The following is a 56697-nucleotide window of genomic DNA, read 5'->3' as shown; positions in this document are numbered from 1 at the left end:
CGCCTTACTTTTCCGACAGATGCAGCACAAAGGATTCGTAAGGTCGCAGCGACAGTTGTCGGCTACACGGTAGGCAATCGTCGTAGTTGCCGATCACCAGGCGCTGGGTCTGACTCGCCATGAAGACACCTTCGGGCAACTCGACTTCACAGGGCTCGGCATAGAAGTTGTTCACCACCAGCAGCCGCTCGCCCTGCCCTTCACGCACATAAGCCCAGACCCGTGGATGCTCGGGCAGCAACTGACGGTAGACGCCGTCCACCATCAGCGCTTCGCGGCGCCGCAAACCGACCAGGGCGCGGTAGTGATGCAGCACCGAGCCGGTATCGTCGAACTGTTGCTCGACGTTGATCCGGGCCGCGTTCGCCGGCACACCGATCCAGGGCTGTGCGCTGCTGAAGCCGGCATTCGGCCCCGCGTCCCATTGCATCGGTGTGCGCCCGTTGTCCCGGGATTTCTGCATGATCGCCGCCATGCTCAGGGCTTCGGACTCGCCGGCTTCGCGCTTGATCCGGTGGATGTTCAGGGTTTCGACATCGCGATACTGCTCGATGGACTCGAAGCCCGGGTTGGTCATGCCCAGCTCTTCGCCCTGGTAGATGTACGGCGTGCCCTGGAGGAAATGCAACGCGGTGGCGAGCATCTTCGCCGACACGTCCCGGTATTCACCGTCATGACCGAAGCGCGAGACCACCCGCGGCTGGTCGTGGTTACACCAGAACAACGCATTCCAGCCGCCACCGGCCTGCATGCCGGTCTGCCAGTCGGAGAGGATGCGCTTGAGTTCGAGGAAATCGAAATCGGCGCACACCCATTTCTCCATGTTCGGATAATCGACCTTCAGGTGGTGGAAGTTGAACGTCATCGACAGCTCGCGGGACTCCGGCCGCGAATAGCGGATGCAGTGCGCGAGGCTGGTGGAGGACATTTCGCCGACATTGATCAGGTCATGGCCTTCGAAAACTTCGCGGTGCATTTCCTGCAGGTAGTCGTGCACGTTCGGGCCGTCGGTGTAGAAACGGCGGCCGTCGCTGGCGTCCTCGGGAAAATCGGCCGGTTTGGAGATCAGGTTGATCACGTCCAGGCGGAAACCGCCGACGCCCTTGTCGCGCCAGAAGCGCATCATCTTGAACACTTCCTGGCGCACCTGGGGATTGTCCCAGTTCAGGTCGGCCTGGGTGTGGTCGAACAGGTGCAGGTAATACTGGCCGGTCTGGGCCTCGTACTCCCAGGCATTGCCACCGAACTTCGACTGCCAGTTGTTCGGCTGGTCGCGCCAGATGTAGAAGTCCCGGTACGGGTTGTCGAGGCTGCTGCGGGCCTGGCGAAACCATTCGTGCTCGATGGAGGTGTGATTGACCACGATGTCGAGCATCAGCTTGATGCCGCGCTTGCCGGCTTCGGCAATCAGCAACTCGCAGTCGGCCATGGTCCCGTAGCTCGGGTCGATGGCGTAGTAGTCGCTGATGTCGTAACCGTTGTCGCGCTGCGGCGAGCGCAGGAACGGCGTGATCCACAGGCAGTCGACGCCCAGCCACTTGAGGTAGTCGAGCTTGTCGACCACGCCCAGCAGATCGCCGGTGGCCTGGCCTGAATGGCTGTAGAAACTTTTCGGGTAGATCTGGTAGATCACCGAACGCTGCCAGTCTTGCATGGGGATTCCTTGGTGGTGCCAGTGATATCTGTGTGGTGCTTTCGGACGTCGGCGCGAGCACGCTCGCGCCTGTGGGGCCGGGTCAGGCCACGCGGTAGCCGGGCCGGATGATCTTCATGCTCAACCCGCAGGTCAGCAGGAACGGCACGACGATGGCGATGACCATGCCGACGATGAACATCGGGATGTACTGCGGAATGATCGAGATGAAGCCCGGCAAGCCACCGACGCCGATGGCCGAGGCCAGGACCTTGTTCAGCGACAGGAAGATGCTCGCCAGGCCAGAGCCGATCAGCGCCGCATAGAACGGAAACTTGTAGCGCAGGTTGACGCCGAACATCGCCGGTTCCGTGATGCCGAAATAGGCGGAAATCGCCGAGGTCGAGGCCATGCTGCGATCCCGTGCATTGCGGCTCATGTAGAACACCCCAAGTGCCGCGCTGCCCTGCGCCAGGTTGGACATGACGATCATCGGCCAGATGAAGGTGCCGCCATGGGTGGCGATCAGTTGCAGGTCCACCGCCAGGAACATGTGGTGCATGCCGGTGATGACCAGCGGCGCATAGAGCATCCCGAAGATCGCACCGCCCAGGACGGGCGCCACATCGAACAGCCAGACCACGCCTTCGGTGATCAGGATGCCCAGGTGACGGGTCACCGGACCGATGACAGCCAGGGCCAGCACCCCCGTGATCACAATGGTGGTAATGGGCACCACCAGCAACTGGATGGCATTCGGCACCCGCGCCCGCAGCCATTTCTCGATGACGCTCATGACATAGGCGGCCATCAGGATCGGCAGGATCTGCCCCTGGTAGCCGACCTTCTCGATGCGGAACCAGCCGAAGATGTCGAAGTACGGCAGGCTCTGCCCGTCCAGGCCAGCGACCGCCTTGCCGTAGTTCCAGGCATTGAGCAGGTCGGGGTGCACCAGCATCAGGCCGAGCACGATGCCGAGGATTTCGCTGCCGCCAAAACGCTTGGCCGCCGACCAGCCCACCAGGGCCGGGAGGAACACGAAGGAGGTGTTGGCCATCAGGTTGATCAGGCTCCATACGCCGTCCAGCGACGGGTAGGCCTCCAGCAGGGTCTTGCCCTCGATGAACATGCCCTTGGCGCCCATGAGGTTGTTCGCCCCCATCAGCAGGCCGGCAATGATCAGCGCCGGCAAAATCGGCATGAACACATCGGAAAACACCCGCACCAGACGCTGCATGGCGTTGGCCTTGTCGGCGCCCTTCTGCTTGACGTCGGCGATGGTCGAGGCGGCCATCCCGGTGATCTCGCGCAAGGCCGCGTAGACCTTTTCCACCTCCCCCGGACCGATGACGATCTGGAACAGACCGCCGGTGAAGAACGACCCTTTCACCAGGTCGATATGGGACAACGCGGCCTTGTCGACCCGACTCGGGTCCTTGAGGGCCAGGCGCAGGCGGGTGACACAGTGAGCGGCCTGCTCGAGGTTTTCAGCGCCGCCGAGGCCTTGCAGCAGCTCGCGGGCGATATTCGGATAGTCGTGGCTCATGCTTTTCTTCCACTGTTTCTTGTTATTGGAGGGTGTTGGCGGCACACAGGAAAGAAAAATACTCGTCTGTACGAGTTAAAGCAACAACTCGTACAGACGAGTTTAGGATTTATCGGTAAAAGATCCGACAAATGGACAAAGAGGCGAGCTGCCCTTAAGGTTCCAGCCCTAGGACATCGCGGCGGCCAACCTGTTGGCGAGCATTTTCGATCCAGAGCGAACAGCATGAGCAAATACAACCAGATCTACAGTGATCTGCTTGCCAGCATTACCACCGAGCAATTGGAAAAAGGCGCCCGACTGCCGTCGGAAACCGAACTGATGGACAGCTACCAGGCCAGCCGGGGCACCGTGCGCAAGGCCATCGAGCAATTGCAGGAGCGCGGTTTCGCCCAGAAGATCCATGGCAAGGGCACCTTCGTGCTGTCACGCAGCCCGATCGAGTTCCAGTTGGGCGGTATCGTCAGCTTCCAGGAGGCGCACTCCAGCCTTGGCAGCAACATCGGCACCGAAGTGGTGGAGTTCAGCGAGATAGCCCTTGAAGGCCCGCTCCTGGAGCGCCTGAATGCCGAACCGGGCAGCCCGGTAATCCGCATCAAGCGGGTGCGGCGCATCGACGGCAAGCGGATCATCCTCGACATCAACTATTTCGTCGCCGAGCTGATCCCCGGCCTGACCCGGGACATCGCCGAACACTCGATCTACGCCTATATCGAACAGACCCTGCAACTGAGCATCAGCTTCGCCCAGCGCACCATCCAGGCAGCCCGTTGCAGCCGGGACGACCAGCAGCATCTGGACCTGGATGGCGCAAGCCATGTGATCGTGGTGAAGAACCAGACGTTCCTGCAGGATGGCCGGCAGTTCGAATACACCGAGTCGCGGCACACCCTGGACAAGTTCTACTTTTCGGATGTGGCCCGGCGCTGAGCTGGTGACGCTGGCTGAGTCATATCACCAGCGCCAGCCATTCGGGGTTCACCTCGCCGAGCTTGCTGGTGGCTTTTACAAGATTGATATCCTGGGCCACCTGTGCGGTTTCAATCATGTGGGGCTCAAGGTCGTAGCCCCGGCTTTCGAGCCAGACCAGGACCTCCGCCAGATGCCAGACCGAAGCGCTTCCCTCGTGGACCGCCAACGGAAATGACGCACCATGACTGAGCATGAGCTTGCGCATGTTCTGCCGCGAAACGCCGACAATATCGGCGATATCCGAAAGACCGACCAGATCAGGCACGACCTCGATGAGACGCGCATCGGGGATGGCGCGCTTGACGTCTTGCAAAGCGCTAAGCAATGCCTGGGTGGCGCTCTCGGCATCTCGGCAGAACTTCAGCGCCAACCGTCCAGGGATCCCGCAGCCGACTAGCGAGTCGTCGCAACCGTTCTCCAACAGAAGCTCGATCAACGCGTCATGATCGTTGTTTTGCTCCGAGAGCTGGTACCTCAGCGTGAATTGGTACTCCTCCATGCTTCTACTCCTTAAGCGCTGCGCTCAGAGGATTATCACTGGCGCGGTTCAGATCACAGTTGCCAACAACCAGCCGCAATTCACGGGCATGCCTGTATACGTTACGTGGAGTGCTATAAACGCTCGTCATGCAAAACTCGCCACATCGACACAACTCACTGTTGAGCGGGCAGTACATCCTGCCCCAAGCATGCGAGCCGCCTACTTTGACTCGCCAGCCCAATGCCTCTGCATGACGCAGTACGTTCTCGATCTCCTTGATCGGGTGTCTTGTTCTAGCCATCCCTAGCCTCCAGTCTTGCTCCAAGCGCAAAGGTTGTCAAATGACAACCCAATCCATTTATCGACAAAAAATGACTCGACCGACGCGTTAATTCAGTGCCGGTTTCTTGGAGTCTAGGAAGACAAAAAACGTTGATAGATCAATGTGTTTGCGGGGTATTTCAAAGGCGATGGCGACGATTTTTCCTACCGTCTGAAACGACAATGGCGGTCATACCGAGGTATAGACCGCCATTGCTTCAACGCTGGGACTTACAGCACCTGGCGAACTATTAGGAATTTCCTGATAGTTGCGTCAGTCTGCATCCCAATAGGGTGGGCTCCCAAATGCCTCACGGAGCCAGTCCGCAAGTGCCCTGAGCTTCGCCGAGGGGTGCTGACCGTCAGGGTGTGCAATGTAGATGCACTCCTGCTCAGCCTCTATGCCGATATCGAGCCGCGCCAGGGAACCGGCCTTGAGGGCATCGCCGACAATGAACTGCGGCAGTAACGTGATACCCAGACCGGCCACCGCTGCATCGCGCATCATGTCCCCATTATTGAGCACCAAACCGGACTGACCATGGACGATGAGGGTTTTTCCCTGCTGCATGAAACGCCAATCCGCCCCCCCGCGATTCGAGTAGAAAATTCCTCGATGCCCTTCCAGCTCTGCAGGCGTGGTCGGCTTGCCATTGCGCGCCAGGTACTCCGGCGACGCGACCAGTACCCGCTTGCTGGTCGCCAAGGTCCATGCCACAAGATAGCGGTCCTCGATCACACCGTGCCGGACGATGGCGTCAAACCCGTCGGAGGACGGGTCTACCCGACGATCATTCAAATCCAGCGTGATCTGTATCTCCGGGTGCCGCGCCAGAAACGGGTACAAGGCCGGCCCAAGATGCATTCGCCCAAAGGTCACAGGTGCCGAGATCCGCAACGTGCCGGCAAGCATGCCCCGGCGCTCGGACATGACGGCTGACGCCTCCTCGACCTCCTTTACAATTCTGATGGCGCGCCGCAGAAACTCATGCCCGTCTTCCGTCACCGAAATCTTGCGGGTCGTTCTCTGAAGCAGGCTGGTGCCCAGCTCTTTTTCGAGCTCGACAATTCGCTCACTCACCACGGATCGGGATACGCGGAGCCTGAGAGCTGCTTCACTTAGAGACTTGCATTCGGCGACCGTGACAAAGGTCGCAATACCATCGAGCTTCATGATTGTTCGGTTTTTCCGAAATCCTGATCAGGAATTTGAAGGCTACTCCGTCAGATTGCGCAAGACCATACTCGCCTCACTCCCTCGGACCAACAGTGATCGCCAGGTGGCCATCCCCGCAGGGTTAGGAGTCAAACATGCTCAAGTACTTTGCCGCGACCGCGATCACACTGGCTCTGGCCCTGCCGGCAGCCGCCGAAGTCAAGCCATTCCCCAAGGCATTCCACACGCAAGAGATTCAAGCCAACGGTGCGACCCTCCATGTCGTGACCGGCGGACAAGGCCCGGCCGTCGTACTGATCCACGGCTTCGGCGACACGGGCGATATGTGGTCTCCGCTGGCTGCCGAGTTGGCCAAGACCCATACCGTCGTGGTACCCGACCTGCGCGGCATGGGGCTGTCGTCTCATCCAGAGGGGGGTTACGACAAATGGAACCAGGCGGCGGATATCCGCGCCGTGCTGACCAAGCTGGGTATCGAGCATTCCGCGATTGTCGGGCATGACATCGGTACCATGGTCGCGTATGCCTATGCCGCCCGCTACCCGGACAAGACCGACCGCCTGGTCGTGATGGACGCCCCGGTACCGGGCATCCCGCCATGGGACCAGATCGTGCGCATGCCTGCGCTGTGGCATTTCAACTTCGGCGGCAAGGATGCCGAACGTCTGGTCGCCGGCCGTGAGCGCATCTATCTGGACCGCTTCTGGAACGAGTTCGCTGGCGATCCCGCGAAAATTGACGAAGCGACCCGCCAGCACTACACCCAATTCTATGCTCGCCCAGGTGCAATGCATTCGGCATTCGCGCAGTTCCTGAGTATCAATCAGGACGCGGAGCAGAACCAGAAGGTGATGGGCAGCAAGCTGAACATGCCCGTGCTCGCAATCGGTGGTGCGAAGTCCTTCGGCGCCAACGAAGCCGCCGTAATGCGCAATGCCGCCACCGATGTCACCGAAGTCGTGATTCCCGATGCGGGCCACTGGCTGATGGAAGAGGCGCCGGCGCCGACGATTGCGGCAATCAAGAGCTTCATCGAGTAAACCTTTATCTCTCACCCGATCAGAATCAATATTCGAGGAGTTTTCTCATGGGACGTTTGACCAACAAAGTCGCGATCATAACGGGCGCCAGCGCCGGCATCGGTCGCGCCACAGCCAAGCTGTTCGCCGCCGAAGGCGCCAAGGTGGTCCTGGGCGCACGCCGTCAGGACGAACTGGCCAATCTCGTCACGGAGATCAAGGCCGCAGGGGGCCAGGCCGTCAGCCTGGCCGGAGATGTACGTTCGGAAGACTACGCCAAGGCGTTGGTCGCCCTGGCTGTCGAACAATACGGCCGGCTCGACATCGCGTTCAATAACGCCGGTACGTTGGGCGAAGCAGGCCCGTCCACCGGCGTATCGGAAGCAGGCTGGAACGATGCCATCGCGATCAACCTCACAGGCTCCTTCCTTGGCGCCAAGCATCAAATTACGCAGATGCTCAAGCACGGAGGAGGCTCGGTGATCTTCACGTCGACATTCGTCGGATACAGCGCCGCATTTCCAGGCGTCGCCGCCTACGCCGCCAGCAAGTCCGGCCTGATCGGCTTGACGCAGTCGCTGGCTGTCGAGTTCGGTCCGAGCAATATACGGGTCAATGCAATCCTGCCAGGTGCCGTCGATACCGACATGTACCGTGCGATGAATGACACACCGGACAAGGCCCAGTTCGTCACGCAGCTGCATGCCCTGAAGCGGGTGGCAACACCGGAAGAGTTGGCTCGTTCGGTACTTTATTTAGCTTCCGACGATTCAAGCTTCGTGTCCGGAACCGCTTCGTTGATCGACGGCGGGCTGTCGATTAACAGGACTTGAACCCACCACAGGGGGGTCAGCCTCCTACGCGGTAAAGGCCGAGCAGAGATCCGCTCGGCCAATACGCCCAGGTTTGGGAGCGAGGAGCGCGACGTTCTTATTCATGCGAACCCGAATTTCCTTCAAGCTCAGCTCACGATATCCGGGGCTTCCGGGCAGACCCTGTTGCGCCCACCCTCCTTGGCCCGATACAGGGCTTCATCTGCCCGCTTCACCAGATCGTCCGCCGTTTCTCCTTTGCGCAGAACCGCAACGCCGAAGCTGCTGGTCTTGCTGCCAATCTCGGCAAAGGCATGCGCTTGCACACCGGCGCGCAAGTGCTCGGCCAGGTGCAAGGCCTGTTCCAGAGTGGTCTGAGGACAAAGAATCAGGAACTCCTCGCCGCCCCAACGGCCCACGGTGTCGGTCGCCCGCACCACGCGACTCAAGATGCCGGTGAATTCCTGGAGTAGGCTGTCTCCAACCAGATGCCCGTGGCTGTCGTTGACGGACTTGAATTTGTCGATGTCGCTCAGGATCACCGCAAGCGGGTGGCTGTCAGGGTCGGCCAGCGTCATGGCGCTCTTGAAAGCCTCGTCCAGGCCCAGGCGGTTGACCGTGCCGGTCAGCTTGTCGGTCACTGCCAGCTTGGCCAGCGTCTGCTGCGCGTCAAGCAACTCAGCGGTTCGCAGCGCGACCTCCTGGCTCAGAATCTCGTTGTGGCGCACCTGGAACTCGTGGGCCTTTTGGAGTCGGCCGTAAGCATCGTTGAACCCATCGACCAGCACCGTCAGTTCATCGTGCGGCGTCCGTGGACTGCGGCGCAGCACAAAGGGCGTGAAACTCTTCCCCGGCTCGAAGGACTTGGCGAACTCCGCCATCTGCGTCAGATGTCGCGTGATCATCCATGAGATCAGCAAGAGGATGCTGATCGAAGTGACCAGCGACTTGCCCCCTTGTGTTGCCAGCACGATGCTGATGCGATCAATGGTTCGGCCATAAAGCGTGTGCAGATTGGGCGCGATGTAGATCTTGCCGACGACCACCTCATTGCGCCGCAAAACGTACTCGAAGAGCTTCCCCGCGTCAGGATCAACCTGTCCGGTTGTCAGCGCGGCCGACTGGCTGGGACCGTAGTGGATCGTGGCGCCAGCGACCCAGGGCGAATGACCGATACCATCGAGCTGCACCTGCATGCCGCCGACGTTGAAGTTCCATGCCGCATCGGCAAGACCAGGCAATTGATTCTGCTCGATGTAGCGCATGCCCTGCTCTAGTTCGGACACATCGCGTCGGTAGTCGAAAAACAACTGCAACGAGGTCGCGACTAGCGCCGCCGTCGTGCTGATGCAGAGGATCCAGACCAGCATGCGTCGCGCAAGTCCACGCGGCGCAATGAGAATCAAAAGGGAATTATTGCACGATCGGTCGCTATTCCTGGCCCGGAGATTTGCATCCATGTTTACTTGGCCTGCCTACGAAACGGTGAATAGCGGGCGTAGACGTCCTCGTAGAGTTTGGCCGCTTCCGGATCGAGCAGGCGGGCTTCTGCCTCGATCCACGGCGGACGTTTGCCTGCCTGGGCAACGACCTCATTGACCCGCTCGACGATCTTTCGTCCCCACGGTCCCTTGGTGCAAGCCACATATCCGAGCGTGTATTCAGGTTGACCGGCGATGGGAACGTAAACAAACTTGGCCGCCGCAGGCATTTTCAAGTGCCTGGCGAACCAATAGACCTCGTCCGGGTAGGTAATGATGTAGTCCACCCACTCGCTGGCTAACTGGCTGAAAGGCGCTTCGTCGTCGGCACTCGTCTGGAAGACGTTCTTCTGTCCGGCTGCCGCCGTGAAAGCATCCAGAACGACAGGCGGGTAACCCCGCATCTCTTGGCGGACGGTGGTCAACGATAGGTCATGCATCAGTCGGGTGATGTCCATGGCCCCTTCAGCATTACGGTAGGCCGCTAGGCGGGCCACCCGATCGGATCGCACGACGATGTAGTACGGGAGCACGAACTCAACCGGGTTGCTGAACTCCATATACGCCTCGCGCTCGACCGTCTTGAGCAGGCTAGGCTGGCAAACTTGCAGGCCCTGCTTCATCAGGCCGGAGACGCGTGCCAGGCTGGAGCGTTCGATGACGCTGTGGTACTCGGGCGTGCGTTCAATGAAATATTGCAGAAACACGTCTGCGTACCCTTGGCCCTTATAGGGGCCATCGGTAATGCTGACCGGTGGATTGCCCGGCATCTGCCAACTGATAGCGGTATCGTCGGCACGAGCGCTGGCACCCATCATCAGATGGCATAAAATCATCCCGGCTCCGATGAACATGCGGACAGATGAACTTCGCATCTTCCCGAGGGTGGCCTTCAACATTTCGGCGCTCCTTTGAAATCACTCGCGACGACGCTCCTTGTCCCTAGCCGGCCGCATCCTCCATCTGCGACCTCTGGAGAGGCGTTCATCAAGGCACCAGCAAACTCGGGCAGTGCCCCGCCTGCGCCGGCGCGTCGGTAATCGCACCGCCGCGAGCGACGCACTGATCGGGCGGCAGTGGCGCTTTTTGTTCGACAAAGCGGACGAGCAGGTCGAAGGCGTGCTGAGCGTGCGGCTCGATCAGCTCAAGCTGAGGGAAGATGTTCGCGTAGCTCTCGACGTGATTGCCGTTCTGGATCTCATAGAGGCGATAGGCTGGGGCGTGCTTGCCGCCTTGCGCAGCAACCTGCCGCGCATAGGCTCGCGCATGGTGGTCGATGGGCAGCAACGCATCCATCGTGCCAGCGACCGTGATCAGCGGACGCTTGATCTTGCCGCTGGTGGCGATGGCAGCCACATTCTCACCTGTCGTCGAGGCCGACAGTCGTGCCAAGTAGTTGTACCTGCCTGGTCCGGCGCCATAGGTGTTGTAGGTAGGATCCAAGCGCTTTTGCCATTGGCACTGCGTAGGCTCCCAGAATGAGCCAGCGTGGCTACCCCACAGCGAGGCCGGGCCGCTGGCTGTGTCGGCGACGAGATCGGGCGGATAGCCGGCCGCCATGATGTTCAACGCGGCGGTGCTCGTCGGCGAGCGGCCGGAGGCGAGATAGTCGGGGTAGTTGAGGATCGCCGGGGGCAGGTCAGTCAGCAGATTCGGCCCGCGGGGATCGACAAAAGTACCCTCCCAATCAACACCGCCGTCGAAGTATTCCGGTGCTGTTTCGATCGCGCGGCGCACCTGGTAGCCGCCGTTCGACGTGCCGACAGCATAGGTATAGCGTGGCTCGTGGCCGTACTGTGCCTGGACGCCGAGGCGTGCCAGGTCGGCGGCCATCACCATGAAGTCACGCCAGCGGGCGAATTCCTGGCCAGGATCGTCGTCGTAGTAGTGGACATAGCTTGGCTTGTCCGCAGGACCGGTTCGGCACGCCAACGGATCAGCCGCCGTGCTCGCTTGCGCGCTGAGCACGCCCTTGTTCTGCGAAGCATAGGCGTAGCCCTTCTGAAGCACGTAATCGCTCCAGACGAAGTCGCCGTTGAATTCGCTGCGCGCACCGGAGGCGCCTGCAACAACGAGGCTGCCGTTCCAGTCCTTGGGCAGCCGCAGCAGGAAGCGCGCCTGCCCCTGCGGATCCTTGGCGAAGCGAGCCTGAATCTGCAAGCCGGGGACCGCCTTCTTGATCGGCGGCCTGCTGGCAGCATTCGCCACGAGTATTGCGCGGTCAGCCTGCGGCATAAACGCCAAAGGAGGCAGGCCGTGCAACGAGTTATCGGCCGGCGTGGTGCCGGGGTTGCGGGTCGTCAGATCGGGGCTTTCGACGCAGCTGGCGTCGGCGAGTTGTGAGTCCAGTTTCCTGAGCACGCGCTCGCAGGGACTTAGCGTACCGGCGGTGGCCGCGCCTGCGAGGATCAGCGGAGCAAGGGCAGCGGCCGTCGATTTCCACAAGATTCGTTTCCTCGGTTTGATGTTTCAGTAGCCAGCTCAGCTGGAATCACCCGATAACCAACAGGTACGCAACGCCGATACCATGAAACCGCAACAGGCCCTCTTCATGGTATTGGCGAATCAAGCAGCCGCTACTCCAACCGGTAGCATCAAAATGCCATTGGTGATACAGAATAAACGATCGGCAGAGTTGTTATTCTGTTTATAACCAAATATTTACGCTATCAACTCACTCCCACTCAATCGTTGCCGGCGGCTTGCTCGACACGTCGTAGGTGACGCGGGAGATGCCGTCGATTTCGTTGATGATCCGGCCGCTGACGGTTTCCAGCAGCTCGTAAGGCAGGTGTGCCCAACGGGCGGTCATGAAGTCGATGGTTTCCACCGCACGCAGGGCCACGACCCAGGCGTAACGACGACCATCACCTACCACACCCACCGATTTCACCGGCTGGAACACCACGAACGCCTGGCTGACCTTGTGGTACCAGTCGGCCTTGCGCAGTTCTTCGATGAAGATGTGGTCGGCGCGACGCAGCAGGTCGGCGTATTCCTTTTTCACTTCACCGAGGATCCGCACGCCCAGGCCCGGGCCCGGGAACGGGTGACGGTAGACCATGTCGTACGGCAGGCCGAGTTCCAGGCCGAGGCGACGGACCTCATCCTTGAACAGCTCGCGCAGCGGCTCGACCAGCTTGAGGTTCATCTCTTCCGGCAGGCCACCGACGTTGTGGTGGGACTTGATCACGTGGGCCTTGCCGCTTTTCGCGCCGGCCGACTCGATCACGTCCGGGTAGATGGTGCCCTGGGCCAGGTACTTGATGTTGTCCAGCTTGCAGGACTCGGCATCGAATACGTCGATGAAGGTGCGGCCGATGATCTTGCGCTTCTTCTCCGGGTCCGACTCGCCGGCCAGGTTGTTCAGGAACTGCTCTTCGGCATTGGCACGGATCACCTTGACGCCCATGTTCTCGGCGAACATGGCCATCACTTGCTCGCCTTCGTGCAGGCGCAGCAGGCCGTTGTCGACGAAGACACAGGTCAACTGGTCGCCGATGGCCTTGTGCAGCAGCGCCGCGACCACCGAGGAGTCGACACCGCCGGACAGGCCCAGCAGGACGTTGTCGCTGCCGACCTGGGCACGGATCTGGGCAATGGCGTCTTCGGCGATGTGCGAAGGCGTCCACAGGGCTTCACAGCCGCAGATGTCGAGGATGAAGCGCGAGAGGATGCGACCGCCCTGCTTGGTGTGGGTCACTTCCGGGTGGAACTGCACGCCGTAGTAGCCACGTGCATCGTCGACCATGCCGGCGATCGGGCAGCTCGGGGTGCTGGCCAGGATATGGAAGTTGTCCGGGATCCGGGTGACCTTGTCGCCGTGGCTCATCCAGACGTCGAGCCCCAGGACGCCGTCGGCATCCACATGGTCTTCGATACCGTCGAGCAGGCGGCTCTTGCCGACCACGTCGACACGGGCGTAACCGAACTCACGCAGCTCGGAACCCTCGACCTTGCCGCCCAGTTGCTCGGCCATGGTCTGCATGCCGTAGCAGATGCCGAACACCGGCACACCCAGGTCCCAGACGGCTTGCGGGGCACGCGGGCTGTTGGCTTCGTGAACGGATTCCGGGCCGCCGGCGAGGATGATCCCGCGCGGTGCGAATTCGCGAATCGCTTCGTCGTCCATGTCGAACGGATGCAGTTCGCAGTACACGCCGATTTCACGCACGCGGCGGGCGATCAGCTGGGTGTACTGGGAACCGAAGTCGAGGATCAGGATGCGGTGGGCGTGAATGTCGAGGGCCATGAGTCATTCTCGTCAGTGAAATCAGAAACAACACGGGGCTGTCATCAACAGCCCCGGTTCAAATTCGTCAATCGCCTCCCGACCTCGGCCAGGAGGCGATCACTATCAACCTACGCGATAGTTTGGAGCTTCCTTGGTGATCTGCACGTCGTGAACGTGAGATTCGGCCATGCCGGCACCGGTGATACGCACGAATTCAGGCTTGGTGCGCATTTCTTCGATGTTGGCGCTGCCGGTGTAACCCATCGAGGAACGCAGGCCGCCCATCAGTTGATGAACGATGGCGGTCAGGGTGCCCTTGTACGGTACGCGACCTTCGATACCTTCCGGCACCAGCTTCTCGGCACCCGCGGAGGAGTCCTGGAAGTAGCGGTCGGAGGAACCCTGGGACTGCGACATCGCCCCCAGCGAACCCATGCCGCGGTAAGCCTTGTAGGAACGGCCCTGGAACAGTTCGATTTCGCCTGGAGCCTCTTCGGTACCGGCGAACATCGAGCCCATCATCACGCAGGAAGCACCGGCCACGATGGCCTTGGACAGGTCACCGGAGAAACGGATGCCGCCGTCGGCGATCAACGGTACGCCGGTGCCCTCAAGGGCGGCGGCGACGTTGGCGATGGCGCTGATCTGTGGCACGCCGACACCGGCAACGATACGGGTGGTGCAGATCGAGCCCGGGCCGATACCGACCTTGACCGCGTCCGCGCCCGCTTCGGCCAGGGCCTTGGCGGCAGCGCCGGTGGCGATGTTGCCGCCGATCACCTGCACTTCAGGGAAGTTCTGCTTGACCCAGCGAACGCGGTCGATCACGCCTTTGGAGTGACCGTGGGCGGTGTCCACCACCACCACGTCGACACCGGCGTTGACCAGTGCCGCGACGCGATCACCGGTATCTTTACCGGTGCCGACCGCGGCGCCGACACGCAGACGACCCTGGTCGTCCTTGCTGGCCAGCGGGTAGGCCTTGGATTTTTCGATGTCCTTGACGGTCATCATGCCCTTGAGGGCGAACTTGTCGTCGACGATCAGCACTTTTTCCAGGCGGTGCTTGTGCAGCAACTCGCGGACTTCGTGCTTGTTGGCGCCTTCGCGGACCGTGACCAGGCGCTCTTTGGGCGTCATCACTTCGCGAACCGGGACATCCAGGCGGGTTTCGAAACGCACGTCACGGGAAGTGACGATACCGACCAGGTCGCCGTCGTGCAGCACCGGCACGCCGGAGATGTTGTGCATGCGGGTCAGTTCGAGCAGGTCACGCACCGTGGCATCGGCCTCGATGGTGATCGGGTCCTTGACCACGCCGGCTTCGAACTTCTTGACCTTGCGCACTTCGGCAGCTTGCTGCTCGATGGTCATGTTCTTGTGGATAATGCCGATACCGCCTTCCTGGGCCATGGCAATGGCCAGACGGGCTTCGGTCACGGTATCCATGGCGGCGGAAACCAGCGGAATATTCAGCTCGATGCCACGGGTAAGGCGGGTCTTGAGACTGACTTCGTTAGGGAGAACCTCGGAATAACCGGGCACTAGGAGAATGTCGTCGAAGGTCAGGGCTTCTTGGCTGATACGCAGCATCGCGGGGGCTCCCGAGCGGGAAAATGGAAGCGCGCCATTATACTCAGATGGAGCCCTGGGCTCAATGTAAACCTTGGCTTATTTAAAGCTCCACCTTCACCCAGGCGACCGGCTGATCCAGCCAGTCGGCGAACTCGTCGAGAAAGCTCTGCTTGAAGCCGGCCTCGAGCCAGTTGTTGAAGATAAAACCCAGGTTGGAGAAAGCGCATTCCTGCAGAAACAGGAAGCCGTTGATATCGTCCTCATGGCCACACAGCGGGCAGATGAAGTTCTCGGTGCGCCCGGGCATCCAATCTTCAAGACTGTCGAACAGCGCCTCGCCGACTTCCCGGCGACACTCGGCGCAGCCCGCCTCCCCGAGAAAGCCCTTGGCCGGGGTATAGATGCAGCGCTTGGTGACGATTTCCAGACCGTTGATCGGCTCATGGAGCGGCAGCGCCTCCGGGCGCAGGACCACGCTGGTGGCGCCCGGGGCAATGGCATGGGCCATGCGGTTGCCGGTGCGACCGCAGGTGCTCAGCTGTTCCTCGATGATGTTCTTGCGCACCAGCCAGCGCACAATGGCCCGGGCCCGGGGTTCGTGGACCGGCAGGGTGGAAATCTTCGGGACGATGATGCTTTGGGAATTCATGGGCACGGCCTGGAGCAAATAGTAGTGGCGCTCTTTGTCGGCCGGCAGCTTAATCCCTGATGCCCTCAGGTCAAGTGCTCAAGTACCGCGTGATCAAGGCTATGCCGCTGGCCAGCACCAGCCAGGTCACCAGGCGGACGAACGCTTCACGCGACAACTTCGCCGTCAGCCGCCGCCCCACCCACAAACCCGACGCCATCGCCGGCAGTAAACACACCGCCAGCATCAATAAGGGTAGCTCGGCATAGACACCGGCGATCACGAACAGCGAAAGACGCACCACCGTGCTGCAACTGATCAGCGCACTTTGCGTCGCCCGGGCCGCATCCTTGGGCAACCGGCTGTTGAGGTAGATCGCATATAAAAAGCCGCCGCTGCCAAACAGCGCGCCAAACATCCCGCCTACCGTGCCCATGGGCACCGACCACCCCGCCGCCAGCTGCGCCGGTCGTACCTTCACCAACAGGCTGTAGACCGCATAGGCACTGATGAACAGGCCCATCAGCAGCAACAGGATGTCGGCCTTGAGGTTCAACAGGAAGATCACCCCCAGGGTGCAGCCCACCGCCATGCACGGCAGCAACCGTAGCAACTCGGGCCTGACGACGTCCTTGCGCGAAGGCAGCAGATTGCCAAAGGCCGCGACAAAATCCAGCAGCACCAGCAAGGGCACGATCTTCGACAGCGGCATGAACAGGATCAGGATCGGCCCCGCCACCAGCGCCGTGCCGAAACCCGCCACGCCGAACACGATATAGGCCAGGGCGACGCCCAGCTCCACCACCAGCCAATCGGTGGCGCTGAACGGCCACTGGTTCAATAGGGCAACAAGACTCATGAAGCACACTTCCACAATGGGTTCGATTGACTTTAGCCAGTGCCGAGCCTTGCGACTAATATATTCAAAGCCCGTTACTCATCTCGAAAAGGCATGACTCGTGATTTCCACCCGCCAACTGCGCTACTTCGTCGAGATCGCCGAATCCGGCAGCTTCAGCGCCGCCGCCGAACGCCTGTTTATCGCCCAATCGGCCTTGAGCCGGCAAATCAAGGAACTGGAAAGGCATTTGCAGACCCCCTTGTTCGAACGCACAGCGCGCCAGCCGAGACTGACCGCGGCCGGCGAAGCTTTTTATCCCCGGGCCAGGAATCTGCTGAGCGAGCTGAACAAGGCCAGCACGCTGGCGACCCAGGTGGGCAACGGGCAACTGGGGACCTTGCGCCTGAGTCATTCCAGCACGGTGCCGATGAGCGGTCGATTGCTACGGGCGATCAGTCATTATCTGGAGCAGAGTCCCGGGGCGTCGATGGATATCGTCAAGCTGTCCTCCGAAGCCCAGCTCGAAGAACTGGCCGAGGGGCGGCTGGATATCGGCCTGCTGCGCCTGCCGGTGTTGCGTCAACGCGAGGGCGTGCAGATCCTGCCGCTGTTCAGCGAGCGCCTGCTGCTGGCGGTGCCGCCGAATCATCCGCTGGCGGGCTCGACCGAGGGCATCGACCTGGCGGGGCTGAAGGACGAAGCCTTTATTTCCATTCCGCATCCGCAGCGCGGCGGCTTGAGTTATCTCTCGGCCGAGCTGTGCATGCGCCAGGGCTTCTTTCCCCGGGCGGCGCGGGTGGTGTCGCGCAAGACCACCCAGTTGCAGTTGATCCAGGCCGGATTCGGCATCGCGCTGCTGCCCGAATCGATGCAGGACATCGCCCCGACGAACATCCATTTCCTGCCGCTCAAGGACCCGGATTGCCAGAGCACCCTGGCCCTGGCCTGCCGCCAGGCGCCCACGCCGCTGGTGGCGCAGTTCGTCGAGCGGTTTCGCGAAGACCTGCAGCGCCCCTGAAAACACCACAACCTGTGTAGGAGCCGGCTTGCCGGCGATGAGGCCAGCAAGCCTTGCAGCGTCCATTCGGACACCATCGCCGGCAAGCCGGCTCCCACACGGTGAATGTGCACAGTCATGGAGATTGGCAAGCAAATGCCTTTATCATGCCGCCCATGATTAAAGATCCCTTTTCACGCCTGGGCCTCGACCGCGAAGTCCTCACTGTCACCCAGCTCAACGGCCGCGCGCGGGTGTTGCTCGAAGATGTGTTCAGCAATATCTGGGTCGAAGGCGAGATCTCCAACCTCGCCCGCCCGGCGTCCGGCCATATCTATTTCACCCTCAAGGACAGCGGCGCCCAGGTGCGCTGCGCCCTGTTCCGCCAGAACGCCGCCCGCGTGCGCCAGGCGCTGAAGGACGGCCTGGCGGTCAAGGTGCGCGGCAAGGTCTCGCTGTTCGAAGGCCGCGGCGACTATCAACTGATCCTCGATACCGTGGAACCGGCCGGCGATGGCGCCCTGCGCCTGGCCTTCGAGGCCCTGAAGGAAAAACTCGGCGCCGAAGGCCTGTTCAGCGCCGAACGCAAGGTCCCGCTGCCCGCCCACCCGCAACGCATCGGCATTATCAGTTCGCCCACCGGCGCGGTGATCCGCGACATCATCAGCGTCTTCCGCCGCCGTGCACCGCAGGTGGAACTGACGCTGATCCCCACTGCCGTCCAGGGCCGCGAAGCCATTGCACAGATCGTCCGGGCCCTGAAAATCGCCGATGCCAAGGGCTTCGACGCGCTGATCCTGGCCCGTGGCGGCGGTTCGCTGGAAGACCTCTGGTGCTTCAACGAAGAAGCCGTGGCCCGGGCGGTGGATGCCTGCGTCACACCGATCGTCAGTGCCGTCGGCCATGAAACCGATGTGTCCATCAGCGACTTTGTCGCCGACGTCCGCGCGCCGACTCCGTCCGCCGCCGCGGAGCTGCTGGCCCCGGACTCCAGCGACCTGCAACGCCGGGTCGAGAGCCTGCACCGGCGCCTGGTGATGCGCATCCGCGACCGCCTGATGCGCGACCGCCTGCGCCTCGACGGCCTGGCCCGGCGCCTGCGCCACCCCGGCGAACGCCTGCGCCAGCAGGCCCAGCGCCTGGACGACCTGGACATGCGCATGCGCCGGGCCTTCGAGCGCCAGCTCAATAGCCGCCGGGAAAAACTGCTGCGCCTGGAAACCCGTCTCGCCGGGCAGCATCCGGGGCGTCAACTGGCGCTGTTGCGCCAGCGCCTGGAGAGCCTGTCCGAACGCCTGCCCCGAGCCATGCGCGAGGGGCTGAAAGCCCGGCGCCTGCAGCTGCAAAGCCAGGTGCAGACGCTGCATGTGGTCAGTCCCCTGGCCACCCTGGGTCGTGGCTACAGCATTCTGCTGGACGAGCGCGGCCAGGCCATCCGCAACGCCGAACAGACCCACACCGGCCAACGCCTGAAGGCGAAACTCGCCGAGGGCGAATTGCAGGTGCGAGTCGAGGACAATCACCTGACGCCTGTCACCCTTTCGCTACTGGACTGACTTTCAAGGGATCCGAGCATGCCCCGTTTTCTTGCTGCCCTGCTGTTGCTGGGCCTCGCTTTCAACGCTCACGCCGACAGTTATCTCACCCGCCTGCTGAACAAGCCGGTGCCCGGCGGCGTGGCCGTGGTCGATCTCGGCCCGAACGCCCAGGCGCCCAAGGCCAGCTACCAGGGCAAGCCGGTACTGGTGGTCAAGGAACAGAACAACTGGCTGGCGATTGTCGGCATTCCCCTGAGCGTGAAACCGGGCAGCCAGCAGATCAGCTCGGCAGGGCGCAACCTGAGTTTCAGCGTCGGCAGCAAGAAGTACCCGGAACAGCACATCACCTTGAAGAACACCCGGCAGGTCAACCCGAACCCGGCCGATCTCAAGCGCATCGATGACGAACTGGCGGTGCAGATTCGCGCCTATCGCAGCTTCAGCCCCGGTACGCCGAGCAACCTGTTGCTGGACAAGCCGGTCAACGGCCCGCTGTCGAGCCGCTTCGGCGTGCGCCGCTTCTTCAACGGCGAGGAACGCAACCCCCACGCCGGGCTGGACTTCGCGGTGCCGGCGGGAACCCCGATCAAGACCCCGGCGGCGGGCAAGGTGATTCTGATCGGCAATTACTTCTTCAATGGCAACACGGTGTTCGTCGACCACGGCCAGGGCTTTATCAGCATGTTCTGCCATATGTCGAAGATCGACGTTCAGGTGGGTCAATCCCTGGCACGCGGTGCAGTGGTGGGCAAGGTCGGCTCCACCGGCCGCGCCACCGGGCCGCATATGCACTGGAACGTCAGCCTCAATGACGCACGGGTCGATCCGGCGATCTTCATCGGCGCATTCCAACCCTGACTCCCGGGACACCGCAGCCCCCGGCAAAGATTGCGCAGGTCCAAAATAGTGCGCAATTGTTCTAGACTTTCAGCCAGTCCAGCAGAATAAAATCTCGGAAAAGTTTATTTTCCGAGTATTCCTCTCAATTTTTCCCACAGGCTTGCCATCTTTCACCCCAGTGGTTAGGGTTGAAGACATGAAAACCTCTCACACCCTCATTCAGCGACGTCAGCATCGCAGCCTCTGCCTCGTCAGCGCACGACTGTCGGGCTGAATCGCACGACCTCGCCCCCGGTTTTCTCCCTGATAACGCTTCACCGGCTGGCCGCCTTTTTTCGGCCCTGAACCCAAGGAATTTCCCATGAGCATGCTCAAAGACCCGTCTTCGAAATACCGCGCGTTCCCGACCATCGATCTCCCGGATCGTACCTGGCCGTCGAAAGCCATCACCACCGCGCCGATCTGGTGCAGCTCCGACCTGCGCGACGGCAACCAGTCGCTGATCGAGCCGATGGACGCGGTGAAGAAACTGCGTTTCTGGAAAACCCTGGTCAGCGTCGGCGTGAAGGAAATCGAAGCCTCCTTCCCGGCCGCTTCGCAAACCGACTTCGACTTCGTGCGTACCCTGATCGAAGACAACCACATCCCCGAGGACACCACCATCCAGGTGCTGACCCAGGGCCGTGAAGACCTGATCGCACGCACTTTCGAATCGCTGCGTGGGGCGAAGAAAGCCATCGTCCACCTGTACAACGCCACCTCGCCGTCCTTCCGCCGGATTGTCTTCAACCAGGACAAGGACGGGATCAAGGCCATCGCGGTCAACGCTGCCAAGCTGTTCGTCAAATATGCCGCCCAGCAGCCGGAAACCCAGTGGACGTTCGAGTACTCGCCAGAGACCTTCAGCGCCACGGAGCTGGAGTTCGCCAAGGAAGTCTGCGACGCGGTCATCGACGTCTGGAACCCGACGCCCGAGCACAAGGTGATCCTCAACCTGCCGGCGACGGTCGAGTGCGCTACACCGAACGTCTACGCCGACCAGATCGAGTGGTTCGGTCGCCATATCAACCGTCGTGACAGCGTGATCATCAGCCTGCACACCCACAACGACCGTGGTACCGGCGTTGCCGCCACCGAGCTGGGCCTGATGGCCGGTGCCGACCGTGTCGAAGGCTGCCTGTTCGGCAACGGCGAGCGTACCGGCAACGTCGACCTGGTCACCGTGGCCCTGAACATGTACACCCAGGGTCTGGACCCCGAGTTGGACTTCTCCGACATCGACGGCGTGCGCAAGGTGGTCGAGGAGTGCAACCAGATCCAGGTGCACCCACGCCATCCGTATGTCGGCGACCTGGTGCACACCGCGTTCTCCGGCTCCCACCAGGACGCGATCCGCAAGGGTTTCGCCCAGCAGAAAGACGACGCCCTGTGGGAAGTGCCGTACCTGCCGATCGACCCGGCCGATATCGGTCGCAGCTACGAGGCGGTGATCCGCGTCAACAGTCAGTCGGGCAAAGGCGGCATCGCCTACCTGCTGGAGCAGGAATACGGCATCAGCCTGCCGCGTCGCATGCAGATCGAGTTCAGCCAGGTGGTGCAACGTGAAACCGACCGCCTGGGCCTGGAAATGACGGCGCAACAGATCCATGCCCTGCTGCACAGCGAGTACCTGCAGGCCAACACCCCGTATGCGCTGGTCAGCCATCGCCTGCAGGAAGAAAACGGCCACAGCGCCGTGGAAGTGGAAGTGGCGAGCAAGGGCCAGGGCGAGACCAACCTGCACTGGCGCGGCAAGGGCAACGGCGCCCTGGAAGCGCTGGTGGCCGGTCTGCCGCTGCCGGTGGAGATCATGGACTACAACGAACACGCCATCGGTGCCGGGACCAACGCCAAGGCGGCGGCCTATATCGAGCTGCGGGTCAACGGCGAACGTGCGGTGCACGGCGTGGGGATCGATGAGAACATCACCACCGCCAGCTTCAAGGCCCTGTTCAGTGCGCTGAACCGCTCGCTGAGCCAGGTGGATACCACCCAGGCGGCGTAAGCGTCGGTTGAAATGAAGAGGCCCCGGTGGTGTGAACCCCGGGGCCTTTTTTGCGTCTTTGAGTCCGTCATCGCCGGCAAGCCGGCGATGAACGATAACGCGGTGTCACTGATGCAGCTCGAAGCTGTCCGCATCCAGGTGCGCCGGGAACCGCGTCCGATAGGCCGCCAGCTCCGCAGCGCTCAAGGTGACCTGGAACACGCCATCGGCCTCCCCTGCCCCCAACAGCGACTCGCCCTGGAAATCCAGCACCTGGCTGTCGCCGGTATAGGCGAAACCCTTGCCATCGGTACCTACCCGATTCACCGCCGCCACATAGCACAGGTTTTCAATCGCCCGTGCCGGTAACAGCCGATTCCAGTGCAGCCGCCGCGCGCCTGGCCAGTTGGCGGTGTACAGCAGCAGGTCGGTGTCCTGGGCATCGCGGCTCCACACCGGGAAACGCAGGTCGTAGCAGATCAATGGCCGTACCCGCCAGCCCTTGAGCTCGAACCGCATCTGGCGTTCGCCCGCGGTGTAATGCTTATGCTCGCCAGCCATGCGGAACAGATGACGCTTGTCGTAGTGCAGCACCTCGCCATCCGGCCGCGCCCACAACAAACGGTTGCGATAGCTGCCATCGGCGGCACGAATGATCACACTGCCGGTGATCACCGCATCGAGCTTCTTCGCCTGCTCGCGCAGCCAGTGGCTGGTGGGGCCGTTTTCAGCTTCGGCGAGGGTCTGCGACTCCATGGAGAATCCGGTGGTAAACATCTCCGGCAGGATCACCAGGTCAGCCCCCACGGCCTGCTCCAGCAGCCCTTCGAAATGCTCCAGGTTGGACTGGCGGTCATGCCAGGCCAGGGTGGTCTGCACCAACGCGACCTTCAGGTCCGGCAGGGTACTCAAATCACGCATAGTTTTTCCGCCGCGGTACGCAGCGTCTCCTCGCGCTTGGCAAAACACAGGCGCACCAGGCGCTGCCCCTTGGGTGGATTCTGGTAAAACACCGACACCGGAATGCTCGCCACGCCATGTTCACGGGTCATCCACACCGCCATGTCGACGTCGTTCAGGTCCGGACGGATCTGCGAGTAGTCCACCAACTGGAAGTAGGTCCCCGCCGCCCGGGTGAAGCTGAAACGCGACTCGCCAAGCAGGTCGCAGAACAGGTCGCGCTTTTCCTGATAGAACGCCGGCAGTTCCTCGACATGCTCGGGACGCATGGCCATGAAATCGGCCAACGCATACTGCAACGGCGTCACGCCGCAGAAGCTGACGTACTGGTGGACCTTGCGCAGTTCGGCGGTGAGGGCCGGCGGCGCCACCACATAGCCGGTTTTCCAGCCGGTGACGTGGTAGGTCTTGCCGAACGAGCTGATCACGAAGGCACGCTGATACAGCGCCTCGTGGGCCAGTACGCTGGCATGGTGCACGCCGTCGAACACCAGATGCTCGTAGACTTCGTCGCTGACCAGGTAGAGATCACGGTCGGCGATCAGTGTCGCCAACTGGTCCAGCTCGGCATGGGTGATCAGCGCACCGCTGGGGTTGTGCGGGCTGTTGAGGATGATCATGCGGGTGCGCGGACTCAGCGCATCGGTGAGCTTCTGCCAGTCGATGGAAAAGTCATCCAGCCCGAGCTGCACATGCACGCAACGCCCACCGGCCAATTCCACCGCCGGTTCGTAGCTGTCATAGCAGGGGTCGAAGACAATCACCTCGTCGCCAGGGTGGATCACCGCCTGGATCGCACAGAAGATCGCCTGGGTCGCGCCGGGGGTGATGGTGATCTCGGCATCGGCGTTCACATGCACGCCGTAGCTGCGGGAGATTTTCGTCGCCACCTGCTGGCGCAGGGCCGGCAACCCGGTCATGGGAGCATACTGGTTGTGGCCGTTGTTGACGTGCCGGCCAACGGCATCGCGCAGGGCCTGTGGCCCCTCGAAATCCGGGAACCCCTGGGACAGGTTCAGCGCGCCGGTTTCCACCGCGAGCGCAGACATGCGGGTAAAGATGGTGGTGCCGACATTCGGCAATTTGCTGGTGATCATGGGGTCGTTTTCCCTGCTGAACACCCGGCTCTACGGGGCACGGGGGGCTCGAGGATAACGTAAACGGCAGGCATGAAAAAGGGCGCCGCAGCGCCCGTTTCCATGACCTGAATCAGCGTTTCTTGTCGCGACGCTTTTTGTCGGCCTTCTTGTGGTGCGACATCATCCGGCGCTTCTTGTTGACCTGGCGGTCGGTCAGCGCGGTCTTGTTGCCTTCGTACGGGTTCTCGCCGCCCTTGAACTCGATGCGGATCGGCGTACCCACCAGCTTCAGCACGCGGCGGTAGGTGTTTTCCAGGTAGCGGACATACGACTTCGGCACCTTCTCCACCTGGTTGCCGTGGATCACGATCAGCGGCGGGTTGGCCCCACCCAGGTGCGCATAGCGCAGCTTGATCCGACGGCTGTTGACCATCGGCGGCGCGTGCTCGCTCACCGCATCTTCGAGGATCTGGGTCAGGCGGCTGGTCGGCCAGCGGGTCACCGCCGACTTGAAGGAGTTCTGCACCGACTGGTACAGGTTGCCCACGCCCGTGCCGTGCAAGGCCGAGATGAAGTGGATGTCGGCGAAGTCGACGAAGAACAACCGGCGCTCCAGCTCGACCTTGACGAAATCACGCTCGCCCGGGGTCATGCCGTCCCATTTGTTCAGCGCGATCACCAGTGCGCGACCGGACTCCAGGGCAAACCCGAGCAGGTTGAGGTCGTGGTCGACCACCCCTTCGCGGGCGTCCATGACGAAGATCACCACGTTGGCGTCCTTGATCGCCTGCAGGGTTTTCACCACGGAGAACTTTTCGACTTCCTCGTGGATCTTGCCGCGCTTGCGCACACCGGCGGTGTCGATCAGCGTGTACTTTTCCTCGTTGCGCTCGAACGGGATGTAGATACTGTCGCGGGTGGTGCCGGGCTGGTCATAGACGATCACCCGGTCTTCACCGAGCATGCGGTTAACCAGTGTCGACTTGCCGACGTTCGGACGACCGATGATGGCGATCTTGATGCCATCCTTCTCGCTCGGTCCGGGAATGCGCTTGGCTTCTTCACCTTCGGCGACGTCTTCGGCTTCACCGTCTTCCGGTGCTTCCTCGTCGTCCTTCGGGAAGTCGCTCAGGGCGATTTCCAGCATCTGGGTGATACCGCGACCGTGGGCGCCGGCGATCGGGATCGCGTCGCCCAGGCCCATCGGGCTGAATTCGGCGCGGGCCATGTCCGGGTCGATGTTGTCGACCTTGTTGGCAACCACGTAGGAGCGCTTGTTACGTTTGCGCAGGTGCTCGCCGATCATCTGGTCAGCGGCAGTGAAACCGGCCTTGGCATCTACCAGGAACAGCACGACATCGGCTTCTTCAATGGCCAGCAGCGACTGCTCGGCCATCTTTTCGTCCATGCCATGCTCGTCGCCGGAAATACCGCCGGTGTCGATCAGGATATAGGTGCGCCCTTGCCACTTTGCCTCACCGTATTGGCGATCACGGGTCAGACCGGACAAGTCGCCGACAATGGCGTCACGGGTCCTGGTCAGGCGGTTGAACAAGGTGGATTTACCGACGTTCGGTCGGCCCACCAGGGCGATTACGGGAACCATGCGGCTCTCCACTTCGTTATTTCGGAAAATACAAAAGCCGCTGCAAGGCAGCGGCTGGTGCTCGGGGCAGCACCGGGAGGTGCCGCAAACCTTGCCGGGGCAAGGCCGCTTGGGGATACCCCCAAGCATAGTCAAACCTTTACTTGATGGTCAGGGCTTCCAGTTTGCCGCTGTTGCCATACACGTAAATCATGTCACCCACCACCAGCGGACGGGCACGCAGGCCGTCGCTGTCGATGCGCTCGCGACCGACGAAGCGACCGTCCACCTGGCTCAGCAGGTGCAGGTAGCCTTCGAAGTCGCCCACTGCGACGTAGCTGGAGAACACTTCCGGTGCCGTCAACTGGCGGCGAGCCAGGCTGTCGTTGCTCCAGAGCGCCGTGGTCGAACGTTCGTCGACGCCTTCGACGGTGCCGGACGCCAAGGCGACATAGACACTGCCGAAACCCTGGGCAACACCCGAGTAGCTGGAAGCATCACGCTGCCAGAGCACCCGACCGCTTTCCAGCTCCAGTGCCGCCATCCGGCCCTGGTAGCTGGCGACATACAGGTTGCCGCCGGACAACAGCAGGCCGCCGTCGATGTCGACCACCCGCTCCAACTCCGAACGCCCTTGCGGAATAGCCACGCGGGTTTCCCACGCAGGCACGCCATTGTGGGTGTCCAGGGCGACCACTTTACCAGTGGACAGACCCGCCACCGCGAGGCGGTTGGTCACCAACGGCGCACCGGTGCCGCGCAACGTCAGGACCGCCGGGGTGCTGTCATACAACCAGCGCTGGTGACCGGTGTCGGCATCCAGGCCAATCACACGGTCGTCCTGGGTCTGCACGACCACCACGTCACCGTTGGTGGCCGGCGGCGCCAGCACTTCGCTGGTCACCTGGGCACGCCATTTCTGTTCGCCGCTGCTGGCATCCAGGGCAATCACTTCGCCCTTGAGGGTGCCCATCAGCACCAGGCCGTAGCCGACACCGACCGCACCGGAAACCGGCAGCTCAAGATCCTTCTTCCACTTAACGTCGCCGTTCATGCGGTCCATGGCGATCACGATGCCAGTGTCATCGGCCGCGTAGATGGTATCGCCGTCAATCGCCGGCACCAGCATGTTGTAGATCTTGCCCTGGCCGTCGCCGATGGAACGGCTCCACTCCTTCTTCAGAACCACTTCCTCCTTGAAGGAAGTCAGCTCCGCCGGCGGCAGTTCTTTCTTGCTGTTGCTGCTGCAACCCGCGGCCAGAATGGCCAGAGCCAGCAATGCTGCATGTTTCCAACGGATCACGTCACGCATCCCCTTTGGCCAGGTCGTCCAGCTTGATTTGTAAGCCACCGACCGCCGCTTCATCAGACAGCGCCGCCTTGGCCTTTTGGTACGCGGCATGGGCTTCATCGGTCCGACCCAGTTGAACCAGCAGGTCCCCCTTGAGCTCTTCACGACTGGCCAGGAACGCCTTGTCAGCATCGCCGTCGAGCAGTTTCAGTGCCTCGTCGACCTTGTTCTGTGCCGCCAGTACCTGGGCCAGGCGCTGACGCGCGACTTCACCCAGGGTGGCGTTGGCCGGTTTGTCGGTAACGGCTTTCAGCTCACGGGCGGCGTCGTCCAGCTTGCCGGTATCGACGGCGACTTTCGCCACGAACAGGCTGCCGTACTGTGCATAGGCACTCCCGGCAAAGTCGGTATTGAGCTTGCTGGCCAGGTCGGCCACGCGCGCAGGGTCAGGCTTGCCGTCCGGCGTCAGCGAGGCTTCCAGCAGTTGCTGATAGAGCATCGAGGCGCCTTGCGCCTGGTTGCTCTGGTACTTGTGCCAGGCCTGCCAGCCGAACACCACGACCAGGGCCAGCAAGCCGCCGGTGACCAGGGGTTTGCCGTTACGCTGCCACCATTCCTTCAACTCCGCCAAGTGATCTTCTTCGCTACTCGACACCCCAATACTCCTTATTCTCTAAATCGGCTGTTTTACAGCTTCAACCCTGCACGACGCAGGTGGCCAAGTGCTCGGAAAGAGCCTCCCAGGCAATGCTTTGTTGCTCGCCCTGGCCACGCAGGGGTTTGAAACCTACCACTTGCTGGGCCAATTCGTCGTCACCGAGAATCAAGGCGTACAGCGCACCACTCTTGTCAGCTTTCTTGAACTGGCTCTTGAAGCTGCCGGCACCGGCGTTGACCTGCAGGCGCAGGTTCGGCAACTGGTCACGGACCTTCTCGCTCAGGGCCAGGGCCGCGAGCTCCGCGGCCTCGCCGAAGGCGCACAGGTAGACATCGACCTGACGGGAAATTTCTTCCGGCACCTGCTCCAGGGTTTCCAGCAGCAGGATCAGCCGCTCGATGCCCATGGCAAAGCCCACGCCCGGGGTCGGCTTGCCGCCCATCTGCTCCACCAGGCCGTCGTAGCGACCACCGGCACAGACCGTGCCCTGGGCGCCCAACTGGTCGGTGACCCATTCGAAAACGGTCTTGCTGTAGTAATCCAGCCCGCGCACCAGCTTGGGATTGATCACGTACGGGATACCGGCGGCATCGAGACGGGCCTTGAGGCCGTCGAAGTGCACGCGCGACTCTTCGTCGAGGTAGTCGGCGAGTTTCGGCGCATCCACCAGCACGGCCTGGGTCTCAGGGTTCTTGGTGTCGAGCACGCGCAGCGGGTTGGTCTTCAGGCGGCGCTGGCTGTCTTCGTCCAGGTGCTCGAGACGCGCACTGAGGAACTCCACCAGGGCCTCGCGATAACGCCCACGGGACTCGCTGGTGCCCAGGCTGTTGAGTTCGAGCTTGACCGCGTTGCGGATGCCCAGCAGGCCCCACAAGCGCCAGGTCAGCACGATCAGCTCGGCATCGATGTCGGGACCGTCGATATTGAAGACTTCGCAACCGATCTGGTGGAACTGGCGATAACGGCCTTTCTGCGGACGCTCGTGACGGAACATCGGGCCGACATACCAGAGCTTCTGCGGCTGGCCGGCACCGGTGATGCCGTGCTCCAGCACAGCGCGCACGCAGGCCGCAGTGCCTTCCGGACGCAGGGTCAGCGAATCGCCGTTGCGGTCCTCAAAGGTGTACATCTCTTTTTCGACGATGTCGGTCACTTCACCGATGGAGCGCTTGAACAGCTCGGTGAACTCGACGATCGGCATGCGGATCTGCTTGTAACCGTAGTTATCCAGCAGGCGCGCGACGGTGTCCTCGAAATAGCGCCACAGGGGCGTCTGCTCGGGCAGGATGTCGTTCATGCCCCGAATGGCTTGCAAAGACTTGCTCACAAAATATCCTTAAATTCTTTGATCAGCCGCGGGCAATCAACGCCGCGTCGGCTTCGACCTTTTCGGCCGCCTTCTGCCGGATCAGCTTTTCCAGCTCATCCACCAGGTTGTCATTCGTCAGTTTCTGCGACGGCTTGCCGTCGATGTAGATCAGGTTCGGCGTACCACCGGTCAGGCCGACATGGGCTTCCTTGGCCTCACCCGGACCGTTGACCACACAACCGATCACCGCCACATCCAGCGGCACCAGCAGATCTTCCAGGCGCCCTTCCAGCTCGTTCATGGTCTTGACCACATCGAAGTTCTGCCGCGAGCAGCTCGGGCAGGCGATGAAGTTGATGCCACGGGAACGCAGGTGCAGGGACTTGAGGATGTCGTAGCCGACTTTCACTTCCTCGACCGGGTCGGCCGCCAACGAGATGCGAATAGTATCGCCAATCCCTTCGGCCAGCAGCATACCGAGGCCGACGGCGGATTTCACCGTGCCTGAACGCAAACCACCGGCTTCGGTGATCCCCAGGTGCAGCGGCTGGACGATTTCCTTGGCCAGCAGGCGGTAGGCTTCTACCGCCATGAACACGTCGGAGGCCTTTACGCTGACCTTGAAGTCCTTGAAGTTCAGGCGCTCCAGGTGTTCGACATGGCGCAGGGCCGACTCGACCAGGGCCGCCGGCGTGGGCTCGCCGTACTTTTTCTGCAGGTCTTTTTCCAGGGAGCCGGCGTTGACGCCGATGCGGATCGGAATACCGCGATCACGGGCGGCATCGACCACCGCGCGCACACGGTCTTCGCGACCGATGTTGCCCGGGTTGATGCGCAGGCAGTCGACACCCAGTTCGGCTACACGCAGGGCGATCCGGTAGTCGAAATGAATATCGGCGACCAGCGGCACCTTGACCAACTGCTTGATGCGACCGAAGGCCTCGGCGGCGTCCATGTCCGGTACGGAAACCCGAACGATATCGACGCCCGCGGCTTCCAGGCGATTGATCTGCGCCACGGTGGCCGCGACGTCGTTGGTGTCGCTGTTGGTCATGCTCTGCACCGAGATCGGTGCATCGCCGCCTACGGGTACCGAACCGACCCAGATTTTACGGGATTCGCGACGCTTGATAGGGGATTGGCCGTGCATGACTTATTGACCTAGCTTCAGGCGAGCGGTCTCGCCACTGGTGAACGGTGCGATATCGACTGGCTGACCGTTGTATGTGATCTGCGCACCACGGGCATAGCCCAGGCGCACGGCAAAAGGTGGCTTGCCGCTGAGATCAAGGCTCTCGCCCTTGCGCTTGAGGCCGCTGAGCAGCACCTTGCCATTACCGTCGGTCACCTGGGTCCAGCAATCGGCGGTAAAGTTCAGGTGCACCTGGCCGGCACCGGCAACCGGCTCGGCGGCAGCCGGCGCGGCGTTGACCGGGGCGCTCGGCGCGACCGGAGCAATTGGTGCCGGCGCAGGCGCAGGCGTCGGGGCCACCACCTGGGTCTGGGCCGCATGGGGCACCGGTACCACAGCCGGCGTTGCCGGAGCGCTGGCCGCCGGCGCTGGGGCCGCCGGCTGAGCTTCGCTGGCGCCTTCAGTCGCCGCCGGCTCCGGCGCCGGCTGGTTCTCGGTCACGGCCTGGTCTTCCGGCTCGTCGATCGGATGAATCTGCGTGGTGCCGTCGGCGCTTTCGACTTCGACGTGCTCCATGCTGATGGCGGCCTGGTCCTTGGTACGCAGGCTGGCCTGGTCCTGCCACCAGATGAAACCGCCGCCGATCACAGCGATCAGCAGCAACAGGCTGACAATGCGCAGGAGCGTATGGGAAAACCGCACCGGCTCTTCGATACGCCCCAGTGCCTGGACACTGCTGCCCTGGGAGTCGGTACCGGTGCACTGGTCGAACTGCTGGACCAGGACGGCCTGGTCCATGCCCAGCAACTTGGCGTAGGCGCGGATATAACCCCGGGCAAAGGTATGCCCCGGCAGCTTGTCGAAGGCTCCGGCTTCCAGGTTACTCAGGGACGACGCCGTGAGGTTGAGCTTCAGGGCCACCTCGGCCAGCGTCCAACCGTTGCTTTCGCGGGCCTGACGCAGGGTCTCACCGGGGTTGACGCGAGTCGCTGCTACAAATTCGGGTTGCGCCGCTTTCATCTTTGCTCCGACAGGTATTGCTGATATTCCGGCGTACCGGGATAGAGTCGTTTTAATTGCAGGCCGTAGCTGGCGGCCTTGTCACGGTCTTCGTAGATTTTCGCCAGGCGGATACCGAGCAATAGGCTACGCGCATTCTGCTCGCTCAGCAGGCTGAAGCGGTCGTAATAATCGCGTGCGGGCACATAATGCCTGTCTTCGTAAGACAACTCAGCCATTTCCAGCAAAGCACGTGGCTGTTGACGATTCAGGCGCAGGGATTTGTCGAAATGCTGCAGGGCCAGATCCCGCTGGCCAAGGGCCAGGGCAGTCAGGCCGAGGTTTTCGAAGACCCGGGAGCGTTCGGTATAGAGGCTGTCGGCGGCGGCCTGTTCGAAACGCTCGTAGGCGTCCTTGTAGCGCTTGATCTCGAACAGGAAGCTGCCGTAGTTGTTGAGAATCCGTGCATCGCCCGGACGCGTCGCCAGGGCCTTCTGGAAGTGCTCCTCGGCCAGTTTCGGCTCACCCTCGGCCTGGAACACCAGCGCCAGGGCGGCATTGGCATCGGCATCGGAGCCGTTCATTTCCAGGGCTTTCCTGAGCGGGACCTTGGCCTGCTCGGTCTGGCCTTGCTGCAGGTAGCCGATGCCCAGTTGCACATAAGCCGCGCGCGCTTCATCGCGCCCCTTGCTGGTACTCAACGGGTCGACATTACCCGATGAAACGCAGCCGGCCAGCAGGCCGACGAATACAACAAGGAGCGCAGCGCGCAAGGTCATGGAGGTCCTCTCTCAGTTTCGGTTCGCGGCGCTTTGCCCACTGTCGGCATCGGCGCTCAGCTCACGTACGGCGATGTAGCGTTCGCTGCGTCGGGTGCGATCCAGCACCTGCCCCACCAGTTGACCACAGGCCGCGTCGATGTCTTCACCGCGGGTGGTGCGTACCGTGACGTTGTAGCCGGCCTGATGCAACAGATCCTGGAAACGCCGGATCGCATTGTTGCTCGGCCGCTCGTAGCCCGAATGCGGGAACGGGTTGAACGGAATCAGGTTGATCTTGCACGGCGTGTCCTTGAGCAGCTCGATCATCTCGACGGCATGCTCGACCTGGTCGTTGACATCCTTGAGCAGGGTGTACTCGATGGTCAGGACACGTTTCTCGCCGAGGGTCGCCATGTAGCGACGGCACGACTCGAGCAACATCTTAAGCGGATACTTCTTGTTGATCGGCACCAATTGGTTACGCAATGCGTCATTGGGTGCGTGCAGCGACAACGCCAGGGAGACGTCGATGTGCTCGGCGAGCACATCGATCATCGGTACCACGCCGGAGGTCGACAGGGTCACGCGGCGCTTGGAGATGCCGTAGCCCAGGTCGTCCATCATCAGGTGCATGGCCGCGATGACGTTGTCGAAATTCAGCAGCGGCTCACCCATGCCCATCATCACCACGTTGGTGATGGCACGGTCGACGGTCGCCGGGACGCTGCCAAAGGATTTGTTGGCAATCCACACCTGGCCGATCACTTCGGCGGCGGTGAGGTTGCTGTTGAAGCCTTGCTTGCCGGTGGAGCAGAAACTGCAGTCCAGGGCACAGCCCGCCTGGGACGAAACGCACAAGGTGCCGCGCTTGCCCTGGGGAATGTAGACGGTCTCGACGCAGCTGCCGGACGCCACGCGCACCACCCACTTGCGGGTGCCGTCGCTGGAAATGTCCTCGCTGACCACTTCGGGACCACGCACTTCAGCAACAGCCTTGAGCTTTTCGCGCAAGGCCTTGCTGACGTTCGTCATGGCGTCGAAATCATCGACGCCAAAGTGGTGAATCCATTTCATGACCTGACCGGCACGGAAACGCTTCTCCCCGATTGAGTCGAAGAATTTTTCCATTTCCGGTTGAGTCAGACCCAACAGGTTTGTCTTGCCGATCGATACAGTCATGGATTCACCCTCACTCCCAAGCCAGTGCTTAGCGAGTGGTTACTTCGGTAGCTGCGAAGAAGTACGAGATTTCGCGAGCAGCAGCGGCTTCGGAGTCCGAACCGTGCACAGCGTTGGCATCGATGGAGTCAGCGAAGTCAGCGCGGATGGTGCCGGCAGCAGCTTCTTTAGGGTTGGTAGCGCCCATCAGCTCACGGTTCAGAGCGATAGCGTTTTCGCCTTCCAGAACCTGAACGACAACCGGACCGGAGATCATGAAGGCAACCAGGTCGCCGAAGAAACCACGAGCGCTGTGCTCAGCGTAGAAGCCTTCGGCTTCGGCTTTGGACAGTTGCTTGAGTTTCGAAGCCACAACGCGCAGGCCGGCTTTTTCGAAACGGGTGGTGATCTCGCCGATCACGTTTTTTGCAACGGCGTCAGGCTTGATGATGGAGAAAGTACGTTGAACAGCCATGGTGTAACTCCAGAAACAGTGATTTGCCAAAAATTAAACCCGCGAATTATACGCGGGTTCCTGGGTATTGCCTAACCTGCCGCGCGGCTCAGTCGGCTTCTTCGATCCACGCGGCCTGGATGGCCTCGAGAACCTTTTCGCCGCCACGCTCAGGATCGTCGCCGAACTCCGGCAAAGACACGACCCAGTTGTGCAGATCGACGAAGTTTACGTAACGCGGGTCCACGTCGGGCTTGCTTTCAGCCAGCTCGATCGCAATATCAAGCACATCAACCCATTTCAGGCTCATGTCAGCTCCCAGAATCAGTGCGGCGCTTCGGCAGCGTGGTTGAGCGAGTATTTCGGAATTTCGACGGTGAGGTCTTCAGTTCCGACTTTTGCCTGGCAGCCCAGGCGCGACTGGGCTTCCAGCCCCCAGGCCTTGTCAAGGTAGTCTTCTTCCAGCTCGTCGGCCTCTTCCAGCGAGTCGAAGCCTTCGCGAATCAGGCAGTGACAGGTGGTGCAGGCACACACGCCACCACAGGCACTTTCCATCTCGATATGATTTTGATGAGCCAGCTCGAGGATGGACACACCAGTCTCAGCCTCCACGACCATGCCATCCGGGCAAAACCTTTCGTGTGGCAGAAAAATGACCTGCGGCATCGTTATTCCTCAATCTCGTTCAGGTTGCGCCCCGCCAGCGCGGCTTTCACCGTTGAATCCAGGCGGCGGGCAGCAAAGGCATCGGTCACTTGCGACAGACGCTTGGTCTGCTGCTCGATGGCATGGCCATCGGTACCTTTCATCAGTTCGGTCAGTTCCTGCACCTGCATTTCGATGACCATGCGTTCGTCGGCATCGAGCAAGCGGTCGCCGTCAGCCGCCACGGCAGCCTGCACCGCCTCGATCAAGCGCTGGGCATCGACCTGCTGTTCACGCAGCACGCGGGCAACCTTGTCGTCTCCGGCGTGCTGGAACGAATCCTTGAGCATCCTGGCGATTTCGCCGTCGGTCAGGCCGTAGGACGGCTTGACCTGGATGCTCGACTCGACCCCCGACACCAGTTCGCGGGCCGTGACATTGAGCAGGCCATCGGCATCGACCTGGAAGGTCACGCGAATCTTCGCCGCACCCGCCACCATGGCCGGGATACCGCGCAGTTCGAAGCGCGCCAGGGAGCGGCAGTCGCTGATCAGTTCACGCTCGCCTTGCAGGACGTGAATCATCATGGCCGACTGGCCGTCTTTATAAGTGGTGAAGTCCTGGGCGCGGGCGACGGGAATGGTGGTGTTGCGCGGAATCACCTTCTCCATCAGGCCGCCCATGGTTTCCAGACCCAGGGACAACGGGATCACGTCCAGCAACAGCAACTCGCTACCATCGCGCTTGTTGCCGGCCAGGGTATCGGCCTGGATCGCGGCACCGATGGCCACCACCTGATCCGGGTCGATCTCGGTCAACGGCTGGCGACCGAACATCTCGGCGACCGCCTCACGGACGCGCGGCACACGGGTCGAACCGCCAACCATGACCACGGCGCTGACCTCGTCGAGCTCCACGTTCGAGTCACGCACGGCGCGACGGCAAGCCTTGAGACTGCGCGCGACCATCGGCTCGATCAGCCCGTCGAAGGCCTCACGACTCAAGGCGGCACGCCAATCGCCATACACCACCTCGACCGAAGCCGCATCGGTCAGGGCTTCCTTGGCGGCGCAGGCTATCTGCAGCAGATGGCGCTGCGCACCCGGATCGAGATCGGCGGACAAACCGGCCTGCTCGATGATCCAGCCGGCAATCGCATGATCGAAGTCATCGCCGCCCAGGGCACTGTCGCCACCGGTGGCCAGCACTTCGAAAACACCGCCGGTCAGGCGCAGAATCGAAATATCGAAGGTACCGCCACCCAGGTCATAGATGGCGACCACGCCTTCGGCATTCTGGTCCAGACCATAGGCCACCGCCGCCGCCGTCGGCTCATTGAGCAGTCGCAGCACGTTGAGCCCGGCCAGCCTGGCCGCATCCTTGGTCGCCTGGCGCTGGGCCTCGTCGAAATAGGCCGGTACGGTGATCACCGCCCCCACCAGTTCGCCGCCCAGGGTCGACTCGGCGCGCTGACGCAGCACCTTGAGGATGTCCGCGGAGACTTCCACCGGGCTTTTCGGGCCCTGCACGGTGTCGATGAACGGCATGTGCGATTCACCGCCGACAAAGCGGTAAGGCAGCTGCTCGCCCAACTGTTTGACGTCCTCCAGGCCGCGACCCATCAGGCGCTTCACCGACAAGACGGTATTGAACGGATCACTGGCGGCGGCCAACTTGGCCGACTGGCCGACTTCAACACGGTCAGCGTGATAGCGCACCGCGGACGGCAGGATCACCTGCCCGTCGGCATCGGGCAACGGCTCGGAAAGACCACTGCGCAACGCAGCGACCAGCGAATTGGTAGTGCCCAAGTCGATCCCCACAGCCAGGCGACGCTGGTGCGGTTGAGGACTCTGGCCGGGTTCGGCGATCTGCAGTAGGGCCATCGTTATCTGGACTTATCTGAATATCAGGCGTGCGACCGAGGCGGCACTGGGTTAATCGTCGAGGCGCTCTTCTAACTGGCGCACTTCGTAGGTGAGCTTGTCGAGAAACTGCATGCGCCGCATCAGGCGTTCGGCCTGTTCGCGTTGCGCGGCATCGTTCCAACAGGCTGCGAAGCTGTCGTTCAACTGGTCCTGGGCGACTTTCAAGCGGCGCTTGAACGCGGCGATACCGGACAGGTCCGCCTCGTCCTGCAATTCCTCGAGTTCCTCGCGCCATTGCATCTGCTGCAGGAGGAAGTCGGGATCGTGCACCGTGACCTCCAGCGGCAACTCGTGCCCCCCCATGGCAAGCAGGTAGCGCGCGCGCTTGGGCGGACTCTTGAGGGTCTGGTAGGCCTCGTTGAGACTGGCGGACCGTTCCAGCGCCAGGCGCTGCTCACGCTCGGAAGCGTCGGCAAAGCGGTCCGGGTGAACGCCGCGCGCCAGTTCACGATAACGCGCGGCCAACTGTTCGAGATCCAGCGTAAAGCTCGGCTGCAACTCGAATAAAGCGAAATGACAAGGAGTACCCACGAATCGCCTCAGACGTTGAAGCTTTCGCCGCAGCCACACTCACCGCGCACGTTGGGATTGTTGAACTTGAAGCCTTCGTTCAACCCTTCCTTGACGAAATCCAGCTCGGTGCCGTCCAGGTAAGCGAGGCTTTTCGGGTCGATGATCACTTTCTCGCCGTGACTTTCGAACACCTGGTCCTCCGCCACCACCTCGTCGACGAACTCCAGCACATAGGCAAGGCCGGAACAGCCTGTGGTGCGAACACCCAGACGGATCCCTTCACCTTTGCCGCGCCCGTCAAGGGAGCGTCGCACGTGTCGAGCAGCCGCTTCTGTCATGCTGATAGCCATCGGTGACTCCTTACTTACTCTTCGCCCAAATCTTGAACGCCGGATCGTTTAGATCAGACCTTTCTTCTGTTTGTAATCGCGAACGGCGGCCTTGATGGCGTCTTCGGCGAGTACCGAGCAGTGGATCTTCACTGGCGGCAGGGCCAGTTCTTCAGCCAGCTGAGTGTTCTTGATGGTCTCTGCCTCATCCAGAGTCTTGCCTTTCATCCACTCGGTAGCCAGGGAGCTGGAGGCGATAGCCGAACCGCAACCGTAGGTCTTGAACTTGGCGTCTTCGATGATGCCTTGCTCGTTGACCTTGATCTGCAGGCGCATCACGTCGCCGCACGCCGGAGCGCCGACCATGCCGGTGCCGACATCCGGGTCTTCCGCGTTCATCTTGCCGACGTTACGCGGGTTTTCGTAGTGGTCGATGACCTTTTCGCTGTAAGCCATGGTACTTAATCCTCACTCATCAGGGCCGCTCTCGGTCCCGTCGTTACGCCAGCTGTTGATGGCCGCGTCGCGACAGGACCTGTCTGTGGCGGCTTCTTTATTTAGTGTGCCGCCCACTCGATCTTCGAGATATCGACGCCGTCTTTGAACATGTCCCACAGCGGCGACAGAGCGCGCAGCTTGGTGACGGCCTCGCAGACTTTCTGCGCGGCATAATCGATTTCTTCCTCGGTGGTGAAGCGACCGAAGGTGAAGCGGATCGAGCTGTGCGCCAGTTCGTCGTTGCGGCCCAGGGCGCGCAGGACGTACGAAGGCTCCAGCGAAGCCGAGGTGCAAGCGGAACCGGAGGAAACCGCCAGGTCCTTGAGCGCCATGATCAGCGACTCGCCTTCGACGTAGTTGAAGCTCAGGTTCAGGTTGTGCGGTACACGGGCAGCCATGCTGCCGTTGACGTACAGCTCTTCCAGGTGCTCGACCTGCTTGAAGAAACGCTCGCTCAGGGCCTTGATCCGCAGGTTCTCGGCAGCCATGTCTTCCTTGGCCACACGGAACGCCTCGCCCATGCCGACGATCTGGTGGGTCGCCAGGGTACCGGAACGCATGCCACGCTCGTGACCGCCGCCGTGCATGGTCGCTTCGAGGCGAACCCGCGGCTTGCGGCTGACGTACAGCGCGCCGATGCCTTTAGGGCCGTAGGTCTTGTGGGCCGAGAAGGACATCAGGTCGACCTTCAGCTTCTGCAGGTCGATATCGACCTTGCCGGTGGACTGAGCAGCATCCACATGGAACAGCACGCCGCGCGCGCGGGTCAGCTCGCCGATGGCGGCGATGTCGTTGATGGTGCCGATCTCGTTGTTCACGTGCATGATCGAAACTAGGAGGGTGTCGTCGCGCAGCGCAGCTTCGACCATGGCCGGAGTGATCAGGCCATCCGAACCCGGCTCGATGTAGGTGACTTCGAAACCTTCGCGCTCCAGTTGGCGCATGGTGTCGAGGACCGCCTTGTGTTCGATCTTGCTGGTGATCAGGTGCTTGCCCTTGGTGCTGTAGAAATGCGCGACACCCTTGATCGCCAGGTTGTCGGACTCGGTGGCACCGGAGGTCCAGACAATTTCACGCGGGTCGGCATTGACCAGGTCGGCCACCTGACGACGAGCGTTTTCCACGGATTCCTCGGCTTTCCAGCCGAACACGTGGGAACGGGACGCCGGGTTACCGAAGTTTCCGTCGACCAGCAGGCATTCACTCATTTTCTGCGCGACACGCGGATCAACCGGGGTGGTCGCTGAGTAATCAAGGTAAATCGGCAATTTCATGGACACTCTCCTAAATCAGGCTGGCTGGCGCACCGCGGGCTCTTTGGCTGTCATTCGACGGCGGACGCTTCGATCTTATCCAGGTGCGGCGCCTTGCCATTACAGCGGCGCTGATCCTGACGCTGGGCGACCTCTTGCACTTCACGGCGAGTGACAAGGTCCGCCAAGCTGATACCGCTGAGAAATTCGTGGATCTGCAGGCTGAGGTCGCACCACAGGTGGTGGGTCAGGCAGGTATCGCCGCCATGGCAATCGCCCAGCCCCTGGCATTTGGTGGCATCGACCGATTCGTTCACGGCATCGATCACCTGCGCAACCTGGATCCCCTGCATATCGCGTGACAGCTGGTAACCGCCACCGGGACCGCGCACACTGGACACCAGGTTGCTGCGACGCAATTTGGCGAAAAGCTGTTCGAGGTAGGATAGGGAGATGCCTTGGCGCTCGGAGATATCGGCCAGAGACACCGGCCCGCGTTGCGCGTGCAACGCCAGGTCGAGCATGGCGGTCACGGCATATCGGCCTTTTGTAGTCAGTCGCATGGACAGGTACCACGGAGTTACGGGATCGGGATGGGGAAGAGTATGCTATTCCCGAGTATTTAAGTCAACTATAAGACCTAGTGCTTTAGTCGGGTTTACCAGCAAAAGAGCGCGCGAATTGTAGCAAAGTCCGTGGCGTAATGGCATCGCGCTGGACCAATGGATTTTGGCCGCCCTTGAGGACGCTATCGCCGGCAAGCCGGCGCCCACAAATCCCCTGCAGGAGCGCCGGTCGACGCTCGATTGCCAGCGATGAGGCCGGCAAGCCCGACATCATCAACCGGCCTTGGCCTCGGCCTCGCCCTTCACCTCGACAAACCCGTCGCAGTGCAACTCCGGCAGCTCCTTGGCGCAATAAGTGCTGCCCAGGTCCTTCAGCGCCCCGCACATACCCTCCAGGCGTCCATCCACAGCCTGCAGGTGATCGAGCAACTGGCCAATGGCACGCGCCACCGGGTCCGGCATGTCTTCGCTGACACCATAGGCATCGAAACCGATCTTTTCCGCCATGGCCTTGCGCTTGGCTTCGACCTGATCATCGACCTTCATGATGATCCGCCCCGGAATACCGACAACCGTCGCCCCTGGCGGTACCGCCTTGGTCACCACCGCATTGGAACCCACCTTGGCCCCGGCACCGACGGTAAACGGCCCCAGCACCTTGGCGCCGGCCCCCACCACCACGCCATCCTCCAGGGTCGGGTGACGCTTGCCCTTGTTCCAGCTGGTACCGCCCAGGGTCACGCCCTGGTAGAGGGTCACGTCATCGCCGATCTCGGCGGTTTCGCCAATCACGATGCCCATGCCATGGTCGATAAAGAACCGCCGTCCAACCTTGGCCCCGGGATGGATCTCGATGCCGGTCAGCCAGCGACCGAAGTTCGACACCACCCGCGCCGGCCACTTCCAACCCATGCCCCACAACGCATGCCCCAGGCGATGCAGCCAGATGGCATGCAGGCCCGGATAGCAGGTCAGGACTTCAAAGGCATTACGGGCCGCCGGGTCACGGTGGAATACGCTCTGGATATCTTCTCGCAAACGCTCGAACATCACTGATCCTTCCGCTTAAGGAGCTCACCCCGGGCCGCTTTTTCGGTTTCCGTGAGGATGCCCCGCAAAATATTCATCTCGGCGCGACTGACCGAACTGCGCCCGTACAAACGACGCAACCGGGCCATCAGATGGCGCGGCTTTTCCGGGTCGAGGAAGTCGATGGCCACCAGGGTCTGCTCCAGATGGTCGTAGAACCGCTCCATCTCATCCATGGTCGCCAGCTCTTCGCTGCGCGTCGACGCCACTTCATGCTTCTCCACCTTGCTCGGCTGCCCTACGGACGCCAGCCAGGACATCCGCACTTCATAGGCCAGCACCTGCACCGCCGTGGCGAGGTTGAGCGAACTGAAGTCCGGATCGGACGGGATATGCACGTGATAATGACATCGCTGCAGCTCATCGTTGGTCAGGCCGGAATCCTCACGACCAAATACCAAGGCGATCTCGGCGCCCTGCCCGGCCTCCTCGACCACCTTCACCCCGGATTCACGGGGATCGAGCAACGGCCAGGGAATCCGCCGGTCGCGGGCGCTGGTGCCGAACACCAGGTTGCAGCCGACCAACGCGTCTTCCAAGGTGGCGACGACTTGCGCGTTTTCAAGGATATCGGTGGCGCCGGAAGCCCGTGCATCGGCTTCAGCGGAGGGAAAGGCCCGCGGCTCTACCAGCACCAGGCGCGACAGCCCCATGTTCTTCATGGCCCGCGCGGCCCCGCCGATATTGCCCGGATGACTGGTATTGACCAGGACAACACGAATATTTTGCAACACGAGAGGCGCTCTCAGACTCGGCGAAGGGGAGCAAATCTTACAGAAGCACTGGGGATTGCGCCACGAGCGCCAATGTCGTCCTTCTCCCCCGGGACTTTTCTGGTAGAATGTTCGGCTTTCTTTAACACTCTAGGTGAAATGTCCATGCAGCCCATGCTGAATATCGCGCTGCGCGCCGCCCGCAGCGCCAGTGAATTGATTTTCCGCTCCATCGAGCGCCTGGATAGCATCAAGGTCGACGAAAAAGACGCCAAGGACTACGTGTCCGAAGTGGATCGCGCCGCCGAGCAGAAAATCATCGACGCGCTGCGCAAGGCCTACCCGACCCACGGCATCCGTGGCGAAGAGACCGGTTTCCATGCCGGCAGCGGTGAAGGCGAAGAATACCTGTGGATCATCGACCCATTGGATGGCACCACCAACTTCCTGCGTGGCATCCCGCACTTCGCGGTCAGCATCGCCTGCAAATACCGTGGCCGCCTGGAGCACGCCGTGGTCCTGGACCCGGTTCGCCAGGAAGAGTTCACCGCCTCCCGTGGCCGTGGCGCCCAGCTCAACGGCCGTCGCCTGCGCGTCAGCGGTCGCACCAGCCTGGACGGCGCCCTGCTGGGTACCGGCTTCCCGTTCCGTGACGACCAGATGGACAACCTGGACAACTACCTGGGCATGTTCCGCGCCCTGGTCGGCCAGACCGCCGGCATCCGCCGCGCCGGTGCCGCGAGCCTGGACCTGGCCTACGTCGCCGCCGGTCGTTTCGATGCGTTCTGGGAGTCGGGCCTGTCCGAATGGGACATGGCAGCCGGTGCCCTGCTGATTCAAGAGGCCGGCGGCCTGGTGAGCGACTTCACCGGTGGTCACGACTTCCTGGAAAAAGGCCATATCGTTGCCGGCAACACCAAGTGCTTCAAGGCAGTACTGACGGCGATCCAGCCGCACCTGCCGGCGTCGCTGAAGCGCTAAGCTTTCGCCGCCCACAAAAATGCCCCGTACCTTGCGATACGGGGCATTTTTTATGCCTCTATGGCCGGTGTTACTGGGCTGGCTGGCCCTGATTCTGACCAAGGATCAAGCGACCTTCCTTGTCCAGCGGGATCTGGTTACCCGGATCATGGTCCATCCGCACCTTGCCTTCCTTGCCGCCCACCTGATAGCGCACATCGTAGCCGACGAGTTTTTCGCTGACATCGCTGACCGTGTTGCAACGCTTCTGGGTCGTGGTATAGGTGTCACGCTGCTGCATGCCCTCCTGCACCTTGTTACCGGCATAACCACCGCCTACCGCACCGACGACGGTCGCCAGGGTCTTGCCGCGACCGCCGCCGACCATGTTGCCGAGCAGACCGCCACCGATGGCACCCAACGCGGTACCCGCGATACGGTGCTCATCCTGGACCGGCTTCTGCCGGGTCACCGCGACATCCTCACAGACTTGGCGCGGGGTCTTGATTTGTGTCTTGATCGGTTCCACCGCCAATACTTGCGCATACTCAGGGCCGCTTTTTACCAGATTATAGGTAGCAACAGCGCCCCCGGCAGTCACACCGACAGCACCCAATACCGCACCTACCAGCAACGACTTGTTCACGTGAACCTCCTGACCATCACAAGCGGGTCCATTCCCCGCGCTTCTCTATGGCTTTGGAGTATAAAAAAAGGCGCGAGTTCAACACTCGCGCCTTTTCAGCTGACAACCCGGGGAAGGATTTCCGTCAAGGACGGTCGTCGACTTCCTTCTGGGTGCTGGCAGCAGGGATCAGATCCTCGCTGTTCAGGTTCAGCCAGATCAAAACCACGTTGGCGATGTAGATCGACGAGTAGGTACCCGCCATGACACCGACGAACAGGGCAACGGAGAAGCCGTGCAGGTTGTCGCCACCAAAGAACAGCAGCGCGGAAATCGCCAGCAGGGTGGAGATCGACGTCGCCATGGTCCGCAGCAGGGTTTGCGTGGTCGAGATATTGATGTTCTCGATCAGGCTGGCCTTGCGCAGCACACGGAAGTTCTCCCGCACCCGGTCGAAGACCACGATGGTGTCGTTGAGCGAGTAGCCGATGATCGCCAGCACCGCCGCCAATACCGTCAGGTCGAAGGTGACCTGGAAGAACGACAGGATACCCACGGTCACCACCACGTCGTGGACCAGCGAGACGATGGCGCCCACCGCGAACTTCCACTGGAAGCGGAACGCCAGGTAGATCAGCACGCCGCCCAGCGCCATGAGCATGCCGAGGCCGCCCTGGTCGCGCAGCTCTTCACCCACCTGGGGACCGACGAACTCGACGCGCTTGACCTGCGCCGGGTTGTCGCCGCCGACCTTCTGCAGCGCATCGGCCACCTGATGACCCAGCTGCGGATCTTCACCCGGCATCCGCACCAGCAAGTCGGTGGTCGCGCCGAAACTCTGCACGATCGCCTCGTGATAACCGGATTCGGTCAGTTGCGCGCGGACCTTGGCCACATCCGCCGGATGCTCGTAGGTCAGCTCGATGAGCGTACCGCCGGTGAAGTCCAGGCCGTAGTTCATGCCCTTGTGGAAGCAGCTGAACAACGCCAATGCGGTCAGGAACAGGGTGACGCCGAACGCAACGTTGCGAACACCCATGAAGTTGATAGTACGTAACATGGCAGCCCCTTAAATCCACAACTTCTTGAAGTCACGACCGCCGAAGATCAGGTTGACCATCGCGCGGGTCACCATGATGGCCGTGAACATCGAGGTAAAGATCCCGAGGGACATGGTCACCGCAAAACCCTTGACCGGGCCGGTACCCATGGCAAAGAGGATGCCACCCACCAGCAGCGTGGTCAGGTTGGCGTCGACAATCGCCGTGTAGGCGCGACTGAAGCCTTCATTGATCGCACGCTGCACCGTCATCCCCGCGGCAATCTCTTCGCGTATCCGCGAGAAGATCAGCACGTTGGCGTCCACCGCCATGCCCATGGTCAAGACGATACCGGCAATACCCGGCAGGGTCAGCGTCGCCCCCAGCAGGGACATCAGCGCCAGCAAGGCGACCATGTTGAAGGCCAGCGCCACGGTGGCGATGATGCCGAAGAAGCGGTAGATAGCCATGATGAACAGCGAGACGAACAGCATGCCCCACAGCGACGCGTCGATACCCTTGGTGATGTTGTCCGCACCCAGGCTTGGACCGATGGTACGTTCTTCCGCGAAGTACATCGGCGCGGCCAGACCACCGGCACGCAGCAGCAGCGCCAGCTCCGAGGACTCGCCCTGGCCGTTCAGGCCGGTGATGCGGAACTGACTGCCCAGCGGCGACTGGATGGTCGCGAGGCTGATGATCTTCTTCTCTTCCTTGAAGCCCTGCACCGGCACGTCTTTCTCGACGCCGTCCACGACCTGCTTGGTGTAGGTGGTGATCGGCTTCTGCTCGATGAAGATCACCGCCATGCTGCGACCGACGTTACTGCGGGTCGCGCGGCTCATCAGGTCGCCACCGTGGCCATCCAGCTTGATGTTCACCTGTGGACGACCGTGCTCGTCGAAGCTCGCCTGGGCGTCGGTCACCTGGTCACCGGTGATGATCAGGCCACGCTCGATCTGCGCAGGAGGACGCTTGCCTTCACGGAACTCGAATTCCTCGGAGGTGGCCTTGGAAGCACCCGGCTCGGCGGCCAGACGGAACTCCAGGTTGGCGGTCTTGCCGAGGATCCGCTTGGCTTCAGCGGTGTCCTGCACGCCCGGCAGCTCGACCACGATGCGGTTGGCACCCTGACGCTGCACCAGTGGTTCGGCGACACCCAGCTCGTTGACACGGTTACGCACCGTGGTCAGGTTCTGCTTGATGGAGTATTCGCGGATTTCCGCCAGCTTGGCCGGGGTCATCGCCAGACGCAGCACCAGCTGATCGTTGAGGTCGGCCGGTACGATGTCGAAATCGTTGAAGTTCTTGCGGATCAGCACACGGGCCTGGTCACGGGCATCCGCGTCGGCAAAGCCCAGCTGGATGGCGCCATTGAACGGCGGCAGCGTGCGATAACGTACACGCTCCTTGCGCAACAGGCTCTTGACGTCGCCGTCATAGACTTTCAGGCGGGCGTCCACGGCTTTTTCCATGTCCACTTCCAGCAGGAAGTGCACACCACCGGACAAGTCCAGGCCCAGCTTCATCGGGTGCGCGCCAAGGCCGCGCAGCCATTGCGGGGTGGTCTGTGCCAGGTTCAGGGCCACGACATAGTCGTCGCCGAGGGCTTTACGCACCACATCCTTGGCCGGCAGTTGGTCTTCCGGCTTGGTCAGACGCACCAGCCCGCCCTTGCCGCCGGCGGCCAGGGTGGCGCCCTTGACGGCAATCCCGGCGTCGGTGAGCGCCTTGCTCACGCGGTCCAGATCAGCCTGGTTGACCTGCAACGCCGTGCTGGCACCGCTGACCTGGATCGCCGGATCGTCAGGATAGAGATTGGGAGCGGAATAAATAAAACCGACCGCCAGCACCGCCAGGATCAGTAGGTATTTCCACAGAGGGTATTTGTTCAGCATCACGCCGCCCGCTTATGACGCGGGGCGCCTTGCGCGCCCCGTCGATTGTTGAAAGTTGAAACTTAGATCGCTTTCAGCGTGCCTTTAGGCAGGGTGGCCGCGATGGCACCCTTCTGAAACTTCATTTCAATGGTGTCGGACACTTCCAGAACCACGAAATCGTCGGTCACTTTGGTGATCTTGCCAGCGATACCACCAGTGGTGACCACTTCGTCACCCTTGGCCAGGTTGCCCAGCAGGTTCTTCTGCTCCTTGGCGCGCTTGGCCTGTGGACGCCAGATCATCAGGTAGAAGATGACCAGGAAACCGACCAGGAAGATCCATTCGAAGCCGGCCGTGGGCGCCGCCGCAGCAGGTGCCGCGCCGTCCGCGAACGCATTAGAGATGAAAAAGCTCATTTAGCACTCCAGTTGCAAGAATTCAGTTCTGAATATTCAGTCCAAAGGCGGCACGGGAAGTCCGCGTTTGGCGTAGAAGGCATCGACAAAGGCGGCCAATGTACCCTGTTGAATAGCCTCGCGCAAACCAGCCATCAGGCGCTGGTAATGGCGCAAATTGTGGATCGTATTCAACATGCTCCCCAGCATTTCGCCGCACTTGTCCAAATGATGCAGATAAGCGCGGGAGAAGTTCTGGCAGGTGTAGCAATCGCAGGTCGGATCCAGCGGCGACTCATCGTGGCGATGGAACGCGTTGCGGATCTTCAGCACGCCGGTATCGATGAACAGATGCCCATTGCGGGCATTACGGGTTGGCATCACGCAATCGAACATGTCCACCCCGCGGCGCACACCCTCCACGAGATCTTCCGGCTTGCCAACACCCATAAGGTAACGAGGTTTGTCAGCAGGCATCAGGCCGGGCAGGTAATCCAGCACCTTGATCATCTCGTGTTTGGGCTCGCCCACCGACAGGCCGCCGATGGCCAGACCGTCGAAGCCGATCTTGTCGAGGCCTTCGAGGGAGCGCTTGCGCAGGTTCTCGTGCATGCCGCCCTGGACAATCCCGAACAGCGCGGCGGTGTTATCGCCGTGGGCATTTTTCGAGCGTTGGGCCCAGCGCAGCGACAGCTCCATGGACACACGGGCGACGTCTTCGTCAGCCGGGTACGGCGTGCACTCGTCGAAAATCATCACGATGTCCGAGCCCAGGTCGCGCTGTACCTGCATCGACTCTTCCGGGCCCATGAACACCTTGGCGCCGTCGACCGGCGAGGCGAAGGTCACGCCCTCCTCCTTGATCTTGCGCATGGCGCCCAGGCTGAACACCTGGAAGCCGCCGGAGTCGGTGAGGATCGGGCCTTTCCACTGCATGAAGTCGTGCAGGTCGCCGTGTTCCTTGATCACCTCGGTGCCGGGGCGCAGCCACAAGTGGAAGGTGTTGCCGAGGATGATCTCGGCGCCGGTGGCGACGATATCCCGAGGCAGCATGCCCTTGACCGTGCCGTAGGTGCCCACCGGCATGAAGGCCGGGGTTTCGACGGTACCGCGGGGGAAGGTCAGGCGACCGCGACGAGCCTTGCCATCGGTGGCGAGCAGCTCGAACGACATACGACAGGTGCGACTCATGCTTGATCCTCTGGGGCCCGATCCTTGGGTGCGGCAGGCGCCGGGTTGCGGGTGATGAACATGGCATCACCGTAACTGAAGAAGCGGTAGCCGTTGTCCACGGCGGCCTTGTAGGCGGCCATGGTCTCGGGGTAACCGGCAAAGGCCGAAACCAGCATCAGCAGCGTGGATTCGGGCAGGTGGAAATTGGTCACCAGGGCGTCGACCACGTGGAAGGGACGGCCCGGGTAGATAAAGATGTCGGTGTCGCCGCTGAACGGCTTGAGCACGCCATCGCGGGCGGCGCTTTCCAGCGAGCGCACGCTGGTGGTGCCCACCGCGATCACCCGACCGCCGCGCGCGCGACAGGCGGCGACGGCGTCCACCACTTCCTGGCTGACTTCCAGCCATTCGTGGTGCATGTGGTGGTCTTCGAGACGTTCCACGCGCACCGGCTGGAAGGTCCCGGCACCGACGTGCAGGGTGACGAAGGCGCTTTCAACGCCCTTGGCGGCAATGGCTTCCAGCAACGGCTGATCGAAATGCAGCCCGGCGGTCGGCGCAGCCACGGCGCCGAGGCGTTCGGCGTAGACGGTCTGGTAGCGCTCGCGGTCGGCGCCTTCGTCGGGGCGGTCTATATAAGGAGGCAACGGCATATGGCCGACGCGCTCCAGCAGCGGCAGCACTTCCTCGGCGAAGCCCAGTTCGAAGAGCGTGTCGTGGCGGGCGAGCATCTCGGCCTCGCCACCGCCTTCGATCAGGATCTTGGAGCCGGGTTTGGGCGATTTGCTGGAGCGTACATGGGCCAGCACGCGGTGGGTATCGAGGACCCTTTCCACGAGGATTTCCAGCTTGCCGCCGGAGGCTTTCTGGCCGAACAGGCGGGCTGGAATGACCCGGGTATTGTTGAACACCATCAGATCGCCTGGGCGTAAATACTCAAGCAAATCAGTAAATTGACGGTGTGCGAGAGCGCCGCTGGGGCCGTCGAGGGTCAGCAGGCGACTGAGGCGTCGCTCGGCCAGAGGATGGCGAGCGATCAGGGAATCGGGGAGCTCGAAAGTAAAGTCAGCGACGCGCATGATGGGGTTCGTTCAGCAGGGCCGGGAAGTTTAGCGGAAATCGTAAAAATTGACCACGAAAGCCGATTGACCAACGGTAATCACGTCTCTATACTTCGCCGCCATTGAGCCCTGATGGCGGAATTGGTAGACGCGGCGGATTCAAAATCCGTTTTCGAAAGGAGTGGGAGTTCGAGTCTCCCTCGGGGCACCATCTTAAAAAAAGACCTTGAATTTCAAGGTCTTTTTTTTCGCCTGCAGAAAAGCACCGCGGCCCTGTAGGAGCCGGCTTGCTGGCGATGAACGATAACGCGGTAAGCCTGCCCTCCACCGCCGCCAATCTCGACATCAATCGAAGATCGCCCGGACCTTAACCCCTCTCCCCGCGCAACATCCCCTGCGTCAAAACATCAATCACCGCCTTGCCATCTCGCCCTGGCAATACGATGCCCTGGCGTAGCGTTCGCCATCGCTTTTCAAGGCCGCATCCAAGGAGAGTGCATTGGCGCAGTGAACAGCGGGGATCGGGAATGGAAGCGAAGACCTAAATGCGTTTCGCCAACCCCGCTCGTTTCGCAGCCCAACTCGATTTCGCCTCTTCATGCGACACCCACTGGGTATTCGGATCATCAGCTTCGGCCAACCCCTGCTGCACCTGCTCACGAAACCATTTGTCGTGCTCGGCGGCGCCATACGTGCGCTTAAGCGCTTCTGCACGATCAGGTCGGGGCCGACTGCCCCCGGCGATACCGCCCGCATTGGTGGCGGCCCGCAGTTGCTCCAACGTGAGAATGTGCATAGCAATTCCCCTATAGCAACACGATTAATTGTTATAAAAACACACTTCTAACAATTAACATGTAACGTTCGTGATGAGACAAAACGCGATCGCCACTAAAACGTGAGGGAATAGGAAATTAAATGGCGGACGCATTGCTAAACCCGCCCCGACCTAAGCCAGGACGGGCCACTTCAATAACCCTTACCGCTGATTATCGAAATGATCCCGTAGAAACTCATACAGGCGATAAGCCCGAAATGCGTTCACTACGAGGCTCCAAGTACGTCGCAGAATCTTTGACATACTTTGGCCCTCCAAAGTGAGCCAAACCTCCAGCGCACTTACCGGAACATGTACGCCTTCGAGATCCACATCGATGGTCTCTGTGAGGCGGCCAGGCTGGTGAACTCCTGAATAAATCCGGCACGGGTTACTAAGCCGTGTCAGGAGGACGGAATGCGCGCGCGGGCTTGGCTACTTCACAAGGACTCTCGGACGTGAGAGCGTGGACATAGTACCTGAGCACACTGACCTAAACTCCTGCCAAAAGGACATTTTTCAAACTAAGGTTGATCAAAATATTTCATGATCAATCAAGGTTCAATAATCCTTGTCGTCAAAAAGCAAGCACAGCGTTGCATGACGAAGCTGACACCAGTACACTGAAAGTCCACATCGATGGTCTCTGTGAGATATGCAAGCCGGCTTAATGCCAGACTTGCGGAAAAAACCGCCCTACTAAGGCGGTTTTTTTTCGTCTCGACTTTCTGGAAAAAGGAGCATCACACCCCCTCAGGGACAACGCCTTGAGCCCCGCTCTTCTAGACTCAACGGGCAGTCGCAGAAAGAACCGCCCACGTCGTTTTGGTGCGCACGAATCAAAGACAGCATGGCAAGCTGCCTTTTACGCCCCGAAGAGGTGTGGCAAAGACCGCACCGGGCCCAACAAGATACCCGCCCAGGGTGCCTGGCCAACGGCCTGAAAATGCCACGATACCGTGACGTGGCGTGAGTGCCGCAGCCGACACTTTCGGACAACCGACAACCGCCTGGTGTGTCCGTGACCGTGAGGAATGCCGTATGCCCGATGAGATGTTGCACCTGCCGATGGTCAACAGCGTGCTGGAGCGCCACAAAGGCTCCCCCGGCGCACTGTTGCCGATCCTTCATGCGATTCAAGAGGCTATCGGATACATTCCCGATGCCGCCGTCCCCGAGATTGCCCACGCCCTCAACCTGAGTCAGGCCGAGGTTCGCGGGGTGATCAGCTTCTACCATGACTTCCGCACCGCGCCTCCAGCCCGGCATATCCTGCGCCTGTGTCGAGCCGAGTCCTGCCAGAGCCGCGGCGCCGAGCAGCTCGCCGCGCAGTTGCGCGAACGCCTGCAACTGGACGACCACGGCAGCAGCGCCGACGGCAACATCAGCCTGCGCCCGGTGTATTGCCTCGGCGCCTGCGCCTGCTCGCCCGCCCTGGAGCTGGATGGCCAGGTGCATGCACGGCTCAGCGCCGAACGCCTGGATGCCCTGCTCGATGCCTGCCAGGAGGATGCATGATGCCGCGCCTCTATCTACCCGTTGATTCCGTTGCCCATGCCGTGGGTGCCGATGAAGTGGCCGTGGCGCTGGCCACTCAAGCCCGCGAACGCAATCTGCCGCTGGACCTGCAACGCACCAGCTCGCGCGGCTTGTACTGGCTGGAACCGCTGCTGGAAATCGACAGCCCGCAAGGCCGACTCGGCTTCGGCCCGCTGACCGTTGCCGACGTGCCGTCCCTGCTCGATGCACTGCAAGGCGAGCCGTCCTCCCATCCATTGGCCTTGGGCCCAGTGGAGCAGTTGCCTTACCTGAAGACTCAACAACGCCTGCTGTTCGCTCGCGCCGGCATTACCCGACCGCTGTCCCTCGAGGACTACCGGGCCCACGGCGGCTTCGACGGATTGACCCAGGCCATCGCCCTGGGCGGCGAGCAGACTGCCACCGCCGTGTTCGACTCTGGCCTGCGTGGCCGTGGCGGCGCGGCCTTCCCGGCCGGGATCAAATGGCGCACGGTACGCAGCGCCCAGGCGGCGCAGAAATACATTGTCTGCAACGCCGACGAAGGCGACTCCGGCACCTTCGCCGACCGCATGCTGATGGAAGGCGACCCCTTCCTGCTGATCGAAGGCATGGCCATTGCCGGTCTCAGCGTCGGCGCCAGCTACGGCTACATCTATGTGCGCTCGGAATATCCACAGGCCGTCGCCACACTGCGCGAGGCGCTGGACGTCGCCCGCGCCGCCGGTTACCTCGGCGCCAATGTCAGCGGCAGCGGCCAGGCCTTCGACATGGAAGTGCGCGTCGGTGCCGGCGCCTACATCTGCGGCGAGGAAACCGCGCTGCTGGACTCTCTCGAAGGCAAGCGCGGGATCGTCCGCGCCAAGCCGCCGATCCCCGCCCTGAAGGGCCTGTTCGGCCAGCCGACCCTGGTGCACAACGTGCTGACCCTGGCCTCGGTGCCGCTGATCCTGGCCAAGGGCGCGCAGTTCTATCGCGATTACGGCATGGGCCGCTCCCTGGGCACCATGCCCTTCCAGCTGGCGGGCAATATCCGTCACGGCGGCCTGGTGGAACGGGCCTTCGGCCTGACCCTGCGGGAACTGGTGGAAGACTACGGCGGCGGGACCGCCAGTGGCCGGCCGCTGAAGGCTGCGCAAGTGGGCGGCCCTCTCGGCGCCTGGGTGCCACCTCGCCAATTCGACACACCGCTGGATTACGAAGCCTTCGCCGCCATCGGCGCCATGCTCGGTCACGGTGGCGTGGTGGTAGCCGATGACAGCCTGGACATGGCCCACATGGCGCGCTTCGCCCTGCAGTTCTGCGCCGAGGAATCCTGCGGCAAGTGCACGCCCTGCCGTATCGGCTCGACCCGGGGCGTGGAGGTGATCGACCGCCTGCTGGCCGCACCCGACCAGAACGGTCGCGATCAGCAGGCACTCATCCTCAAGGACCTGTGCGACACCCTGCAATACGGTTCGCTCTGCGCACTGGGCGGCATGACCTCATATCCAGTAGCCAGCGCCCTCAAGTATTTCCCCGCCGACTTCGGTCTGCAGCCCTCGGAGGCCGACCAATGATCACGCTCTTCGACCCGAACACCGATATCGACCTCGGCACCCCGGCCCGCGACAGCCAGGTGCAGGTCACCCTGAACATCGACGGCCGCAGCATCAGCGTGCCCGAAGGCACCTCGGTGATGCGCGCCGCCGCGCTGCTGGGCACCACCATTCCGAAACTCTGTGCCACCGACAGCCTGGAAGCCTTCGGCTCCTGCCGCATGTGCCTGGTGGAGATCGACGGCATGCGCGGCTACCCGGCGTCCTGCACCACGCCGGTCAGCGAAGGCATGAACGTGCACACCCAGACGTCGAAGCTCGCCACCCTGCGCCGCAACGTCATGGAGCTGTACATCTCCGATCACCCGCTGGACTGCCTGACCTGCTCGGCCAACGGCAACTGCGAGCTGCAAACCGTCGCCGGCCAGGTCGGCCTGCGGGAAGTGCGTTACGGTTACGACGGCGACAACCATCTGGCCGACCAGAAGGACACCTCCAACCCCTACTTCGACTACGACCCGAGCAAGTGCATCGTCTGCAACCGTTGCGTGCGCGCCTGCGAAGAAACCCAGGGCACCTTTGCCCTGACCATCACCGGGCGCGGTTTCGAATCCCGGGTCGCGGCCGCCGGAGGCGAGAATTTCCTCGACTCGGAATGCGTGTCCTGCGGTGCCTGTGTGCAAGCCTGCCCTACCGCGACGCTGATGGAAAAAAGCGTGGTCGAACTCGGTCAACCCGAACGCAGCGTGATCACCACCTGCGCCTATTGCGGCGTGGGCTGTTCGTTCCGCGCCGAGATGAAAGGCGACCAGCTGGTGCGCATGGTTCCCGACAAGAACGGCCAGGCCAACCACGGCCACTCCTGCGTCAAGGGGCGTTTTGCCTGGGGCTACGCCAGCCACCCGGATCGCATCACCAAGCCGATGATCCGCAAGCACATCAACGACCCTTGGCAGGAAGTCAGCTGGGATGAAGCGGTGACCTACGCCGCCGGCGAATTCCGCCGGCTGCAGCAAAAATACGGTCGCGACTCCATTGGTGGGATCACCTCCAGCCGCTGCACCAACGAAGAAACCTATCTGGTGCAGAAACTGGTGCGCGCCGCCTTCGGCAACAACAACGTCGACACCTGTGCGCGGGTCTGCCACTCGCCGACCGGCTATGGCCTGAAACAAACCCTGGGCGAGTCCGCCGGCACCCAGAGTTTCGACTCGGTGATGCAGGCCGACGTGATCCTGGTGATCGGCGCCAACCCCAGCGACGCCCACCCGGTGTTCGCCTCCCAGCTCAAACGCCGACTGCGTGAAGGCGCGCGGCTGATCGTCATCGACCCACGCCGCATCGACCTGGTGGATACGGTGCATGGCCGCGCCGAACTGCACCTGGCCCTGCGCCCGGGCACCAACGTCGCCATGCTCAATGCCCTGGCCCACGTCATCGTCACCGAAGGCCTGCTCGACCAGGCCTTTATCGACGCCCGTTGCGAGGGCAGCGATTTCGCCCGCTGGAGCGAGTTCGTCAGCCGCGCGGAAAACTCGCCGGAAGTCCTGGGCAACATCTGCGGCGTCGCCGCTGCCGACATCCGCGCCGCAGCCCGTCTATATGCCACTGGCGGCAACGCGGCGATCTACTACGGCTTGGGCGTAACCGAACACAGCCAGGGCAGCACCGCGGTCATGGGCATCGCCAACCTGGCCATGGCCACTGGCAACATCGGCCGCGAGGGCGTGGGCGTGAACCCGCTGCGCGGGCAGAACAACGTTCAGGGCTCCTGCGACATGGGCTCCTTCCCGCACGAGTTGCCCGGCTACCGGCACATTTCCAACGAGGTGATACGGGCGCAATTCGAACAGGCCTGGAACGTTACGCTGCAACCCGATCCTGGCCTGCGCATTCCCAACATGTTCGAGTCTGCCCTGGCCGGCGGCTTCAAGGGCCTGTATTGCCAGGGCGAAGACATCGCCCAGAGCGACCCCAATACCCAGCACGTCACCGCGGCCCTGTCGGCGATGGAATGCATCGTGGTGCAGGATATTTTCCTCAACGAAACCGCCAAGTTCGCCCACGTGTTCCTGCCGGGCGCGTCATTCCTGGAGAAAGACGGCACCTTCACCAACGCCGAGCGACGCATCTCCCGCGTGCGCAAAGTCATGGAACCGCTGGGCGGCAAGGCCGACTGGGAAGGCACAGTGGCCTTGGCCAACGCCCTCGGTTACCCGATGAACTACCAGCACCCATCGGAAATCATGGATGAAATCGCCAGCCTGACACCGACCTTCACCAACGTCAGCTACGCCGAACTGGAGCGCCACGGCAGCCTGCAATGGCCGTGCAATGCTGCGGCACCGGACGGCACGCCGACCATGCACATCGAGGAATTCGTACGCGGCAAAGGGCGCTTCATGCTCACCGGCTACGTGCCCACCGAGGAAAAGGTCAACAGCCGCTATCCGCTGCTGCTGACCACCGGACGCATCCTCAGCCAGTACAACGTCGGCGCCCAGACCCGGCGTACCGACAACGTCGCCTGGCACGACGAAGACCGCCTGGAAATCCACCCGACCGACGCCGAGAGCCGTGGCATCAACGAAGGCGACTGGGTCGGCATCGGCAGCCGCGCCGGGCAGACCGTACTGCGTGCACGGGTCACCGAACGGGTCGCCCCAGGCGTGGTGTACACCACCTTCCACTTCCCTGAATCAGGGGCCAACGTCATCACCACCGACAACTCCGACTGGGCCACCAACTGTCCGGAGTACAAGGTCACCGCCGTGGAAGTCAGTCGCGTCTACCACCCTTCCGAATGGCAAAAGCGCTACCAGGAATTCAGCGACGAACAACAACGCCTGCTCGAGCAACGCCGCCATGAAGGCAGCGCTGGAGCAAAAGCCGAGGTGCGCCGATGAGCACTGACAACCTGATCAAGATGGCCAACCAGATCGCCCAGTACTTCGCCAGCGAACCGGACCAGCAACAGGCCGTGCTCGGCGTGCGCAATCATCTGCAGATGTTCTGGACGCCCGGCATGCGCAAGGAGCTGCTGGCCTGGCAGACCGAGCATCAGGGGGCGGACTTGCACCCACTGGCGCAGGCGGCGGTCAGTGGGGCGGGTTGGGAGGCTTAGGTTCGGAGGATCACTAGGGATTGCCCCTTGGCCCGTAACGGAGCGGTCCGTGCGACCGCCCCGCTCAGCGGAACGAGGGGGTTATTTCGCGCCGTAGACGTCGAAATCGAAATATTTCTTGTTGATGCGTGCGTAAGTACCGTTGGCCAGGATTGTCGCGAGGGCTTTGTTCAAGTCTTCGCGCAGCTCGACATCGCTCTTGCGCAAGCCGATGCCATCACCGACACCGAAAAAGGCCGGATCATCCAGGGTCGCACCGGCAAACTCATAGTCCTTGCCCGCCGCAGTACCGAGGAAGCCGTAGCTGGCTTGAATCGCCCCCTGTAGCGAGGCATCGAGGCGGCCCACCACCAGGTCGGCGTAGACCTGGTCCTGATTCTGATACGACAGAACGTCCACCCCCTTCGTCCCCCAAACGGCTTTGGCAAAAGCCTCCTGGGTCGAGCCCTGCTCCACGCCGATGCGCTTGCCCTTGAGGGACTCGAGGGTCGGCAGCAGCCCCGATCCGCGCTTGACCACCAGCCGTGCCGGCGCATTGGAGACCTTGTCGGTAAAAGCGATCTGCTCCTGGCGCTTGGGCGTCACGGTCATCGACGACGCCACCGCGTCGAACTTGCGTGCCAGCAGCCCCGGGATCATCCCGTCCCAGCTGCTTTCCACCCAGACACAGTGGGCTTTCAGTTCGGCGCAAAGCGCTTCGGCGATATCAACCCCGAAGCCGGTCAGCGAGCCATCATTGTTCTTGTATTCCAGCGGTGGGTACGTGGGGTCGATACCCAGCCTCAAGACTTTCCCGGACCAGTCGGCCGCACCGGCCAGGCTGGAGGCCGTCAGGAAAACCAGGGATACAGCCGCAATCATCTTGTTCATTGTTATTTTCCTCTTCAGACCACAGACGATGTTTTATACAAACCGACGCGCGAAAATACGGCGTCTCAACTCAGGAAACGCTCGACCAGCTTGACCCAGTAGCTCGCCCCGATCGGCAGGCAGGCGTCATTGAAGTCGTAGCCGGGGTTGTGCAACTGACAGCCGCTCTCGCCTTCACCGTTGCCAATCACCAGGTAACTGCCGGGGCACTTTTCCAGGATGAAGGCGAAGTCCTCACTCGCGGTGAAGGGCCGCAGGTCGTCGATCAGTTGCTCTTCGCCCAACCAGTCCAGGGCGACCTCGCGGGCGAACGCGGTCTGCTCGGGATGATTGATCAACACAGGATGACAGTGCTGATAGTCGATCTCGGCGCGGGCGCCGAAACTGGCGGCCTGCCCCTTGACCAGTTCGGTAATCCTGACTTCGAGCAACTGGCGAACCTCAGGCGTCAGCGCACGCACGCTCAAGCTCATCTGGGCGCTGGACGGAATCACATTCGAAGCGCTGCCGGCATGAATGGAGCCCACCGTGATAATCGCCACATCCTGTGGGTTGACGTTGCGCGAGACGATGCTTTGCAGCGCGATCACAATGGACGAGCAGACCACCACCGGGTCCACCGCCTTGTGCGGCACCGCGCCATGGCCGCCGCTGCCGA

Annotated in this window: 54 protein-coding genes and 1 tRNA gene (1 of these 55 running past the window's edge); 13 read left to right on the top strand and 42 right to left on the bottom strand. The window is 61.8% G+C overall.

Annotated elements, in window-relative coordinates; all coding sequences use genetic code 11:
• Positions 1-4 precede the first annotated feature (4 nt).
• Positions 5-1654, bottom strand: coding sequence for an alpha,alpha-phosphotrehalase (gene treC, locus NUH87_RS22835; RefSeq protein WP_338522783.1), 1650 nt, complete (start codon positions 1652-1654; stop codon positions 5-7).
• Between the two features lie 82 nt (positions 1655-1736).
• Positions 1737-3179, bottom strand: coding sequence for a PTS system trehalose-specific EIIBC component (gene treP, locus NUH87_RS22830; protein WP_338522782.1), 1443 nt, complete (start codon positions 3177-3179; stop codon positions 1737-1739).
• A 225-nt stretch (positions 3180-3404) separates the two neighbouring features.
• On the opposite strand from treP, the gene treR reads away from it, so the two are divergent.
• A complete protein-coding gene (gene treR / locus NUH87_RS22825) occupies positions 3405-4109 on the top strand; it encodes a trehalose operon repressor (protein WP_338522781.1) in 705 nt (234 codons plus the stop codon).
• Between the two features lie 19 nt (positions 4110-4128).
• Here the strand turns inward: treR and NUH87_RS22820 are convergent, their stop codons facing one another.
• The 3 genes from NUH87_RS22820 to NUH87_RS22810 all read right to left on the bottom strand — a co-directional run bounded on the left by NUH87_RS22820 (position 4129) and on the right by NUH87_RS22810 (position 6127).
• Positions 4129-4650 (bottom strand): DNA-binding protein, encoded by a 522-nt coding sequence (locus NUH87_RS22820; protein WP_338522780.1) that lies wholly within the window; start codon positions 4648-4650, stop codon positions 4129-4131.
• A 4-nt stretch (positions 4651-4654) separates the two neighbouring features.
• Entirely contained in the window at positions 4655-4933 is a 279-nt protein-coding gene (locus NUH87_RS22815) for a hypothetical protein (protein ID WP_338522779.1), read from the bottom strand.
• 294 nt (positions 4934-5227) lie between these two features.
• On the bottom strand, positions 5228-6127 hold the full coding sequence (locus NUH87_RS22810; RefSeq protein ID WP_338522778.1) for a LysR family transcriptional regulator: 900 nt from the start codon (positions 6125-6127) through the stop codon (positions 5228-5230).
• 137 nt (positions 6128-6264) lie between these two features.
• Here NUH87_RS22810 and NUH87_RS22805 point away from each other — a divergent pair, with 137 nt between their 5' ends.
• Both NUH87_RS22805 and NUH87_RS22800 read left to right on the top strand, forming a co-directional pair.
• Complete coding sequence (locus NUH87_RS22805) at positions 6265-7170, top strand: alpha/beta hydrolase (protein ID WP_338522777.1); 906 nt, start codon at positions 6265-6267, stop codon at positions 7168-7170.
• Positions 7171-7217: 47 nt separating this feature from the next.
• Positions 7218-7982 carry an SDR family oxidoreductase gene (locus NUH87_RS22800; RefSeq protein ID WP_338522776.1) on the top strand — a complete coding sequence of 255 codons (765 nt, stop codon included), beginning with the start codon at positions 7218-7220 and terminating at the stop codon, positions 7980-7982.
• A gap of 128 nt (positions 7983-8110) precedes the next feature.
• On the opposite strand, the gene NUH87_RS22795 is transcribed toward NUH87_RS22800, so the two are convergent.
• The 7 genes from NUH87_RS22795 to NUH87_RS22765 form a co-directional block, all read right to left on the bottom strand.
• Positions 8111-9331: a diguanylate cyclase gene (locus NUH87_RS22795; protein WP_338522775.1), complete on the bottom strand. Its 1221-nt coding sequence runs from the start codon at positions 9329-9331 to the stop codon at positions 8111-8113.
• Positions 9332-9423: 92 nt separating this feature from the next.
• Positions 9424-10341: a hypothetical protein gene (locus NUH87_RS22790; RefSeq protein ID WP_338522774.1), complete on the bottom strand. Its 918-nt coding sequence runs from the start codon at positions 10339-10341 to the stop codon at positions 9424-9426.
• 88 nt (positions 10342-10429) lie between these two features.
• A complete protein-coding gene (locus tag NUH87_RS22785) occupies positions 10430-11887 on the bottom strand; it encodes a 3-hydroxybutyrate oligomer hydrolase family protein (RefSeq protein ID WP_338522773.1) in 1458 nt (485 codons plus the stop codon).
• A gap of 229 nt (positions 11888-12116) precedes the next feature.
• Entirely contained in the window at positions 12117-13694 is a 1578-nt protein-coding gene (guaA, locus tag NUH87_RS22780) for a glutamine-hydrolyzing GMP synthase (protein WP_040070595.1), read from the bottom strand.
• 105 nt (positions 13695-13799) lie between these two features.
• On the bottom strand, positions 13800-15269 hold the full coding sequence (guaB, locus tag NUH87_RS22775; protein WP_338522772.1) for an IMP dehydrogenase: 1470 nt from the start codon (positions 15267-15269) through the stop codon (positions 13800-13802).
• An 82-nt stretch (positions 15270-15351) separates the two neighbouring features.
• Positions 15352-15900 (bottom strand): sugar ABC transporter ATPase, encoded by a 549-nt coding sequence (locus tag NUH87_RS22770; RefSeq protein ID WP_338522771.1) that lies wholly within the window; start codon positions 15898-15900, stop codon positions 15352-15354.
• A gap of 70 nt (positions 15901-15970) precedes the next feature.
• Entirely contained in the window at positions 15971-16738 is a 768-nt protein-coding gene (locus NUH87_RS22765) for a sulfite exporter TauE/SafE family protein (RefSeq protein ID WP_338522770.1), read from the bottom strand.
• A 100-nt stretch (positions 16739-16838) separates the two neighbouring features.
• On the opposite strand from NUH87_RS22765, the gene NUH87_RS22760 reads away from it, so the two are divergent.
• The 4 genes from NUH87_RS22760 to leuA all read left to right on the top strand — a co-directional run bounded on the left by NUH87_RS22760 (position 16839) and on the right by leuA (position 22139).
• A complete protein-coding gene (locus NUH87_RS22760; protein ID WP_338522769.1) occupies positions 16839-17738 on the top strand; it encodes a LysR family transcriptional regulator in 900 nt (299 codons plus the stop codon).
• A 155-nt stretch (positions 17739-17893) separates the two neighbouring features.
• Entirely contained in the window at positions 17894-19273 is a 1380-nt protein-coding gene (gene xseA / locus NUH87_RS22755) for an exodeoxyribonuclease VII large subunit (protein WP_338522768.1), read from the top strand.
• 18 nt (positions 19274-19291) lie between these two features.
• A complete protein-coding gene (locus NUH87_RS22750) occupies positions 19292-20113 on the top strand; it encodes a peptidoglycan DD-metalloendopeptidase family protein (RefSeq protein ID WP_338522767.1) in 822 nt (273 codons plus the stop codon).
• 343 nt (positions 20114-20456) lie between these two features.
• Positions 20457-22139 (top strand): 2-isopropylmalate synthase, encoded by a 1683-nt coding sequence (leuA, locus tag NUH87_RS22745; RefSeq protein ID WP_040070603.1) that lies wholly within the window; start codon positions 20457-20459, stop codon positions 22137-22139.
• A gap of 105 nt (positions 22140-22244) precedes the next feature.
• Here the strand turns inward: leuA and NUH87_RS22740 are convergent, their stop codons facing one another.
• The 21 genes from NUH87_RS22740 to trmJ all read right to left on the bottom strand — a co-directional run bounded on the left by NUH87_RS22740 (position 22245) and on the right by trmJ (position 41059).
• Entirely contained in the window at positions 22245-23039 is a 795-nt protein-coding gene (locus NUH87_RS22740) for an amidohydrolase (RefSeq protein WP_338522766.1), read from the bottom strand.
• Positions 23027-24175, bottom strand: coding sequence for a pyridoxal phosphate-dependent aminotransferase (locus NUH87_RS22735; RefSeq protein ID WP_338522765.1), 1149 nt, complete (start codon positions 24173-24175; stop codon positions 23027-23029). Before NUH87_RS22735 ends, NUH87_RS22740 begins: the two co-directional genes overlap by 13 nt.
• Positions 24176-24287: 112 nt before the next feature.
• Positions 24288-25763, bottom strand: a complete 1476-nt coding sequence (der, locus tag NUH87_RS22730; RefSeq protein ID WP_338522764.1) for a ribosome biogenesis GTPase Der — start codon at positions 25761-25763, stop codon at positions 24288-24290.
• Positions 25764-25902: 139 nt separating this feature from the next.
• Positions 25903-27054, bottom strand: a complete 1152-nt coding sequence (gene bamB / locus NUH87_RS22725; protein ID WP_338522763.1) for an outer membrane protein assembly factor BamB — start codon at positions 27052-27054, stop codon at positions 25903-25905.
• On the bottom strand, positions 27047-27688 hold the full coding sequence (locus NUH87_RS22720; protein ID WP_040070610.1) for a tetratricopeptide repeat protein: 642 nt from the start codon (positions 27686-27688) through the stop codon (positions 27047-27049). The genes bamB and NUH87_RS22720 overlap by 8 nt, the downstream gene beginning before the upstream one ends.
• 40 nt (positions 27689-27728) lie before the next feature.
• Positions 27729-29018, bottom strand: coding sequence for a histidine--tRNA ligase (hisS, locus tag NUH87_RS22715; protein WP_338522762.1), 1290 nt, complete (start codon positions 29016-29018; stop codon positions 27729-27731).
• Between the two features lie 22 nt (positions 29019-29040).
• Complete coding sequence (gene ispG, locus NUH87_RS22710; protein ID WP_040070612.1) at positions 29041-30150, bottom strand: flavodoxin-dependent (E)-4-hydroxy-3-methylbut-2-enyl-diphosphate synthase; 1110 nt, start codon at positions 30148-30150, stop codon at positions 29041-29043.
• Between the two features lie 3 nt (positions 30151-30153).
• Positions 30154-31152 carry a RodZ family helix-turn-helix domain-containing protein gene (locus tag NUH87_RS22705; RefSeq protein ID WP_338522761.1) on the bottom strand — a complete coding sequence of 333 codons (999 nt, stop codon included), beginning with the start codon at positions 31150-31152 and terminating at the stop codon, positions 30154-30156.
• The gene (gene pilW / locus NUH87_RS22700) at positions 31149-31910 is read right to left on the bottom strand and encodes a type IV pilus biogenesis/stability protein PilW (protein ID WP_040070616.1); all 762 of its coding nucleotides are present in this window, start codon (positions 31908-31910) and stop codon (positions 31149-31151) included. Before pilW ends, NUH87_RS22705 begins: the two co-directional genes overlap by 4 nt.
• Before the next feature lie 12 nt (positions 31911-31922).
• On the bottom strand, positions 31923-33071 hold the full coding sequence (gene rlmN / locus NUH87_RS22695; protein WP_040070617.1) for a 23S rRNA (adenine(2503)-C(2))-methyltransferase RlmN: 1149 nt from the start codon (positions 33069-33071) through the stop codon (positions 31923-31925).
• A 28-nt stretch (positions 33072-33099) separates the two neighbouring features.
• Positions 33100-33525 (bottom strand): nucleoside-diphosphate kinase, encoded by a 426-nt coding sequence (gene ndk, locus NUH87_RS22690; protein WP_007916882.1) that lies wholly within the window; start codon positions 33523-33525, stop codon positions 33100-33102.
• A gap of 88 nt (positions 33526-33613) precedes the next feature.
• Positions 33614-33814 carry a Fe-S cluster assembly protein IscX gene (gene iscX, locus NUH87_RS22685; protein WP_338522760.1) on the bottom strand — a complete coding sequence of 67 codons (201 nt, stop codon included), beginning with the start codon at positions 33812-33814 and terminating at the stop codon, positions 33614-33616.
• 14 nt (positions 33815-33828) lie between these two features.
• A complete protein-coding gene (gene fdx / locus NUH87_RS22680; protein ID WP_338522759.1) occupies positions 33829-34170 on the bottom strand; it encodes an ISC system 2Fe-2S type ferredoxin in 342 nt (113 codons plus the stop codon).
• Between the two features lie 2 nt (positions 34171-34172).
• Positions 34173-36035: a Fe-S protein assembly chaperone HscA gene (gene hscA / locus NUH87_RS22675; protein ID WP_338522758.1), complete on the bottom strand. Its 1863-nt coding sequence runs from the start codon at positions 36033-36035 to the stop codon at positions 34173-34175.
• A 51-nt stretch (positions 36036-36086) separates the two neighbouring features.
• The gene (gene hscB, locus NUH87_RS22670) at positions 36087-36608 is read right to left on the bottom strand and encodes a co-chaperone HscB (protein ID WP_338522757.1); all 522 of its coding nucleotides are present in this window, start codon (positions 36606-36608) and stop codon (positions 36087-36089) included.
• A gap of 8 nt (positions 36609-36616) precedes the next feature.
• The gene (gene iscA / locus NUH87_RS22665; protein ID WP_017904917.1) at positions 36617-36940 is read right to left on the bottom strand and encodes an iron-sulfur cluster assembly protein IscA; all 324 of its coding nucleotides are present in this window, start codon (positions 36938-36940) and stop codon (positions 36617-36619) included.
• 48 nt (positions 36941-36988) lie between these two features.
• Positions 36989-37375, bottom strand: a complete 387-nt coding sequence (iscU, locus tag NUH87_RS22660; RefSeq protein WP_007929523.1) for a Fe-S cluster assembly scaffold IscU — start codon at positions 37373-37375, stop codon at positions 36989-36991.
• Between the two features lie 101 nt (positions 37376-37476).
• A complete protein-coding gene (locus NUH87_RS22655) occupies positions 37477-38691 on the bottom strand; it encodes an IscS subfamily cysteine desulfurase (RefSeq protein ID WP_338522756.1) in 1215 nt (404 codons plus the stop codon).
• A 50-nt stretch (positions 38692-38741) separates the two neighbouring features.
• On the bottom strand, positions 38742-39233 hold the full coding sequence (gene iscR, locus NUH87_RS22650; RefSeq protein WP_338522755.1) for a Fe-S cluster assembly transcriptional regulator IscR: 492 nt from the start codon (positions 39231-39233) through the stop codon (positions 38742-38744).
• A 276-nt stretch (positions 39234-39509) separates the two neighbouring features.
• Positions 39510-40286 carry a serine O-acetyltransferase gene (gene cysE / locus NUH87_RS22645; RefSeq protein ID WP_338522754.1) on the bottom strand — a complete coding sequence of 259 codons (777 nt, stop codon included), beginning with the start codon at positions 40284-40286 and terminating at the stop codon, positions 39510-39512.
• Positions 40286-41059 carry a tRNA (cytosine(32)/uridine(32)-2'-O)-methyltransferase TrmJ gene (gene trmJ / locus NUH87_RS22640; RefSeq protein WP_338522753.1) on the bottom strand — a complete coding sequence of 258 codons (774 nt, stop codon included), beginning with the start codon at positions 41057-41059 and terminating at the stop codon, positions 40286-40288. The genes cysE and trmJ overlap by 1 nt, the downstream gene beginning before the upstream one ends.
• A gap of 144 nt (positions 41060-41203) precedes the next feature.
• On the opposite strand from trmJ, the gene suhB reads away from it, so the two are divergent.
• Entirely contained in the window at positions 41204-42019 is an 816-nt protein-coding gene (gene suhB / locus NUH87_RS22635) for an inositol-phosphate phosphatase (RefSeq protein WP_040070636.1), read from the top strand.
• A gap of 70 nt (positions 42020-42089) precedes the next feature.
• On the opposite strand, the gene NUH87_RS22630 is transcribed toward suhB, so the two are convergent.
• The 6 genes from NUH87_RS22630 to queA form a co-directional block, all read right to left on the bottom strand.
• Positions 42090-42644 carry a glycine zipper 2TM domain-containing protein gene (locus tag NUH87_RS22630; protein ID WP_040070638.1) on the bottom strand — a complete coding sequence of 185 codons (555 nt, stop codon included), beginning with the start codon at positions 42642-42644 and terminating at the stop codon, positions 42090-42092.
• A 124-nt stretch (positions 42645-42768) separates the two neighbouring features.
• Positions 42769-43683, bottom strand: a complete 915-nt coding sequence (gene secF, locus NUH87_RS22625) for a protein translocase subunit SecF (protein WP_338522752.1) — start codon at positions 43681-43683, stop codon at positions 42769-42771.
• Positions 43684-43692: 9 nt separating this feature from the next.
• A complete protein-coding gene (secD, locus tag NUH87_RS22620; RefSeq protein ID WP_338522751.1) occupies positions 43693-45561 on the bottom strand; it encodes a protein translocase subunit SecD in 1869 nt (622 codons plus the stop codon).
• Positions 45562-45623: 62 nt separating this feature from the next.
• Complete coding sequence (gene yajC / locus NUH87_RS22615) at positions 45624-45959, bottom strand: preprotein translocase subunit YajC (protein ID WP_040070641.1); 336 nt, start codon at positions 45957-45959, stop codon at positions 45624-45626.
• A 36-nt stretch (positions 45960-45995) separates the two neighbouring features.
• Entirely contained in the window at positions 45996-47111 is a 1116-nt protein-coding gene (tgt, locus tag NUH87_RS22610; RefSeq protein WP_167337458.1) for a tRNA guanosine(34) transglycosylase Tgt, read from the bottom strand.
• Positions 47112-47125: 14 nt separating this feature from the next.
• Positions 47126-48190 carry a tRNA preQ1(34) S-adenosylmethionine ribosyltransferase-isomerase QueA gene (gene queA / locus NUH87_RS22605; RefSeq protein WP_338522750.1) on the bottom strand — a complete coding sequence of 355 codons (1065 nt, stop codon included), beginning with the start codon at positions 48188-48190 and terminating at the stop codon, positions 47126-47128.
• Between the two features lie 108 nt (positions 48191-48298).
• Here queA and NUH87_RS22600 point away from each other — a divergent pair.
• Positions 48299-48383 (top strand) — tRNA-Leu (locus tag NUH87_RS22600).
• A gap of 330 nt (positions 48384-48713) precedes the next feature.
• On the opposite strand, the gene NUH87_RS22595 is transcribed toward NUH87_RS22600, so the two are convergent.
• Positions 48714-48968: a hypothetical protein gene (locus NUH87_RS22595; RefSeq protein ID WP_338522749.1), complete on the bottom strand. Its 255-nt coding sequence runs from the start codon at positions 48966-48968 to the stop codon at positions 48714-48716.
• A gap of 1062 nt (positions 48969-50030) precedes the next feature.
• Between NUH87_RS22595 and NUH87_RS22590 the strand changes: the two genes are divergently transcribed.
• From NUH87_RS22590 to NUH87_RS22575, 4 genes are read left to right on the top strand one after another with little or no spacing between them, the layout of a single operon-like run.
• Positions 50031-50507 carry a formate dehydrogenase subunit gamma gene (locus NUH87_RS22590; RefSeq protein ID WP_338522748.1) on the top strand — a complete coding sequence of 159 codons (477 nt, stop codon included), beginning with the start codon at positions 50031-50033 and terminating at the stop codon, positions 50505-50507.
• Positions 50504-52066, top strand: coding sequence for a formate dehydrogenase beta subunit (locus NUH87_RS22585; protein WP_338522747.1), 1563 nt, complete (start codon positions 50504-50506; stop codon positions 52064-52066). Before NUH87_RS22590 ends, NUH87_RS22585 begins: the two co-directional genes overlap by 4 nt.
• Positions 52063-54951, top strand: a complete 2889-nt coding sequence (fdhF, locus tag NUH87_RS22580) for a formate dehydrogenase subunit alpha (protein ID WP_338522746.1) — start codon at positions 52063-52065, stop codon at positions 54949-54951. The genes NUH87_RS22585 and fdhF overlap by 4 nt, the downstream gene beginning before the upstream one ends.
• Positions 54948-55169 carry a formate dehydrogenase subunit delta gene (locus NUH87_RS22575; RefSeq protein WP_338522745.1) on the top strand — a complete coding sequence of 74 codons (222 nt, stop codon included), beginning with the start codon at positions 54948-54950 and terminating at the stop codon, positions 55167-55169. Before fdhF ends, NUH87_RS22575 begins: the two co-directional genes overlap by 4 nt.
• Before the next feature lie 81 nt (positions 55170-55250).
• Here NUH87_RS22575 and NUH87_RS22570 read toward each other — a convergent pair whose 3' ends face one another.
• Both NUH87_RS22570 and NUH87_RS22565 read right to left on the bottom strand, forming a co-directional pair.
• Positions 55251-56039 (bottom strand): ABC transporter substrate-binding protein, encoded by a 789-nt coding sequence (locus tag NUH87_RS22570; protein ID WP_040070654.1) that lies wholly within the window; start codon positions 56037-56039, stop codon positions 55251-55253.
• A gap of 65 nt (positions 56040-56104) precedes the next feature.
• Positions 56105-56697, bottom strand: partial view of a M20 aminoacylase family protein gene (locus NUH87_RS22565; protein ID WP_338522744.1) — the 3' portion only. It continues 577 nt past the right edge of the window; only the last 593 of its 1170 coding nucleotides appear in the window; its start codon lies beyond the right edge, outside the window; its stop codon occupies positions 56105-56107.

The organism is Pseudomonas batumici, from assembly GCF_036585405.1.
Classification (GTDB): Bacteria; Pseudomonadota; Gammaproteobacteria; order Pseudomonadales; family Pseudomonadaceae; genus Aquipseudomonas; species Aquipseudomonas batumici.
This window is presented reverse-complemented; position numbering and strand designations above follow the sequence as displayed.

What these genes read in the sequence shown, in the direction of transcription:
- bamB (WP_338522763.1), bottom strand. Translation starts at nt 27,054, where the DNA reads ATGCGTGACGTGATCCGTTGGAAACATGCAGCATTGCTGGCTCTGGCC.
- NUH87_RS22820 (WP_338522780.1), bottom strand. Translation starts at nt 4,650, where the DNA reads ATGGAGGAGTACCAATTCACGCTGAGGTACCAGCTCTCGGAGCAAAAC.
- yajC (WP_040070641.1), bottom strand. Translation starts at nt 45,959, where the DNA reads ATGAGCTTTTTCATCTCTAATGCGTTCGCGGACGGCGCGGCACCTGCT.
- NUH87_RS22590 (WP_338522748.1), top strand. Translation starts at nt 50,031, where the DNA reads ATGCCCGATGAGATGTTGCACCTGCCGATGGTCAACAGCGTGCTGGAG.
- leuA (WP_040070603.1), top strand. Translation starts at nt 20,457, where the DNA reads ATGAGCATGCTCAAAGACCCGTCTTCGAAATACCGCGCGTTCCCGACC.
- NUH87_RS22750 (WP_338522767.1), top strand. Translation starts at nt 19,292, where the DNA reads ATGCCCCGTTTTCTTGCTGCCCTGCTGTTGCTGGGCCTCGCTTTCAAC.
- NUH87_RS22815 (WP_338522779.1), bottom strand. Translation starts at nt 4,933, where the DNA reads ATGGCTAGAACAAGACACCCGATCAAGGAGATCGAGAACGTACTGCGT.
- NUH87_RS22705 (WP_338522761.1), bottom strand. Translation starts at nt 31,152, where the DNA reads ATGAAAGCGGCGCAACCCGAATTTGTAGCAGCGACTCGCGTCAACCCC.
- suhB (WP_040070636.1), top strand. Translation starts at nt 41,204, where the DNA reads ATGCAGCCCATGCTGAATATCGCGCTGCGCGCCGCCCGCAGCGCCAGT.
- NUH87_RS22570 (WP_040070654.1), bottom strand. Translation starts at nt 56,039, where the DNA reads ATGAACAAGATGATTGCGGCTGTATCCCTGGTTTTCCTGACGGCCTCC.
- ndk (WP_007916882.1), bottom strand. Translation starts at nt 33,525, where the DNA reads ATGGCTGTTCAACGTACTTTCTCCATCATCAAGCCTGACGCCGTTGCA.
- fdx (WP_338522759.1), bottom strand. Translation starts at nt 34,170, where the DNA reads ATGCCGCAGGTCATTTTTCTGCCACACGAAAGGTTTTGCCCGGATGGC.
- hscA (WP_338522758.1), bottom strand. Translation starts at nt 36,035, where the DNA reads ATGGCCCTACTGCAGATCGCCGAACCCGGCCAGAGTCCTCAACCGCAC.
- der (WP_338522764.1), bottom strand. Translation starts at nt 25,763, where the DNA reads ATGGTTCCCGTAATCGCCCTGGTGGGCCGACCGAACGTCGGTAAATCC.
- NUH87_RS22770 (WP_338522771.1), bottom strand. Translation starts at nt 15,900, where the DNA reads ATGAATTCCCAAAGCATCATCGTCCCGAAGATTTCCACCCTGCCGGTC.
- fdhF (WP_338522746.1), top strand. Translation starts at nt 52,063, where the DNA reads ATGATCACGCTCTTCGACCCGAACACCGATATCGACCTCGGCACCCCG.
- NUH87_RS22765 (WP_338522770.1), bottom strand. Translation starts at nt 16,738, where the DNA reads ATGAGTCTTGTTGCCCTATTGAACCAGTGGCCGTTCAGCGCCACCGAT.
- NUH87_RS22740 (WP_338522766.1), bottom strand. Translation starts at nt 23,039, where the DNA reads ATGCGTGATTTGAGTACCCTGCCGGACCTGAAGGTCGCGTTGGTGCAG.
- treR (WP_338522781.1), top strand. Translation starts at nt 3,405, where the DNA reads ATGAGCAAATACAACCAGATCTACAGTGATCTGCTTGCCAGCATTACC.
- tgt (WP_167337458.1), bottom strand. Translation starts at nt 47,111, where the DNA reads ATGTCGTTCGAGCTGCTCGCCACCGATGGCAAGGCTCGTCGCGGTCGC.
- secF (WP_338522752.1), bottom strand. Translation starts at nt 43,683, where the DNA reads ATGTTACGTACTATCAACTTCATGGGTGTTCGCAACGTTGCGTTCGGC.
- guaA (WP_040070595.1), bottom strand. Translation starts at nt 13,694, where the DNA reads ATGGCCCTCGACATTCACGCCCACCGCATCCTGATCCTCGACTTCGGT.
- NUH87_RS22585 (WP_338522747.1), top strand. Translation starts at nt 50,504, where the DNA reads ATGATGCCGCGCCTCTATCTACCCGTTGATTCCGTTGCCCATGCCGTG.
- NUH87_RS22735 (WP_338522765.1), bottom strand. Translation starts at nt 24,175, where the DNA reads ATGATCACCAGCAAATTGCCGAATGTCGGCACCACCATCTTTACCCGC.
- NUH87_RS22795 (WP_338522775.1), bottom strand. Translation starts at nt 9,331, where the DNA reads ATGCTGGTCTGGATCCTCTGCATCAGCACGACGGCGGCGCTAGTCGCG.
- iscR (WP_338522755.1), bottom strand. Translation starts at nt 39,233, where the DNA reads ATGCGACTGACTACAAAAGGCCGATATGCCGTGACCGCCATGCTCGAC.
- queA (WP_338522750.1), bottom strand. Translation starts at nt 48,190, where the DNA reads ATGCGCGTCGCTGACTTTACTTTCGAGCTCCCCGATTCCCTGATCGCT.
- guaB (WP_338522772.1), bottom strand. Translation starts at nt 15,269, where the DNA reads ATGCTGCGTATCAGCCAAGAAGCCCTGACCTTCGACGACATTCTCCTA.
- ispG (WP_040070612.1), bottom strand. Translation starts at nt 30,150, where the DNA reads ATGCACGGCCAATCCCCTATCAAGCGTCGCGAATCCCGTAAAATCTGG.
- iscX (WP_338522760.1), bottom strand. Translation starts at nt 33,814, where the DNA reads ATGAGCCTGAAATGGGTTGATGTGCTTGATATTGCGATCGAGCTGGCT.
- pilW (WP_040070616.1), bottom strand. Translation starts at nt 31,910, where the DNA reads ATGACCTTGCGCGCTGCGCTCCTTGTTGTATTCGTCGGCCTGCTGGCC.
- NUH87_RS22805 (WP_338522777.1), top strand. Translation starts at nt 6,265, where the DNA reads ATGCTCAAGTACTTTGCCGCGACCGCGATCACACTGGCTCTGGCCCTG.
- xseA (WP_338522768.1), top strand. Translation starts at nt 17,894, where the DNA reads ATGATTAAAGATCCCTTTTCACGCCTGGGCCTCGACCGCGAAGTCCTC.
- treP (WP_338522782.1), bottom strand. Translation starts at nt 3,179, where the DNA reads ATGAGCCACGACTATCCGAATATCGCCCGCGAGCTGCTGCAAGGCCTC.
- secD (WP_338522751.1), bottom strand. Translation starts at nt 45,561, where the DNA reads ATGCTGAACAAATACCCTCTGTGGAAATACCTACTGATCCTGGCGGTG.
- NUH87_RS22810 (WP_338522778.1), bottom strand. Translation starts at nt 6,127, where the DNA reads ATGAAGCTCGATGGTATTGCGACCTTTGTCACGGTCGCCGAATGCAAG.
- iscA (WP_017904917.1), bottom strand. Translation starts at nt 36,940, where the DNA reads ATGGCTATCAGCATGACAGAAGCGGCTGCTCGACACGTGCGACGCTCC.
- NUH87_RS22790 (WP_338522774.1), bottom strand. Translation starts at nt 10,341, where the DNA reads ATGTTGAAGGCCACCCTCGGGAAGATGCGAAGTTCATCTGTCCGCATG.
- NUH87_RS22575 (WP_338522745.1), top strand. Translation starts at nt 54,948, where the DNA reads ATGAGCACTGACAACCTGATCAAGATGGCCAACCAGATCGCCCAGTAC.
- cysE (WP_338522754.1), bottom strand. Translation starts at nt 40,286, where the DNA reads ATGTTCGAGCGTTTGCGAGAAGATATCCAGAGCGTATTCCACCGTGAC.
- rlmN (WP_040070617.1), bottom strand. Translation starts at nt 33,071, where the DNA reads ATGACTGTATCGATCGGCAAGACAAACCTGTTGGGTCTGACTCAACCG.
- NUH87_RS22800 (WP_338522776.1), top strand. Translation starts at nt 7,218, where the DNA reads ATGGGACGTTTGACCAACAAAGTCGCGATCATAACGGGCGCCAGCGCC.
- iscU (WP_007929523.1), bottom strand. Translation starts at nt 37,375, where the DNA reads ATGGCTTACAGCGAAAAGGTCATCGACCACTACGAAAACCCGCGTAAC.
- NUH87_RS22595 (WP_338522749.1), bottom strand. Translation starts at nt 48,968, where the DNA reads ATGCACATTCTCACGTTGGAGCAACTGCGGGCCGCCACCAATGCGGGC.
- treC (WP_338522783.1), bottom strand. Translation starts at nt 1,654, where the DNA reads ATGCAAGACTGGCAGCGTTCGGTGATCTACCAGATCTACCCGAAAAGT.
- NUH87_RS22655 (WP_338522756.1), bottom strand. Translation starts at nt 38,691, where the DNA reads ATGAAATTGCCGATTTACCTTGATTACTCAGCGACCACCCCGGTTGAT.